A 57671-nucleotide genomic window follows, 5' to 3' on the forward strand; every position below is an offset into this window, starting at 1 on the left:
GAAGGCTTGAACCACACGAATGCCACCGACATTCTCTTCGATACGGGCATTGAAGTCACCAACACGACGATAGAGAGCGTGCCACGTTGCGGTCATCCGTCCGCCATAACGGAGCGTCACATAAGCGCAAAGCGGTACGATCACAGCTGTTATAAGTGCAAGTGGAACATGAACCCACATCATCAGGCAAAACGCGCCGATGAGCGTCATTATAGCGATAAAGAGATCTTCCGGTCCGTGATGGGCGACCTCCCCAATTTCTTCGAGATCCTTTGTCAGTCTCGCAACCAAGTGTCCGGTTTTTTGATTGTCGAAGAACCCAAATGAAAGCTTCTGCAGGTGGTCGAATGCCTTGCGACGCATCTCGGTTTCGATTTTGATGCCGAGCATGTGACCCCAATAGGTCACAATGACTTGCAGAATGGCATTAAAGACATAAATCGCAAGCAGCCCAACGGCAGCCAGAGCAATAATGCCGAGCTGGCCGGTGGGCAGAAGCCTATCGATGAACAGAGTTACGGCAATTGGAAAGGCCAGTTCCAAAAGACCAGCTGCCACGGCGCTCGAAAAATCCAGCATGAACAACCCGCGATGCGGGCGGTAATATGTGCCGAAGCGCTTCAACAAATCCGCCATGGCATGGCTCCTTCCATTCACAATTAGTAGGGTGCCTAGCGCATTCCTATCGTGAGTGGAAGGCTATTATGACTTCTTGGGTCAGCATTCTTTGGGAATCAGCTTTTTCGGCCTACCCAGCCATAAACCCAACCGCATCCTTGTGCCAGTAACCGGCAACAAGCGTTTCCTCGCGGCTTTTACCCAGTGTCTGACGCCAATGTTGGCGAACAATCTTAGCCTGATCAGCCTCACCCGCAAACCAGCCAAAACTGTCTGGTCCTTCGGGCCACTCAGCTTCGCACAAAATTTGCGTCAGCGTTTCGCCCGCACGCTTTTGATCCGCATCGATAACCCAGTCGACAGAAATACCTTTTGGGTGCTGCAGAGGCTGAACGTCTTTTTCGCTATCGACGGCAATGATGACGCGACCTGTTACGTCTGAGGAAAACTCTTCAAGCATACGACCAATAGCAGGCAAGCCAGTTGCATCTGCACCCATAAGATAACGGCTTGCACGGCGCAACGGACGTCCGACTGGTCCCATCAGACCAACGGTATCGCCAATCTTCGCGCCTTTCGCCCATTTGCAGGCAAGGCCTTCTATTTCATGGAGATAGAAGTCGATTTCAAGCCATCCAGCGTCGATATCAAGAGCCCGAATTGTATAAGCGCGCGAAGCGGGTCTGCGTTGTTCATCCGGCCAAAATGGCAAGCCATTTGGTCCCATGATGGGCCAGATAGGCTGTGGCACTTCTTCCGTGGGAAGCAGCAGACGAATATGCATCGCCCCAAAGAGGGAAAAACGTTTCAAGTCCTCACCAGCTAGCCGCACGCGCAGCATATGCGGCGTCAACAGACTTGTAGAAATTACCCGCATCAACCGGAACTGCGGCAAAACCTGTTCACCAGCACGATCGCCTTGCCAAACGATCTCCGGCGCTTCTTCCTTGGTGTAGAGTTTGATGGCAACGGCTGCGAGATCTTTAAGGCGATGCAGACCAATGTCTTCTTCTGCAAGCAAGGAAACGCGATAGCCACTATCAGCAGCATCAATCTCGATCCGACCGAATTCATAAGTGAACTCATGGCGGCTTTCGTGACTGTGATATTGCGCCTGATAAGAGTGGAGCCGATCAATGATGTTCGGCAGATAGGCTTCGCCTTTCAGAAGGCGAATATGGGAATGGCTTGTCAGCTTGGAGGTCAGTGCTGATGACATCTTGGACACGGCTTTTCTCAATCTATGTTTTCTGGAATCTCACTATCATAAACTTGAGTATTCGGGAAAACTTTTATCGTTCAGATGAGTGATTGGCAGACGAAGCAATTTGTAGCCTCGCCTGCCCCATGATCAGCCACCAATGCGACCTGTGATAGCGATCTTGAAGGTTCGCCCCTTGGCCTGCTCAATATCCGTACTCGTCGCCCAACCAGTCTGGGCGTCGGTATAGGCTTTGTTGAAGAGATTATCGACGCCGAAGTCGAGCTTCACATTGTCGGTGACTTGCCAGTTGGCAAAGGCATTAACGAGATCGACACGCGGGTAAACCTTGACGCCACCGGTTGTCAGTGCGCGATTGACCTTGCCGACGCTCTGATATTCGACACCATAAACGAGATTCTCTTCAAATGCCTTGAGGCCAAGCGTTGCACTGAAATTGTTGAGCGGCGTGTTGCTCAGGCTTTCTCCTTTGTAAACGCCGTCTTTCATTTCGGCATCCGTGTAAGAAGCAGCCAGGTTCACATAGCCCCACCAATTGTCATAAGTGCCTTCCAGCTCAATACCCTGCAAGCGTGCAGCGCCGACGTTTTCAGATGTTGTTACGTTCCCGGTTTTCACAGTGTTGATGTAGTTCTTGACGTCTGTATGGAACAGATTGAGCTTGGCACGAACCTGATCGCCTGCATCCAGAATACCGTCTTGGCGCAAGTTCACCCCAAATTCATAGGAGGTTGCGACTTCGGGCTTGAGAAGCAGATTTGGTTCATATCCCGAGCCATGTGCGCCGTTCTGCCTGAACATATCCTGCATATGAGGAACGCGATAACCTTGGGAATAGAGACCGTAAAACTGAACGCCGTCCCATGGTGTTACACCGACGCTGAAGCGTGGCGAAACGCGATTGCCGTCGACGTTGACCTCTTCCGAGGGCAGAATATTCGTTGCCTTGCTCGTGCCATCGAGACGGTATCCGTCATAACGCAAAGCGCCAATCAGTTCGAGCCACTTCTGATAATCGCCCTGCCACTGAACAACGCCACCATAGGCCTGCTGTTCACCATTACCGAAGTTGTCGGTGTCGGATTCACCACGCATCTTATAGTAATCCACGCCATAGGTGAGCGTATGGCTCATAGCGCCGGTTTCAAAACGTGAGCTGTTGTAAGCGCGGAAACCTGCCGTCGAGACATCATAATAACGCGTCTTGCCGATATTGGCTTTCGGCCAGACCTGATATTGATCGTTATCCGTATCACTGTAATAGGCGTTGACCGACAGATCCCAGAATGGGTTGTCGTCCGGCTTATAAGTGTAATTACCCGTGTAAGTGCTGACGATGGTTTCGGCATTATAACGCGATAGCGTGCTCGAAGTGGAACCACTGCTGCCGGTCATGATGTCATTATATTTTTGACGCTGGAAACCAAGCTTTATTTCGTGCCCATCTGCAGGACGGATCGTGATCTTGCCAAGCCCGCTGACAACGCGTTCGCCAGTCCAGCGCACGACATCGCCGTCGCCATTCTTATAGGCATCACTGTCGCGATAGTTGATATTACCGATGACATCGAAATTCGGGTTGAAGCGATAGGCGCCGACGGTGCTGGTCATCCAGCCATTGCCGTTGCTTTCATAGCGTAGCTTTTCGCTCAGCGCCCATGTTTCATCATCGCGCAGGAAATCGCCTGCATCCTTGGTTTCGAAAGCAACGAGACCGCCAATGCCACCAGAACCATATGCATTGGATACCGGTCCTCGGATGACCGTTACCTGCTTAAGCATTTCAGGGTCGATATAGAATGAACCCGAGCCATGCCCGACGCGCCAATAGTCCTGACGAGCACCGTCTATCGTTACCGCAACCCGGCCATATTCCTGAAGGCCGCGAATGTTAATGGATGTTGCAGGGTCATCGCCATTCAGAGATGCGTGTACGCCCGGTGTCGAACGGAAAAGGTCGGCCGGTGTTGTTGCCTGAATACGATCGAGCTGCTGTTGTGTAATGACACTGGTCGAGGCCATTGCATCAATCGCAGCCTGGTTCTGGATTGTCGGCGAAATAGTGATGGTGTCTAGTTGAAGAGCTTGCTCTTTCTTTTGAGCTGGCTGTGCTTCTTCCGGCGCCTTCTGATTCTGAACTGTCGCGATTTGTCTCAGATTTTGTCCAAAAGCAGGCATTGCTGCCAACAAACTCAAACCAATCGCCCCGCTTAAAACCGTTGTTTCCAACAGATAACCGCCGCGCTTCGACTTCATTTTCATTGCAACCCCCGTATTGGCTTTCACCGTCATGCCATTAAGATGATAAAAAGACTCATATTAATTGGGAGGCTATATTAATCCTGATGGAATGAGTCAACTTTAATTATATAATGGTGGCCATGGCTATGCGTACGCTTGTGAAATGTGAAGCATCGCAGCGCTTTAATCGATTAAAGAATTTAACACCTTCACGACTAGTTAAAGTTATAAGGTGAGTCTCAGGCATGTAAATTTTTACAGGGTTATTAAAAAATTTCTTATTACATGATGATTGATGAAGAGGCTGCCGTTACAGCTTGATGGCTATTTAATAGTGTTGGTTTTACATGCAATAATTTCAGTAAATACTGAAAATGAAAGTACGTATAAAGGGGTTGCTTTTTGATTAAGTGCCGTTATTGTCGGCCGCACTTGGAGGAGTATAGAGCCGCCCCAGCGCGTATATCGCTGCGGGGCGGTTTCTTTATTTAAGCTATTCGTAAATGCATAACTGCATTGCGGTATCGCCTCTTGTAAGTGCCAAGCCTAGCACCTATTTTGGGCTTGTTCAGTTTCACTCCTCCTCCCAGAAACTGAACCCTAAGCGCGGCACTCCTCCTCCCAGTCGCGCTTTTCAGATCAGCCCGCTGCACACTCCTCCTCCCAGTGCAGTGGGCGTTCTTGTTTTTAAGCCCGGCATTGTTTGAGATTTTTAATCTGATTCTGACAGAGGCTGGATTTTCGTGTTTTGCTCTTGAGCTAGAAGCGACCAGGCAGCAATGAACATTGCTGCAATCATCGGGCCGACGACAAATCCATTGATCCCTACCAGGGAAATGCCGCCGATCGTCGAGATGAGCACGACAAAATCGGGCATACGCGTGCCTTTGCCAACCAATGGCGGACGCAAGAGATTGTCGATCAGGCCAATTATCAAAACGCCAACCAGTATCAGAATGATTGTCTGGCCCCACATACCGTTGACTGCAAACCATATGGCTGCAGGTCCCCACACAAGGGAAGCGCCGACAACTGGGAGCAGTGAGAAGATCGTCATCATCACACCCCACAGCAACGCGGCCTCAATACCAAGGAGCCAGAACGTAACCCCGCCAATCGTCCCCTGAACGAGTGCGATAATAATATTACCTTTTACGGTGGCGCGAATGACGGCAGCAAACTTCTCGACGAACTGGTTCTTGTAATCTTCGCTGAGAGGGATTGCCTGACGGATCTTCTCACCCAGTTCCGCGCCATCGCGGAAGAGGAAAAAAAGCAGGTAGATCATGATGCCAAAGCTGATTAAAAACTGCAGAGTATTCTGACCGAAACTTACAAGGCGGCTCGCAAAAATCTGACTGCCTTGAAGAATACCGCCGGTAATACGCGTGCGCCATTCTGCGAAAGTGCCGAGTTCAAAGCGCACCATCCACTCTTCCAATGTATCGGGAAGCGCCGCCAATATGCGCGTAATGTAGCTGTTTAGATCAAATTCACGCGTACTCAGACGCTGATAGAGAGAGTTTCCCTCCTGAACAAGCGATCCAAAAATCAGCAGTGTCGGGATGATGACAAGGCAGATACACATGAGTACCGACAGAAAAGCTGCTATGTTTCTGCGACCACGCAACAGTCGGACAAGGCGTTGCTGTACTGGAAAAAAGATAAGCGCGAGGATTACTCCCCAGAGAACAGCCGAATAATACGGAATGAGCAGCCATGCGAAGGCTATAGTGACCAGAGCTAGAAGAATGTAGAAACTTGCGCGCTGGACGGACATGGCATCTCTTTTAATTGAAGACGGGTGGCAAACGTGACCGCTATTCGTTTTACATTCAATAGCTATTAAGACATTCGATGAGCAAAACTAATTGAACTTTGGTTAAGTCGACGAATCATCGATGCCTTTTAGATATCAAGTGCGTCTGCATTTTTGTAGCATCACACGCCTGTTTTGTTTTACTTTTCTACGTGCAGGATGCAGCGTAAGTCTCTAAAAATAAACTATTTTATTTATTACTAATATCCATTGTAACCGACCTTCCTCTGTATTCTTCATGATGAGGATTAATATTGTTGACACCTGCATACTTTGCCGGACTTAGTATGATTGCCAATTATCAGTCCGGGCCGGAGATTTATAAATATGTCAGAGAAAACAGAGGTGGATGGCGGGTCGCACTCGTGGCGGCCAATGAGTTCGATCTGCTGAGCCAGCGCGATAGTGATATTGAAGCTGCAAAGGCACTTGGCCTTCTCGATCTTGTTGAGATTGCGGGGGCATTCTATCCTGGCGGGCTTTGTAGCCGAGCTTTTACCAAGTTGTTCTCTGATTATTGCTCTGTACTGGCAACGTCGGGAAACGACTTGTTGCAGCCATACGCATAACGCGCTCGTTGTTGCGATATAACGACATAGATCCAATGAGGCGTCTGCATTGATGTAAACACACATTCTAGACTTTCTCACGGGTCTCAATCTTGACAGGACTGAGAAAGAACAAAAGCGTCTTTCTGACATTCTTAGCTAATTAAAAAAGGCTGATCTTTGATCAGCCTTTTTATCAAATCTAACGCGGAAACCGCTGATTTTCTTCAAGAACATTCAAATCCATATGATTGCGCATATAGCGTTCTGATGCCTTCTGCAGAGGTTGGTAGTCCCAAGGATAGTAAGCGCCGTTGCGAAGAGCAGGATAAACCACATGGCGCCGCGCCTGACTGGCTCGCACCTGGCTATCATACAATTCAAGGTTCCAACGCTTCTCGGCTGCATCGACAAGGCGTTCAAGCACGTCTTTATGTTTTGCAGAAGTAGCCAGATTTTCCAACTCATCAGGATCACGGGCAAGATTGAATAGCTGTGGCGGATCCACTCTGCAGAGGTTTATCTTCCAGTTCCCTTCTCGAAGTGAAACCATCGGTGCGACTGTTCCTTCTGCTGCATATTCCATAGGAACTGCACCTCTTAAACTAGCACCGGATGCAACACCGATGAGCGAAACGCCGTCAGTCCATGGCATAATACCGTTTAGGTCAATGCCTGCGAGGTCAGACAAAGTTGGCAAAACATCAAGGGTCGATACCGCCTGTTCGACTAAACCCGGTTTTAGCTGGGGTGCTGCGATCATCAACGGCACGCGCGCTGAGCCTTCAAAGAAGTTCATTTTGAACCAAAGACCACGCTCACCGAGCATATCACCATGATCGGATGTAAAGACGATCAATGTATTGTCGCTCATCCCACATCGCTCTATTGCATCAAGCAAATTGCCAATCTTCTCATCTACATAGGAGATATTTGCAAAATAGGCCTGGCGGGCAGCCCTTACCTCCTTGGACGTGAGATCATAGTCTTCAGCCTTGCAAGCGCGCAGCAGGCGCTCACTGTGGGGATCGATTTCACCTTCAGGCAAAGGTGCGATCTTCGGATCAAGCTCTGGAATATCTGCGTAGAGATCATAGAAGCGCTTGCGGGCTACATAAGGATCGTGCGGGTGGGTGAAACTTACAGTCAGGCACCATGGGCGATCATCGTGGCCGCGAGCAAGGTCATAAAGTTTCGCTTCGGCTTGATATGCAACCTCGTCATCATATTCGAGCTGATTGGTGATCTCGGCAGAACCGGCTCCCGTGATCGAACCGAGATTATGATACCACCAGTCAATACGCTCACCCGGCTTACGGTAATCTGGCGTCCAGCCAAAATCGGCAGGATAAATATCTGTCGTCAGACGTTGTTCAAAACCATGCAACTGGTCCGGTCCGACAAAATGCATCTTGCCAGATAATGCTGTTTGGTAGCCCGCATTGCGCAAATGATGCGCATAGGTGGGTATTTCTGACGAAAACTCAGCAGCATTGTCATAGACGCCTGTTCGGGAAGGCAGCTGTCCTGACATGAAGGATGCGCGTGCGGGTGCGCAGAGTGGGCTTGCTGTATAGCAATTTGCAAAGCGTGCCGAGCGCTCAGCTAACTTGCGCAGGTGGGGCGTATGCAGAAAATCAGCAGGTCCGTCGGGGAAGAACGTTCCGTTCAACTGATCGGCCATCAGAACGAGGATGTTCGGTTTTTTCATTTGGCTAAGACCGTAAATGGAAATAAATCAAAATGCAGAATGGCGGGCGTCGAGAACGCCCGCCTAAAAGCATGTTCAGTGCAGGTTATAGACCGAATTTGGCTTTCACTGCTGCGGCACCCGGCTCACCTTTAAAGGTCGTCACACCTTCCAGCCACTTGTCGATATGTTCTGGGTTGGCTTTCAACCAAGCAGTAGCTGCAGCTGGACCTTCCGCTCCTTCGTTCAGGATTTTATCCATCAATTCATTCTCGATATCGACCGTGAAGACGAGATTTTTAAAGAAGTTCGCAGCATTTGGACATTGCGCAGCCCAACCGGTACGCGAAAGCGTGTAAACCTCTGCGCCACCAAAGTTGGGGCCGAAATAATCGTCACCGCCCGACAGATATTCTATATTAAGTTTGGTGTTCATTGGATGTGGTGCCCAAGCAAGGAAGACCACCCATTGCTTGTCTTTATTTCGACGATCGACCTGCGCAAGCATGGCCTGCTCACTCGATTCCACAATATTCCAGCCATCCAGCTTGAATTTCTTATCTTCGATGATTTTTTGGATATTCTGGTTTGCCGGAGCGCCTGGCTCAATACCGTAAATCTCTTTGCCAAATTTGTCAGCATGAGCTGACAGGTCGGTAAAGTCTTTTACGCCCTCTTTTGCTACATAATCCGGCACAGCGAGAGTGAATTTGGCGCCTTCAAGATTTTTGACCAGAACTTCAGAAGCCTTTGCTTTATCGAGATCGTCACGGAACTTCTGCTGTGCTGGCATCCAGTTGCCGAGGAATACATCGATGTTGCTGGTCTTGAGGGCTTCATATCCAATCGGTACCGACATGGTTTTTACATCGGCCTTATAGCCCAGCCCATCCAACAGTACGCTTGCGATGGCGTTTGTGGATGTAATGTCGGTCCAGCCTGGATCGGAAAGACGGATAGTTTCACATGCAGCAGGATCTGCTGCAGCAGCCGCGCCCGTAAGCCCCGTGAACGCTGCCAATGCTAATGCCGTCAATTTGAGATAGCGCATTCTTTTCCCCTGTTTGGCTTTAACGAAACCCGCTCGGTAAAATCAAATTTCGTTATGTCTTGCATTCTGCCTTTAAGGAAAACATCTTTAAGGATAAGGGAAAAGACATTCATTTTTTATTGCAGATATAAAGGTTGTTTATGGTTTCTCTATCTTGGGATGTTGGCAGTCTTGGTGTTTTTGAAGCGGTGGGGCGGTTGGAAAATCTGACCCTTGCAGCGCGTGAATTGGGGATGACGCAACCTGCTGTTAGCTATCAAATAAAACGCATGGAGGAACGTCTGGGCGTCTCACTCTTCGCCAGACGGGCGCGCGGGGTCGAAATCTTGGCCGAAGGACGCATACTTTATGAGGCTGTGCGGCAAGGGTTGAATGGAATCGACGAGGCTATCCAGCAGATCAAGCGTAAACAGCGCATGCCGGGGCTTCGGATTGCTACGGATTATGGCTTTGCTGCCTTCTGGTTGATGCCGCGTGTTGCAAATTTTCGGCCAAAGTATCCCGATGTTGACGTTCGCATTACAGCGTCTTCGATGCTGCAGCCTCTCGATCATAGGGAGGCGGACATCTCTGTTCTGTTCGGATCGCGCGAGGATTTTCCCAAAGATGCTGTCTCTTTTGTCGGGGAATCCGTTGTGCCGGTCTGCTCTCCCGGCTTTCTGGAACGTAATGGCCCATTTCCGAATGGAAAAGGTTTAAGTTCGACAGCACTTTTGCACCTCGATACTCTCCAAGGTGATCGATGGTACACTTGGCAGACCTGGCTTGACTCTATTGGTGAGGAAATTGAGGACGGAAATTACGGTTTGGTGTTTAATACCTATAATTTGGTGCTCGAAGCAGCAATTGCGGAACAGGGCGTGGCTCTTGGTTGGGCCGGTCTGATTGATGGTGCGATCAAGCGAGGGCAACTCGTTCCGGCTTGCGACATCACCCTCAAGAGCAAAAAAGGCTATTGGCTAGTTTTCAATCCCGATATTTCAGCGGCCAGCAAAGCATTATGCATGGAACTGCTCGAGTCCCACCCGAACTTATAAAAACTTGAAGGCAAGACCTGAGATCAAAGCTTTGACGTAGCGTTGCTTTTGAAAATCGCCATTTAGCGATATTCGTTTTATGGCCGTCGGTCTCAACGCGTCAGAATGTTGGAGGACCGCTGGCTGTGTTGTGACCGCTACCTGAAAGCCAGCTTTTGCGACCATCTCGATTTCACGTTCTCCAACCGCGGAACACCAGCCGTATGGATAGGAAAACGATTTTGGCCGATAGCCCACGACCTGCTCTATTGCGGCTTGAGATGCCTTTATTTCATTTGTGAGGCGTTCTTCGCTTACGCGCCGAAGATTGACATGCGTGATCGTGTGTCCGCCAATATGAGCGAGCGGATCAGTAGCCAGTGCTTTAAGTTCGGTCTGATTCATAACCAAGCTATCAACGATGGCTCGCGGATCAATATCGCATTGGCTAACGGCTAGATCATCAATTTGGCGGACAGCTTCGTCTTCATCGAAAGTGCGAACGAAAGCGGCTAGTCGGTCAAAAGCCACATATTTTTGCGCGACCGTTTTGGTGCATAAGGTTTCAGGCCCTCTACCAAAGTCGAAGCTAATCTCCGTTGTCTTTCTCAAGAGTGCTTCCGTCGTTTCCCACCAGATTGTGTGGGTGCGATCGACAAAGCCCATCGTCGGAAAAACCGTGTAGGGGATTCCGAATTTGTGGAAGATCGGAGCAGCAATCTCAGCGTTGTTGCGATAGCCGTCATCAAAAGTGAAAGCTACGAATTTTCGATTATCTGACTTATTTGAAAGTAACGCGGGAAGATCGTGCAGATGAACAGGCACAAGACCGGCAGCAAACGCAATATCGATTGTATCTGTCAGAAACTCAGGTGTAACCGATAAAATGGAGTTTGGGCGAAACTCATCAGTTTTATCCGCGCCGATATGATGCAAAGTAAAGATTACACCTCGCCCACCGCTGGATGGAAACAACTTACCCAGACCGGAAAATGCAATTGCATCCAATCCTCTTCGGATTGCTGCATATCGCATATTTCGCATGAATGATTGCAATCGCACCATGTTTCAAAACATCCCCGGACACTGACATACGCTAAGACTGCACGAATGCAAGGTCTGTGTCAGAGGCCTGCGCTTCTTTGAACTCACGTTGCAACCAGTCCATGAAAACACGCACGCGCGGAGAAAGCTGCCTCTCTCGCCTATAGAGTAAAGATACTGGTGTCGGTTTTGGAGGAAAATCAGCTAGAACCTCAAGCAATTCACCAGCTTCAAGCGATTTCTGTACGTGATAAATGGGAACCTGAATAAGTCCGAGACCAAGACAAGCGGCTGATACGTAACTTTCAGCAGCATTAACTGACATTGGCGCGGGCAGACCAAACTCCACCACCCTGCCTGCGACGGTAAATTCAAGCGGGAGCAACCCGCCTGTCGATGTCGAATGAAAACCGACCATGTGATGGCCATTTGTTAGCTCGTCTGGATGTGCGGGCATACCGTGACGCTCGAGATAGGTCGGGGAAGCCAATGTGACCTCTTTCAATAAAGCGACACGACGAGCGATCATATCACTGTCCTGCAGAACGCCTGCCCTCAGAACACAATCGATGCCTTCGCGAACAAGATCGACAAAGCGATCACCTTCGCTCATATAAATTTCGATATCGGGGTATGTTTGAAAGAAACGCGGCAATGCAGGCATCAGGAAATGCCGGGCTAATGTTCCATGCACATCGATACGCAATAGACCCTTAGGCTTTGCACCGGCAAACGCACCCTCCGCGTCTTCCAGCTCCTCAAGGATAGAAATGCAGCGGCGGTAATAGGCCTCACCGTCTAGTGTTGGACTAACGTGGCGCGTAGTTCGCTGTAGAAGGCATACACCCAGACGTTTCTCTAGCTGCTTAATTGCATCTGTTACAGTTGAGCGCGGCAGGCCTAAATCTTCTGCTGCGAGCGTGAAACTGCGTCGTTCCGCTACACGAGTAAAAACCCGCATGGCATCAAATCGGTCCATGATACTATTCGCCATTTTCGGATAGTGATGCCGAATTATGGATGATTATTCGGAATTATAGAAGTGCTATGTTTCGTCTCAAAGGTGAAAAGCGCATTCGCAATGCGCCGCAATCTGATGGATTATTTAAACGCGTATCTTAAGGAAATTAGGCTCATGTCAGCAAACAAGGACAAAGTTTCAATCGTTACGGGCGCATCGCGTGGTATCGGGGCTGCTATCGCACGTCGGTTAGCCTCTGATGGCTTTACCGTAATCGTGAATTATGCTGGTAACAAAAATGCTGCTGAAAAATTAGTCGCAGAAATTATCCAGTCAGGCGGTCGGGCCGTCGCTCATCAAGCAGACGTGAGCGTTGCTGCGGCCGTTAGGCATATGTTTGAAAGTGCCGAATCCGCCTTTGGTGGAGTTGATGTGTTGGTCAACAATGCTGGTATTATGAAACTTGCTTCCGTAAAGGACGGCGATGACTCAGTCATTGATAGCCAGATTGCGATTAATCTGAAGGGCAGCATTTACACGATGAGAGAGGCTGCCCAGCGCTTGCGTGATGGTGGTCGTATCGTCAACTTCTCAACAAGTGTGGTTGGTCTGAAGCTTGAAAACTATGGTGTCTATGCAGCAACCAAGGCTGCAGTCGAAACCCTCACAGGAATACTTGCCAAGGAATTGCGCGGCCGAAATATCACAGTGAACGCGGTTGCACCGGGACCGACGGCAACTGATTTGTTTTTAAATGGCAAATCTGACGAACTGATTGAGCGGATGGCAAAAATGAACCCGTTGGAGCGCCTTGGAACTCCGGAGGACATCGCATCTTTAGTGGATTTCCTTGTCGGCGAAGATGGTCGCTGGATAAATGGACAGGTTCTGCGTGCCAATGGTGGCATGATCTAAGATAAAAATGAGCGAGGAAGTTCCGTTCCTCGCTCATTCTGCATAATCAGGATTTTTGGCCAACGGTATTCCAAAGTGGTTCTACAACTTTGGCTATAATAATCACTATTGCTGAACCGAGAGCAAAGCCGAAGACACCATCAGCAAAGGCCGTGGCGAACCAGTTAACAGTTCCCGAGAGGCCGGCCGACACGAACGCAGCCAGATTGCCGGCTGTTTCGGAAATCCATGCAAATGGCTGATGGACGCCAAGTTCATGAAGGCCATGAATAAAGATATTGCCGCCCACCCATAACATTGCGGCTGTTCCAATTATGGTGAGAAGAAGCAGGAGCTGAGGTACGGCGCGGACTGTCCACCGGCCCAATGCGCGTGTCACCGAAAGCCGTCCTTTCCTAGCCATTAGGACGCCGAAATCATCAAGCTTTACGATGACGGCAACGACGCCATAGACCAAAACCGTGATCATAATGCCGACAACAATCAGCGTAAAAAGCTCGATCCAGATTGAATTAGTTTCAATCATTGAAAGCGCTAGTGTCATGATTTCAGCGGATAGGATGAGATCGGTCTTGATTGCACCTGCAACGCGCTTTTCTTCCAGCGCAGTTGGATCTTTTTCTTTTGAACCTCCATCCTCATGATCGTCCTTGCTTGGGAATAGTTTGTGCCAGACTTTCTCTGCGCCTTCGAAGCAAAGATAAGCGCCACCGATCATTAAAAGTGCGGTGATGGCGATCGGCAAAAAATAATCCAGCGCCAAGAGTACCGGTATAAGCAGGCCTTTATTTCGAAGACTACCTATCGCGATTTTGCCTATCATTGGCAATTCACGCGCAGCAGCTATCCCAACAACATAATTCGGTGTAACAGCAGCGTCGTCGATCAGGACGCCAATGGTTTTGCTGCCAGCTTTCGCAGCATTTGCGGATATATCATCGACCGAAGCCGCAGCAATTTTTGCGATAGCTGCAACGTCATCCAGAAGGGCAAGAAAGCCGCTCATATAGAATTCTCCGCTTAACGCGTTAGTATCTGCGCGTCGTGCCTGCATATGTGACGGGGGTGTCACGCGACCTTACATTGCAGACTCGGGATTATTTGGGCAAGCAGTGCTTTCTTCCCCGTTCCTTGTTTTATCGCGTATTTGCTTATCCAGATTGAAATGCTGAAAATGCAAAAAGGCGGCTGATGCCGCCTTCAAGCTTAGAATATATCGATTTTCGCGAAGCCTACCGAGCAGCGAGAATCCCTGCGATAAGGCCGGTTGCAGCTGTGATGAGTAGGTATTGGTTATCAACCTTTACCCAATGCTGACCGCGACCTGGTTTGCGCAGGCCATAACGCTTGTAGTCGCGGATTTCCTGATGACGGCGCCAGTCACCGTAGCGCTCGCCACGCGACCACCGTTTGTGGCCCTGATCACGGCGGTCATGACGCTGGAATTCCTTTCCATGCGACGGACGGGATGGCTCTACGCGATTGTATCCAGGCTTACGTGGTTGATGATAATCTTGAGCTTGTGCAAGAGGCGCTCCAGCGAACGAGAGAGCAATGGCGGCGAGAAAGGCTTTCTTAATCATGGGACACTCCTTTTGTGTTGGACCGAATTTATCGCCGCCGGAGTGAACAAGAGATGAATGAAGGGCTTTCCAAACATTAAATAAAATCAATGTGATCGAAACATAAAATGGCGGCAAAAAAGATTATAATCTTTAATGCCGCCCGAGTAACAAACGTCTCATCTCGTCATGCCATATAGAGCATCAGGGGAATAAGAACGAGAAACGCCGCTGCAATACCTGTTTCAATCTTCGAATATAACAGCATAGCAAACTCCGTCATGGTTAATGATAGATTAAGAACGCAGGTATTCCGATTTGGTTCAATTAATGTGAAAAATTCCGAGCATCTCGCCTAGATAGGTCTGCCGATTGAGCCCGTTCATTTTCGGCGTTCGCGTAGGCATGACAACAATGAGCAAAAATAAGCAGCGTCCGCCAACAGAAGATTCCGATATGCGCGGACGCCGAGCAAGCTGGTTCATCTTAAAATAGAAGGAGCCGGAAGATCAGCAGAGGCCGTCAGCCAAGTCGCATGATTGCCTTCTTCCGATTGATTGGCTTGTAGTGTATCGGACGTCGCCCTGACATCTTGGACGACGCTTATCTGCCATCAGGGTTTTCATTCCAAGCCCCAGGATCACAAGCCGAAATGGCTATGGTTGCTTTATTAAAGCCTATCGCCATCGTCTCAAAAGACGAGTTTCCTGCCATAGAAGCGTCGACCGGGAACTGCTTGCCTGATTACTGACCGGCCATGAAGGCGTTGTATTCCTGCAATTGCTTAGTGCGCGTTTCAATCACGCTTGCCCGACAGTTGGGATAGTTGAGAATTTGACCTTCCCTACCCCAGTCTCCGTTCGCATAAAGATTACACGACGATTCCTTATAACTGTTCCATAGACGCTGTTCTGCAAGCAAATCGGTTTTGGATTGTCCGTCAGCCTTACTGTAAGCTTTTTTCCACGTCGCATTCAGCTTATCATCGGCACGCTTCAGCCAGTCGCCACCACACTGCGACCAGGCACTATTGCTCCCGTCTGATTTACTGATGCATTTATCGTAGATTTTATCTGCCAGAACTGGAGTGGCAGATACAGTGATTATCGCGGCTAGAAGCGCTCTTTTCATAAAATACACCCTATTGAGCCTTCTTATATTAATGAAGCGATCCAATTATAAGTCAAGCGCAAGAAAAAGCTCTGTCAATTCTTGAATTGACAGAGCCGTTTTAGATTATAAATCGCCCACTAAGATTAGTTATGAGATTCGCGTTTTCTGGGCCAGAAGTGACGATTATCCCTTCCGCGATAATGCCTCTCAGACCGATAATGGCGCTTACCTCTCCAGTCGCGAGATGGTCGTTCGCGATCCCAACGAGGTGGCGGTGGGGCATGGCGCCGAACACGCACACAACGTCCTCTTCGGTCAGTCACGCGCCCGGGTCCGCAGCGATAATCGACGCTGTGGGTCAAGCCCGTTTGATTGGCTGGCTCTGGCATTGAAACCGGTGCGGCCTGTGCACCAAATGAAAACATAGCCATCGCTGCCGCCAGTGAAATTACTGAGAGCCTCATGCCTTCCTCCATTCTAAAAAACAAACGATGTTAGGAACATAAACGAAGAAAACATCGATGGGTCATCACGTTGTTTTTCCAATATGCCCAATAGATTGATGGTTCCTGCAGTTATGTATTTAACTACCGCCTTCGGAGCACAAGAAAATAAATAAGGATCACTACGATTAGCGGGACACCGAAAAGCCACATGACACCAGCTGTCAGCATATTTCTCTCCTCTACGGACAAGAATAACAATGCATAGGAGCCAAACTGGTTCCCGAAGGGAGAGTGATCTCCAGATTCTCGAAGATGCCTTTTGGGTGGAATCAAACGCAAAAAACAATCGAAGCGGGGTGAATAATCAGATTAGATTCATGATTTGATGGAAACATACTTGAAATTTTCTCGAACGATCAATCATTCAAAGTCAACGAGTTATACTTTCAGGTAGTTAGAATTGAAAGCGGTTCCCTCGCCCGTGGCGAATCAAACCTATTGACTGTTAATCGAAAAGGGAACATAACAAGAACAACGAGAGCTATGGAGAGCATCATGAATGGAGTTTTGGAAAACTACGACGCTGAGATTGATTTGGTATTAGCCTACCATAAGGGCGACGTGCGCGGGGCAATCGAATCTTTGCTCAAGGATCGTGAATATCTAATCAAAGAAGTAGAGTATGCCAGCCTTGCAATCTCCTATGGACGCCGGCCAAGCCCTTTTCTGAGGGCTGCGTGATGAGGAACTTTCAAGCAGCGCTTCCTGAAGCCTATGCCTTGAAGTGCGCTCGGCGTGAAGTTCACCGGGACGCAGGGCGCCTTGGCGCACTCCTGCCTCACCGCATGGCACGTAAGTCAGGAATTGACTTTTGCGTGTTTAGTTTTCCATCAGCAAGACGGATGAGCGCTTTTATACGGCGTCATGGAGGCAAGCCTTTTGGCGAGGGTAACTGGGAACGAATTATTGTTCGCTAAGCCGCATTGATTTCCAATTTGGTGAAATGCCGGAAATGGAATAACCGATTGCTTGAAATAGAGAGCCCCGCCAAAGCGGGGATTTTTTTGTAGATTTCGAACCCAAAATGATAGTTCCGCCGCGGAACCTAAATTTTGGTCTGCATGTTTCGGTCACGCAGAAACCGCTAGAATTAATGCAATGTAGATCGTTCTTATTGCTGCCGCTGCACTCACTATGATTTCCAGATCTGCGCTCGCGCAGGAGTCGCCTAAACCACCATCACCTCCTTCAGCCGAAGTGCCGAGTACTCCACCACCGCATACATACATTCGCGTTGAGGATAAGGGCTTTAAGTTAGGCGTGAAGTGGGCTGAAGACGAGTCGACAAACGACTGTGCTTAGATTGTCTACAAGCTGCTTGGTCGCGTAGGGCCGCCAAAAAAGTAATCCGTTCGGTATGCCCAATCTTCGGCGTTTTTATCAGCGCGCGGATAAAAACCACCCAGTAATAGATCGGAGCGTTTTTTTGGTTCTTCGCCGGCGGGAGGAAGCCGTACGGATTTGATCAGCCAGCGGGCCTAGTAAATGCAATCAAGGCCAATGTGCAGCTAAAACTACTTAAAATGTCATCTAAGCCTCGGACCTGGATTCTTTGCACACAGTTCGAGCGCCTTCAATCGCTCAGCTGAGAATATGATATTGTTCAGATCGTCAGCTACGGCTACAAGACAAAGTATGGCCAGCTTTGGTTCTGCTACGAACACCGGCAGCTTGGCGAAGACGCGTTGGCTGGACGACGGTAAGGTGGAAAGTCTGCCACGCAAAAACGAGGCAGACTTCAGACGCTTATCTTATGTAGATCCCTTTGCCACCACGAGGGATGGATGGGGAAAGCATTCTGCCTGGCCCGCCAGCGAGTACCGGCCCAGATGCTCGATCCTGCGTGACGGTCTGCTTGCTATCCGAAGTGACCGGAGCTGCTGCGAACGCAGCCCCCGATGCCATGATTGATCCGATTGCTAAAATGGCAACGATTTTCATTATGCCCTCCTCTACTGGCCTAGCCAGTCATTAAGCTGAAAACAAAATCGACCGTGCAAGCGTCATGCACGATCCAAAAGGCAGATGACCGCAAACTCAGTTACAGTGCCATAAGGCATATGTCGTATTTCGTATTTCGCATTTGCTGGTCGAGGCCTTAGACGAAGCCAAAAACGGCAGGATTGGATAGGTTGGAAGCGGCCGAGGCCCTCGTCGAAGCCGCTACCGCTATTCATATAGGCGAACGTGGGATAGGCACGAACGAACAAAACACACTTTTCAATGAAAATTCATTTTGATAAAATTTTTGCCACGCATCGTGTCAGGAAGCTGGGTCCAAGCGCATGCGCAGCCCCGTGACGTTGAAGACGTGCCGGGGCTTTTCTGTTGCAGGCATCAATCATAAAAATATGATCAACCTGCCTAGGAACCAAAGGTTCGTCCGCATGTTTCTTCTGCGCAAACACTGCTAGGAGTAATGCAATGAAGATCGTCCTTATTGCTGCAGCTGCACTCGCTATGATTTCAAGCTCTGCACTTGCGCAGGAGCCGCCTAAGCCACCGGCACCTTCATCTGCCGAAGCGCCGGGTACGCCACCACCACCTCCGCCACATAGAGGTCCGCCTCCTCCCGAAAAGTCAGCACACATCCGCGTTGAGGATAAGGGATTTAAGGTAGATGTGAAGTGCGCTGAAGATCAGTCAACAGACGACTGTGCTGAGATCGTTTACAAGCTGCTCGATCGCGTCGGTCCGCCGAAAAAGTAATCCGTTTAAGATGGCCCCGCTTCGGCGGGGTTTTTCTATTGCGCTAATACAAAAGCCCGTCCAGTGATTGATCTGAGCGGTTTTTTTGGGTTTTAGCTGGCGGGAGGGATCGGTACGGATTGGATTAGCCAGCCAACTTAGTAAATGCGATTAACGTTAACGTGCGATTAAGATTATTTAGAGTTTAGTCTATGCTGTCCAGTGTTGTTCATTCGATCGCCTCCAATCTCTCAGCAAAGAATATGTTCTTGTTCAGATCATACAGCCGGCTGGCGGCGTCCTTCTCTCCGAAACGATAGCAAGCCTTAAAGATGTTGCCGAGCGCAAAGGACATGCCTTTGTGTTCAATAAGATCGTTTAGCTCGCTCGCCGCCTTCGGGAGCTCGTAATAGCTGGTCGAGCCGCCGTCTGATTTGATCGCGCTATTGGATCGAAGGCCGAGATCAGTCAAGTGCACCGGCTTCGGCATAATCTGCTTCATAGAGACTAGTTATCCAGATCACCTGGGAGTGTCTCACGGTCAATTCTTGCATCTGGCACCATCACACACCCTCCTCCACCTTCCGCTTTGGTCCTTCAAACTTCTCAGTCACTGGCCCGCCAGCAAGCAAGCCGCGCAACGCTGACAACTTATCTTCCACAAGCGGCCGGAAGCGTCTCGCGGCAAAAGGCGGGTTTTCATAACCAAACTGAGGGCACGTTCCACGATCAACGCCTTTAAGCCGTACTCCGATGTAGGAGCCATGAGTATAATGCTCGAACGGTCCGATCCACTCGATCTCGTAAATCTCGCCTTCCTTTACCTCGAGGTATTGCTCAAACCCAACGACTGAATCGATGCAGACCACTTTTTGGCCGACGTGGAATTGGTTCATTTTATTAGGTCTCCAATAGCGCACAAAACGACAATTGCAGCGATCACAGTTAAACAGTATCCGGTCACACGAGCATCAAACTGATCGGTGGTCTCGTCGATCCTGTCCATAGTATCGACCTCCAATAAAAAGGTGCCCAAATCACCATACCGATCAGTGCCGCTAGTATAGTAAATTCAGTTGGGACGCCGAACCATTCCGCAAGAATTGATCCTATAACTATGAGCACCGCCATCCACGCCATCCATGTCTCAGCTCTAGCATAGGCTGTGTTTGCTTCCACGTCGCCACTGTATGGAGTTTCGATTATGACGAGGTCGGCAGGATGATTAGTGCGAGGAATAGTATGAGGCCATGGCTCATCGCCGAAATAGAACTTGTCAGCCGTGAACACTATCTTGCTTCCGACCTTCCAACCCACTTCATCTGGATTGTCTGTATTTGGCACATCAACATCCACATAGATCTCACGTAACCTGATGTTGCCATGCCGCCCCTCAACAGTTGCACGTGTGGCTTTTTCTTCTGCTTCTTCACGCCTCACCTCTGGCAGCGATCATGGCGTCGGCGTAAGCGTAAGCCAGCGAGGAAGCTACCTTGATGATTGTTGTATTGTCCATCTCTGCGACGGTCGCCATCTCATGGTGCGATCCGCCAATAAGGCCAGTCAGTGCTTGCCCAGCAAATGATCACGTATTGTCAGGCCTTCATGCAGGCTGGCAATATTGAACCCTTGAGGATTTTGCCAAGTAAGGAATGGATTTGCATGCCCACCCGTGTTTACGCGCGCCGCCGTGCTCTGTGGCTGTTCAGACATACAGTCTCCTCGTGTTGGTTTGTTTGCGGGTTGGTGGCCCGCAATTTGTCATTGTGGTGGAAGTGAAAGGGGCGTCAACAAGTCAGTGGGCGAAATAGCGCCTGAAATTCCCTATTTCGCCCACTGACGAATAATTCCGTCAACCGACCGTTTCGAGAGTTCGACTGCTGTAATTATTAAAATAAATATTAAATAAATATGGTAAAAAAGCTATCTAAGATTCCCATTTTAAATAACAAAAATATATACAATTTGACAAAATCAAAATAACTATTTATGTATTGTTTATCGATATTTTTTGATGTGTTTTGCTTATTGCGCGTTTAGCATCGCGCCCTGAACGAACCCCCTTTTAAAAATCGTTATCACTTTGCGTCACGCAAATGCGTGCTGCTATCTTTATTGCTATGAAAGGGTTCTTTATGACCACTGGCACAGTTAAATGGTTCGATTCCACCAAGGGCTTCGGCTTCATTCAGCCTGATAATGGCGGCCTCCATGCGTTTGTTCACATATCTGCTGTCGAGCGCGCCGGAATGCGCGAAATCGTCGAAGGCCAGAAGATTGGCTATGATTTGGAGCGCGACATGAAGTCGGGCAAAATGTCTGCGTGCAACCTGCAGGCTGCATAAATAGGTTCTCTTCTTTGCTTTGACCACGGATGTACTGGCACTGTTGAAAGAAGATTACTTTTAAGGTCAGGCGTTGCCTGACCTTTTTTATTTTTAAGGGAATTCATTTATGTCAATTGAAACGCAACCAATCTTCACCAAAGAGACACTCTTTAAGCCAACCTCATCTGTTAAAGAATCAATCGCAGCCAGAATAGATCGCACTGCGCGCGCCATACAACAGGTCGAGATGGACGCTCGAATTGCAAAGACTCTCCGGCTTAGAAATGCTCGGATGGAATATGAACAAACTATTGTTCAGCCAGTTGCGAAAAAGAAGAGAGCAAAGAAATCACATCAGGGATCACAAACACACTCCCACAATCGATCGCTCACCATCCACAACGCGAACTCATAAGCGCATTTTGAAAACCGACATAGCCGCGTTTTGCAATCGTTTCGCGTTCGCGCCAGTTTGTTTCCACCCTGTCGCGTTACTGCCCTACCCCTCGCCCGCGTCGTCTTCTGTTCAAACACACAATCCATGCGCTCGGTAAGCCCGTCGATGCGGTTTGTAACGCTTTCGACGGCGCGCATGATCTGCGAGGTCTGTTCCTGCATCCCGGCCTTTCGGGCGAATGTCTCCCCACCATCAATTAAGCGCCTTCGACGTCGCCGGTCACGAATGACTCTGGACGATAGACAGAGAACGCCAGTCGCTCTTCCACGCGGATCGTGAACATTTTCTTTTCGAAATCGTCGACGTTCTCGCTCGACAGCAGTACTTCGATGTCAAGACAGATCGAAGATCTGTGCTGCGAAGCTGAAAGCACCCGTGAGGAATTCACCTGCAGCTATAGAACCTGACGAGGATGCTGCGCTGATGCCATCGCCGTTCCACCACGATTACAATCCGGGTATCCAGCCACGAGACGTTCAGTCCCAAGATGGAGCAGAGGACAAGGATTGATACGCCCTCAGGGACATCAGCAGTCTATCCAACAGCTTATTGCACCCAATGAACTGCGATTTTGACCACTCTTCACCTCGTCTACAGTACAAATATGAGGAGAGAATTCATGTATTATTTCAGGATTTTGGTAGTAATAGCTTTATCATTTATGCCAGCCTTATGGCACGCTTACGCGGCCGATGACAAACGGTCCCCCACTTGGAATTGCACAGGTGCAGACTGTGGTGCTCCTACGGGCGGCACGTTCATGGACGGGCACGGGAATACGATTTGTCAGGATTGCTTTGACCGGAACTTTGGAATTAACAACTGAGTATGGGATAATGACCGAGGGGGGTACATCCCTCCGAGTTTCAGTGGGGGCGGCGGCGGCGCTCCGTCTTGCGAGGCTGGCTGTCATAGGTGATCGAGCTGATTAAGGGTGATACAATGCAGAATGAGAAAATTGATCTGGACAAGCCAGGGTCACACAACGGTCGAGAGTTGGAATTGATGCTTGCCGGTGCGAAGCCTATGGCCAGCTTTCTTGCAGACGATGCCGTTCCTTCTGAACTCGTAGGAGATGCTGAATTTCAACCCTATGTCGACAGTGGGAAAATTAAGAAATTCGTCACACGTAACGAAGAGCTGGCTTTCGAGTTGCGCACCTATTGCTTGCCTTCCGAGGAATGGCGTTGCAAGCTCAAGGACCTTATTTCTCGGCTCTCTTGGGCAGGCAACATAGAAGGGGTTTTCGATAGGTTAGACCGCGAACGGATAGATGGATTTCTTCTCGGTTATTCGAAGGTATCTGTAGAAGAACACATTGCCAAGGTGAGGTAATCCTCCTCCTAATCCCTTAGAACCCTGCGCATGGCAGCATCCGTTCTAGATATAAGGTGATCCCACGCACTGCCACGTGCCCGATCAGATGGAGCATTGAAGACCTGCCATGAAACCGGAAGACATGCCGTCAGATGACTTATCCCCTCGCCTTCAACTGCTTGATGAGGAACTGAATAAGCTGATAATCGACAGCGATGCGATGTTCCTCAGTCAGCTTGAAGGTTTCCTTGCCGGGATCATCGTGTGTCCCGATATGATCATGCCGAGTGAATGGCTGCCGTTTGTCTGGGGTGGCGGCAATGAGGACGGTGAGTATGTCTTTGAAGATGTCGAACAAGCAAAGCTGCTTACAAATCTGGTCATGGAACATTACAACGCGACGATTACGGATCTCAGCCTAGGACGTTATGCGCCGGTCTTCGATGTCGATCCCAACGCAGACGACACCCTATGGGAATTCTGGATCGAGGGCTTTGAACAGGCCATGACGTAGCGTCCGCAAAGCTGGCGCATTTATCTTAACGCTGACGAAGACACCGCAACGGCAATGGCTGGGCTTATCATGCTTATTGGCGTTGCTGAGGATGAGAGCTGCGTCGAGAAAGAAGAACTTGAAGGCATACACGAAACGGCACCCGACCTTATCCCCGGCTGGGTTGAAATACTGAATGCTGAGCGCCTAGCGGCTGCAAGGATCGGCCAATATGCGCGAAACATGCCTAATACGCGAAGCATGCTGAACATATTCTCGTCAGCCCGTTCGACAAAGGTTGGGCGCAACGATCCGTGCCCGTGTGGATCGGGCAAGAAGTACAAGAAGTGCTGCGGGTTGAATTGAGGGTGGATATTCGGATTAGCTCTATTTGCCTCAGAGAGCGCCATAGGTGGGTATTAGGCAGAATGAAGTGCATGTAGCTGAAATTGCTTGGCGCGTCTCTATGGGTGCTCTATGGGCGAATTTGTATTACGAGGAGCCAAGGCAACGCACCCCGAGAAGGTCAAACCTACAAAGTGCTTCACATCAGCACATGAAGTCTCCTTACGGTCCCCATATAGAAGATTTCCTTGAGGGTTACCTCCTAATTGTACCTTAGGTTCACCTGAACGTTGTAGCTGTACATGTTAGCTTAGGTTGCTCTTAAGGCTCAATGATCCTCCTCCTCAGAGGAGATCAATACCATAGGTTATCACCTTAGGCTGACCCCCTGTCCACATGCAAGGTTCCTGCGAAGTTGGCTTAACGTGCAACCAGAGGATCGCCTAAGTTGTCATCCTTGCTGATGGCTTCGCCATTCTGATTGTTGAAGACCATACAGATTACAGGAACGGTCAAGAAACAAGCTTGGACAACCTTTCCCTCTTAATACATGAGAACCTGTTGTATGATTTCGGTAAGGATGAAAGGTCTGCCAAGCGGTCCACCTGCGAGAAACTTCGGGGGCAATACTCTATTCGCGGGTGACCTTTCCGGCGATACCGACATGCGTCATGAAAGTTTCCAGCATCACTACCTCCGTCTTCCGGGCCTTGCTCTCTGCAACCAATACGGCGTCATGAAGCTGCAAGGCGACGACACCTTCGTCCATCAGCCGTAACAGCAAATCCACCATGATCTGACTTTCGGTGAACTGGTCACGGTGACCAATGCCTTTATAGAAGAGATGCCTTATGGCAGGGTGTCGGTTCTCAATCGCTGACGTAATGCTTCCGATTGTTGCCCCCTTCGGAAAGAGCTGACGTGTCCCCTTGGGCATCCGACTAAGTGGTTTCTTAGAGAAGATCATAGCGTTAAGCACCATCTTGATACCTTCCCGCAATCTCCCATAAACAGGAGCGCCTAAATCGGGGATGTCGTAGAGGTCATCTGGGCCGGGATCGATATTGACGCGTCCGTAAAGAATGCGAAGCCCCATCCACCCACGGTTGAGACATCGCATCTATTAGATTGCACAATCGGACGACGAGACCGAGGCTATTATCATTGTCGTGCTTCATCTTGTTCCCTTCAAAACGGCGCAGCTTTCAAAGCTTCCCGCATCCCTCGCCCGCAGCCTTCCCATGCGGCCTTCACCAGCATGCGCGCTTCTAACTCGTCGCATTCCGCAAGGTCGGTTTTCTGTATGGACTGCAAAAACTCCCCAGCTGCCTCAACGCCCGTATCAAGGGCGCGCAACTCGTATGGATCGAACCGACGGCGGGAGCGGATACAGTCGCCAATCGTTCGGTTCGTACTGTGGATGTGCATGTGGCTCCCCTGTCAGGCGGCAATTACAACAGGAACGAAACCGAAACAAATCAATTTGGAAAGGGTAGATCATCGCCATAGCCCACTAAGCCGCTAGCGCCTCATCCAATCCGTTGAGGTACTCAATCAGTTCTTCGGCATCGCGCTTCTTAAGCGAGCAGCATAGCTGCCCATTGAGTGAAACCGGATTCTGACTGACGGTTTCCTTTACGGCCCAAAGACCATTCGACTGTTCTGAGAGGTAGTAAAAATTATGAATCGTGCTGTTTACGGGCCACATTTCCATATCCTTAGGAGGGGAATTTGCCGCAATAACGTGGACAGGAATCGAATGTTCCATCCTTTGACGATTAAATCAGCCCTCGTTCCGATTATATTTACTCGGCACCAAGCATGAGCCAGACTTTCAGCATGGCCGAATACGAAGAATGCGTTCGGAATACAGCTAAGCTCGTCGTAAAATTCGGAGACGCGGCCATTCCTTTGTTAGAGCGCGCGGAAGCTGAGCTTACAGCCGCTACAAGCCGAGACAGCGCTCTAGCTCGAGCTCAGGCGATACTTCGCGCGGCCTAGCCTTCCCATTTCAACTTAATGGACTCCAGCAGATCACGGCGCCGCTTCATCTCGGCGCCATCGCCGTATTTAGGGCGTCCGAATTCATGCCCCATTAGATCCGCTTGCATGCGATCGGAAGCGCCCACGTTCTCAATTCGATCCTGGAAGGTATGTCGGAGCGAATAGATCGTGTGCTTCGGTGACGGGAATAAATCTTTTGACCTCAAAAACTTGTTGATAGCAGCCGACGCTGAATCTGACTTGTCAGCGTAACGAGCGAACCCATCCGGAGCTTGCTTCATTGCCCAGAGTGCAACTCCTACCAAAGGGATACGACGCACCGAGTAATCGGTCTTCTGTCGCCTGTCTTCGCGTTCAGCGACCTCAACATGAGGCACTTCATCGTTTAGCCGAATGTCCTCGGAACGAAGGTTACACACCTCCCCTAGACGCATCCCTGTTTCAATCATCGTATATATAATGAGCCGCGCGTCTTGATTGATATCGTCAAGCGCTCCTGACTGTAATAAGCGATCTTGCACCCATTCGACCGAAAACGGCGGCCGCTTATCCAGTTTTGTGGCGTTAGTTTCTTTTAGGCGAATCCCCGACCATGGTGCGCGAAAGTTAGTTTGAAGCGCATCGTCGATGACAGACAGCATGCCTTTCAAGTCACTAAAGCTGCGGTTGGCGCTGTACGCTTTAAGCTTCTCCGTCGCAATTTTATCTGTCCACCATTGGCGATATCGAAGCACGTCAGCGCGCGTAATTTCACTTAATCGAAGATCATCGAGCAGTTCGCTGGCATATTTAATCGCGCGTTCGCGAGAGACCTTGTGTTTGGACATCTGGCCTTCAGACAGTCCTGATAATCCGGACTGGTTGAATTTTTCATACATCTGCCAGACATTTGAGATGCGAGGGTTAGGAAAATCGACCAGCCCGACAATTGCTTTCGCCGCAGACGGCTTTGTTTCTAAGACTTCTGCGGCGTGTTTCGCCCTCAGAAAGAGCTCTTCATATGATCCTGATGCGATCTCAGCCGCAGGCTTGTACGCAAAACCCAGCGACTGTGCAGTCCGCACAGCAGCCTCATAGCGCTCCCATTCAGGGCGATTGTCGTTGCCCGATGACATTGCAGCCCAGAGACGCTCGGTCGCGTCATGAACGCCCTGCGCCTTTTCCAGTGCTTCTTTATGATTCTTAGTTTTGAGGCTTATTTTTACGAAAGTTCATTTGTCGTGATTCGACACTTCGATCGGCACGCGCCTATAATAGCGGTAGATACCGCTCGGCTGCCGCTGCACATATTTCGTAATATCAACTGACAAGATCAACGCCCACAATGTAACCCAGAATGTAATCCGGATTGTAGCCGATTTGGATCAATAGTTATATTGTGATTTTTAAATTGAGCCGTAAGCCTTTGATTAGCTTAACTTAAATTTTTGAGCAGTTGTAACCCAAAAAAGTAAGTGGCTCCCCGGGCCGGATTCGAACCAGCGACCAACCGGTTAACAGCCGGTTGCTCTACCACTGAGCTACCGGGGAAGAGGTGCTCGTTGCGTCAGCGAGGTGGCGTATAGCAGGAGGATTTCTGATTTGCCAAGCCCTAATTTTGTTTTTTTTCAATTTTTTGCATTCTGATCATGAAACCCTATATTCTCTGGGACGTTTCCAACCGAAAAGTTTCTGCCCCCAAGCTGTGAGAAAGACCGAGTGACCGAAGAATACGAACCTAAACCACGAAAACGCGCAATTGTGATTCTTGGAAAGCGAATCCCAATGCCTCAATCAGTGCTCATGCGGCGAACACTTGGCGGTTCATTGGTCGTAGGTGGCGCATTAGGTTTTCTCCCGGTGCTAGGCTTCTGGATGTTGCCTCTAGGACTGATCGTACTTTCGCATGACTCACATCGCGTGCGGCGTTGGCGCCGAAGAAGTGAAATTCACATTTGGCGTAAATGGCTGAAACGAGGATCGACACCCAGTGCTAGCTAAACAAACCGCTCCTCAGTTCTGTTCTATGATTTATCTGATGGGTTGTTCCTTTGGCGCGATCCCCGTGTCTAATTTTGCCAAGTTGCAAGAGCGCGAAGTCCCACAGAACTGCGATGGGCTTACTGAAAGCATTGTCGCTACGTGTCGGAAGCTAAATCACTACGGAGTATAGAGCACGCAACTGGTGTTCGCCGCTATCATCAGCGTCTCTTAAGTAGCCCATGACAAACTGACTGAGTTGCAAACACTGTTGCTGAAAATACTAACGATCTCTCGGAGAGTTGTTGCCGATTCTGCGTATATCTTCGCAAGATCAATGATGGGAATATTCGTTTCAGGAGTAGTTACTAGTAGGAATTCCGAAGAATCTCGCAATTTGAACGCTGTTTCCATTTCAGCTGTAACAAAAAAAATTCGCATTATTCAATTGCTCGCAAATCATGATTTTTGCATAAAATACAACTTTAAGTTTTCTTTTTAATCCAGAGAATTATCATCATTTTTTTCGAGCCACGTCCTCTTACCTTGGTTGCTGGAATCCATAAGAGAAAGCTTCACCTAAGTTGTCCGGTTCTGTCGAGCTCTTTTCTTGATTCTTACATCTCCGCTGCCCCTGAAATTCTTTCTTATTTATGGGCTCCACTTCGTTGCAATCGGGCATTCTTTCCGACATCTCAAATGTTAGAAATGGAAATAAATTCGAGAAACGCTGCATCAGTTTACTAACAGAGTTACCCCAGGTCGCGTTGAAAAATCGGTTCAAGGAGCCAAGCTGGAATCATCTCGATTCTGAAAAAAGAAATTTAACATAAAATACAAGTACACAATTTTAGATTGCATGAAAAAAGGAAGGAAATTTGTATCTAGCAAGAAAGACCTTCCCTAATTGCAAATGATTTGCAAAAGCGCTTGAGGTGAATATAATTCTACGTTATGCAATTGCTAATTATTCGCATTAAGGAGAAGGTAATGTATCGACCGATCAGATGTGGCTTGGCAAAAGCTTTTGTTGCTGGATTCGCAATGCTGCTGGCATCAAGTTCCGCTTTTGCAGCTGACAAATTTAAAGCTGTAACTACATTTACGGTCATTGCAGATATTGCCCGGAATGTTGCCGGGGATGCCGCCACTGTTGAATCAATTACCAAGCCCGGCGCTGAAATCCATGAGTATCAGCCAACGCCTGGCGATCTAATCAAGGCGCAGGATGCAGATCTCGTCCTCTGGAATGGACTTAATCTCGAATTGTGGTTTGAGAAGTTCTTCTCGCGACTTAAGAACGTTCCAAGCGCGGTCGTAAGTGACGGGGTTGTGCCAATGGGCATCACAGAAGGCCCTTATTCTGGCAAACCTAACCCACATGCATGGATGTCGCCTACTTCTGCCCTCATCTATGTCGATAATATTCGTGATGCATTCGTCAAATATGATCCAGACAATGCTGAAGTCTACAAAGCCAATGCTGAGAAGTATAAGACCGAGATAAAGGCGACAATTGATCCGATCAGAGCAGAATTTACGGCTATACCAGCTGACAAGCGCTGGCTCGTTACCAGCGAAGGCGCATTCTCCTATCTCGCTCGTGATTTTGATCTAAAGGAGCTTTACCTCTGGCCGATTAATGCGGACCAACAAGGCACACCTCAGCAGGTACGTAAGGTGATTGATGCGGTTCGCGCAAATAACATCACCGCTGTTTTTTCTGAAAGCACGGTATCGGCAGCACCGGCAGAACAGGTTGCGCGAGAAACCGGCGCGAAATACGGCGGCGTGCTGTATGTCGATTCTCTTTCCGAGGCTGATGGACCAGTTCCTACCTATATCGACCTTCTGAAAGTAACTTCGGACACGATCGCAAAAGGCCTAAAACAATGAACGTTCCGATAAATCGCCATCTTCAGGAACATGCCGCGCTTAGAAATAGCGCGGTTGAAGGGTTGAAGGTAAAGGACGCGACTGTGACCTATCGCAATGGTCACACGGCTTTACGCAATGCCAGTTTTGAGATCCCTACCGGCACGATTACGGCACTGGTTGGCGTGAATGGCTCAGGCAAGTCGACCTTATTCAAAGCCATCATGGGTTTTGTCCGTTTGGCAAAGGGTGACATTTCCATCCTTGGCCTGCCGGTCAAACAGGCGCTCAAGCAGAATCTTGTCGCCTATGTCCCGCAAAGTGAAGAGGTTGACTGGAACTTTCCCGTTTTGGTCGAAGATGTCGTCATGATGGGCCGATATGGACATATGGGCATGATGCGCATTTCCCGTCGTGCCGATCACGAAGCAGTCGAAATGGCACTGAGCCGTGTCAACATGCTCGACTTTCGCAAGCGGCAAATAGGCGAGCTGTCTGGCGGCCAAAAGAAGCGTGTTTTTCTTGCTCGCGCACTTGCTCAGGATGCGCACGTCATTCTTCTTGATGAGCCTTTTACCGGCGTTGATGTAAAGACTGAGGAAGCGATCATCACGCTTCTGCGTGGGCTCCGCGATGAAGGCCGCGTGATGCTTGTTTCCACGCATAATCTCGGCAGCGTGCCCGAGTTTTGCGACCGGACAGTTCTCGTTAAGAATACGGTGCTTGCTTTTGGTCCAACAGAGAAGATTTTCACACAGGCCAATCTCGAAAAGACGTTTGGCGGAGTGCTACGGCACCTCATTCTCGACGAGAAAACCAAGCAGAATCGTTCGGCAATCGGTGTCATAACTGATGATGAGCGGCCCTTCGTGCTCTATGAGCAAAAGCAGGAAGGCTAAGACTGATGGCTCTCCTGCTCGAACCTTTTGCTTACGGTTACATGCTCAATGCTATGTGGGTTTCAGCCCTTGTCGGTGGTGTTTGTGCGTTTCTTTCTGCATATCTGATGCTTAAAGGCTGGTCGCTTATCGGCGATGCCCTCTCCCACTCCATCGTGCCCGGTGTTGCTGGCGCCTATATGCTCGGTCTGCCCTTTTCCGTAGGTGCTTTCTTTTCAGGTGGATTGGCTGCTGCAGCAATGCTGTTTCTCAACCAGCGAACAAAGCTCAAAGAAGACGCGATTATTGGGCTGATTTTCACGGCCTTCTTCGGCCTTGGACTGTTTATGATTTCGCTGCGGCCAACCTCGATCAGTATCCAGACAATAGTGCTTGGCAATATTCTGGCGATAACACCGGGCGATATTCTTCAGCTGGCGATCATAGGGTTCGTTTCGCTCGCGCTGCTTTTGCTCAAATGGAAAGACCTGATGGTGGTGTTTTTCGATGAAAGCCATGCACGTTCCATTGGATTAAAACCAACGGCGCTGAAGATCATGTTCTTCACGCTGCTTTCGGCAAGCACTGTTGCTGCAATGCAGACCGTAGGTGCGTTTCTGGTCATCTGCATGGTCGTTACCCCCGGCGCGACTGCATATCTGCTCACCGATCGCTTTTCGCGACTTTTGTGGATTGCGGTGCTAATCGGCACGCTAACCAGCTTCATCGGCGCTTATGTTAGCTACTTCATGGATGGCGCAACCGGCGGCATCATCGTCGTGCTGCAAACGCTGGTGTTTCTCACCGTATTTTTTCTGGCACCTAAACACGGAATCCTTGCGGCCCGCAGGCGCGCAGCCAAAGCATTGCAGGAGGTTGAGCCATGAGCTTCCCCGACATGCTTCTAATGCCATTTCGGTTTGACTTTATGATCTATGCACTGATCGCGTCGATCCTGATTGCCATTCCAACGGCCTTACTTTCCTGCTTTCTGGTGCTCAAGGGTTGGTCGCTAATGGGCGATGCCATAAGCCACGCGGTGCTGCCGGGTGTTGTGATTGCCTATATCGTCGGCCTGCCCTTTGGCATAGGTGCTTTTGTTGCAGGTATGGTCTGCGCACTTGCAACCGGTTTTCTCAAGGAAAACAGCCGTATCAAGCAGGATACGGTCATGGGTATCGTCTTCTCCGGCATGTTTGGGCTGGGTCTTGTGCTCTATGTTTCTGTGCGTGCAAATGTGCATCTTGATCACATCCTCTTCGGCGACATTCTCGGTATCAGCGCAAGCGACCTTATAGAGACGGCGATTATCGCAGCTGTGACCGCAGGCGTTCTCATCGTCAAATGGCGTGATTTCCTGCTGCATGCATTCGACCCCGCACAGGCGCGTGCTGTCGGCTTGCCAGTCCGGCTGCTGCATTATGGGCTTCTGTGCCTGATTTCACTCACCATCGTAGGTGTCCTAAAAGCGGTAGGAATTATTCTCGCAATCGCCATGCTGATTGCTCCAGGCGCCATCGCCTTTTTGCTCACCCACAGATTCAGCAGCATGATGATCGTTTCAGTCATCGTTGCTGTCTTCTCGTCCTTCATGGGCGTATATCTTTCGTTCTTCATAGACAGCGCCCCTGCACCGACAATTGTTCTGCTGATGACAGTGATCTTCATTGCAGCTTTCCTGTTTTCAAGCTGGCGAAACGCACGCGCAGAAACGCGGCAAGAGGCTGAAACGGCTTAAAACTTCATTGTGAGCTGTCTCCTTTCGTGTCGGAACAGCTTGCGTGCAGCGTGGACAGCTTTGCAAAGCTGTCCACGTTTTTGCACAGCTGCGCAGCATCAGTCATATGGCTGTTATAAATCCTCGATAGATAACCATAACAACGAACGGCGCTTCAAAACCGTTCGCTATTTTCCAGCACACTAGAATTTGTTGCTTGTCGAGGTAAAATAAAAATGCTTCAATCCAGATTGCACGGCTGTGCAGAAAAAATAAAACCGGCCGTCGATCCTGGGGAGGATACGCATATGCCTGCGTTTTTGGAGGTAGCGGATGCACGCGTCCGTTATGGCAATAATGAGATTCTTAAAGGTGTAGACCTTTCAGTGAAGAAGGGTGAATTCGTAGCGCTGCTCGGCTCTTCCGGTTGTGGCAAAACCACTTTGCTGCGTGCAATTGCTGGTTTCAATACCCCCAGCGATGGAGCTATCCGCGTTGCAGGCAAGGATGTCACTCAATTACCGCCTGACAAGCGCGGCATGGCACTGGTATTTCAGTCCTATGCGCTCTGGCCGCATATGACGGTGGCGCAAAATATCGGCTACGGCCTGCGTATTCGTGGTACAGCGAAAGATACTGTCAGGCAGAAAGTTCAGGAAGTTGCACGCCTTCTAGGGCTCGATGCGCTGCTTGATCGCAAGCCAGCCGCACTTTCCGGTGGTCAGCGCCAGCGCGTAGCACTCGGACGTGCATTGGCAATCGAGCCAGACATTCTGCTGCTGGATGAGCCGCTTTCAAACCTTGACGCCCGCATTCGCCTGTCGGTGCGCCATGAAATCAGCGCTCTGCAGCGTCGGCTTGGCATAACTGCGGTGCATGTGACGCATGATCGTGAAGAGGCCATGGTTATGGCTGATCGCATCGTGATCCTGAATAATGGCGAAGTGGCACAAGCCGGCGCACCAGAAGAAGTTTATAATCATCCAGCATCCGACTTCGTCGCAGCCTTTATGGGCGCTGAGAACCTCATTGAGCTTCCTGTCAGTGTTAAAGCAGACCGGATCACGATCGCCGCAGGTCCACAAAACAAAGCAAGTATAATCCCGGCTGGCCGCCGCAATCTGTCCGATGGCATCGCAACAGCACGCTTCCGTAGTGAAGCCGCAAAGCTTACAAGTCCCGGCGCTCCAAATTCTGGCACAACACCTGAACTTATCCTAACGGGCACCGTTGACCAGACGAGCTATCCGGGTGGCCTTTGGCGGCACATGATAAGCGTCGGCGGCAAGCATCTTCTGGTTGATGCAAAAGAGAGCCATCAACCCGGCTCACAGGTTGAAATCCGCATTCCCGAACAGGCACTCTTCCTGTTCGACAAGTGACCTGATCTGCTTAATTGGTAACTGTTTCTGCGATGCACAGGTGTGCATACGAGTGAAGTTGTCATCAAGTCGATCGTTAGCAGGCTTTACTGCTCAGAAGAGGATTGCGGGCCTTCGACCGCCCGCAGCCGCACAAAATTCCCGATCACACCTCACCGGATACACAATTATCCAACCGCCGAAATCTTCCGCCATGCGGATACAAAAGCAGGAATTATTCGATGAAGACGATCCTGAAAACAGCTCTTGTCCTCGGCCTGACGGCATCGCCCGCCGCAGCGAATGAATTGACCGTTCTGACCGCAGGGGACCAGAACATGGTCGATTACGTGAACGAATATCTCGGCCCATTGTTCGAGAAGGAAAATCCAGGGACGACAGTTCGTGTTGTTGGCACCGGCCCAGGCGACGCTGGTTCACAGAAGATTCTCGAACGCTTTGAAGCCCAGTCGAAGGCGGGCGTTGAAAAGTGGGACGCAGACGTTGCTGTCGTTCACGAGAAATTCGCAGGTCCGATGGTTGAAAAAAAGTTTCTCGAAAACTATCGCAGTAAGATCGACAGCGGGAAGCTCGTCACACGCGACAATGCGAAGATGGCGCTCGGCACAAATGTTGATGGCTATGTCATGCCAATGTTCAACAGCCAGACAGCCCTCGCCTACAACCCAGCTCTCGTTTCAAATCCACCAAAGAGCTATGATGAGCTGGTCACATGGGCAAAGGAAAACCCGAAGCAGTTCGGCTATAACGGCATCAAGGGTGGCGCATCGGGCGTGAGCTTCGTGATGGGCTGGATTTATGCCTATGGTGGCGATGCCGACAAGCTAATGCAAGGCCCGTTTGAAGAAGGCGAAGCCAAGAACTGGGACAAGGCCTTTGCGTCGCTCAAGGACTTCACGACGAAAGCAACATTGACACCGGGTAATGCCGGTACGCTCGATATGCTAAGCCGCGGTGAAATCGCCATGGGCCCTGTCTGGGTTGACATGTTCTATTCATGGAAGGCCAATGGCCAGCTTCCACCAGAAATGAAACTTGTTCTGCCTTCGCCGGGCATGCCGGGGCAGCCGATGCATTATGTCATCCCTCAAAAGAGCGCCAACAAGGAACTTGCTGAAAAGTTCGTGGCACTTGCAACCAGCCCCAAAGTTCAGGCTGAAGGCATCGTTGAACGCTTCAACTGGTATCCGGGCATTGATGCTGATCACGTCAAGGCAGAACTCAATGCCGATACGTGGAACAAGCTCTTCACCGACATTTCGCCGGAAGATCTTGCCAATTACGGCAAGCCATTTCCGATTGCACCATACAATACAGCAATCCTCGAAGCTTACGAGCGTCAGGTAGGCAACTAATTAGCCTGCACTAAAGCATAGACCGGGTGCGTGAAACACGGACCCGGTCCCTACATCATAAATTCGGGGAATATCAATGTCGCAGAGAATGACGGGTTTTCTGCTGGTCGCGCCAGCATTGGCAATCGTGTTGTTTCTATTCATCGTGCCGTTGTTTGGCGCGATAACCGGAGCATTTCATGTTGGTGAAGACTGGGGTTTCGGCAATTTCACCAAGGCTTTCGAGCTTTATTCAAGCGACATGCTTTTCACCCTTGTAATCGTGACGCTCTCTTCTGCGCTGATCGCACTTTTTGCAATCGCCATCGGTGGCTATCTAACGCTCGGCTCTAATCAGCGTGCCGTTACCTTGCTGCGCTGGCTCTACCGTTGGCCGCTGTTCATTCCATTCATTGTGGTCGGCCAGATATTGCGCACGTTTCTCGCTAAAAACGGCCTGATGAACAGCCTTCTGATTGAAAGCGGCATTCTCACGCCGCTTCAGGCGATGAGCTTTCTCGACTGGCGCGGCATCGTCATCGCCTTTGTCTGGAAACAAACGCCCTTCGTCACGTTACTCCTTGCGGGGGCAATGGCATCGATTGATCGCAGTACTATCGAATCTGCGCGTAATCTCGGTGCAGGACGACTACGTATTTTGATAGAAATCGTGCTTCCACAAGTGCGTCCCACCCTGCTCGTTGGCTTGATCCTCAGCTTCGTCACCATGATGTCGGTACTTTCTGTGCCGCTGATGATCAATGCTCAATCTCCAACCATGATCACTGCTAATATGGCTTTCCGCATCAATGCCTATGGCGATTACGGCGTCGCCAATGCGCTCGGCACAATATCGCTCCTGATGACCAGTCTGGTTGCATGGATTTATCTCAGACAAACCATGAAGGAGCACGGCTGATGAGCACCGCACTCGACTGGCGCTGGATACCGCGCGGAATTCTTCTAGGGTTGCTTGCCTTTGCAATCTTCGGCCCGCTTGCAAACCTCCTTCTCTGGGCCGTAGCTGAACGCTGGTATTTTCCTCATACGCTGCCTATTCAGTATGGCTTTTCCTTCTGGGCCAATGTGTTTTCGCCACGCGGCAACGCTCTTTCATCACTCGGCACAAGCGTGGTTATTGCAAGCCTTACTGTGGTTGTTTCGCTGGGTCTTGCCATCCCGGCTGGCTATGCGCTGGCACGGCTGAAGTTGCCATTTCGCGGATTGATCTTGCTTATCTTGCTGATACCACAGGCATTTCCAAATCTGCCGATCTACGTCAACATTGCGCAGATGTTCTATTCGCTGCGTCTAAACGGTACGATTACCGGCGTGGTTCTGGTTCATGTGACCCATGGCTTGGTCTATGCGGTGTGGATTGCGACAGCCGCTTTCTCCGCGATTGATCGTGAGCTGGAAGAGGCCGCACGTTCCATGGGCGCTTCCGCCATGAAGACTTTCTTCCACATTACAATGCCAATTGCAGCCCCAGGGCTGCTCGCCAGCGCTATCTTCGTGTTCCTTGAATCACTTGATGAATTCACCGGGACATATTTTGTGGGCGCACCCGATATTACAACATTGCCGCTGATGCTTTATACAGCAAGCTCCGGTGGCAACTATCAGATAGCGTCGATCAGCGCGCTAATCCTGCTGGTTCCGTCCATTGCTTTCATGTTCGTGGTCGAGCGTTTCCTGCGCGCCGATGTTCTCTCGAAAGTGGGTCGATAACTATGGCCGACAAAGATCGTTTTCAGGACGAGATCCCCGAAAACCAACCGCGTTTCATCAGCGCACATGAAGTTGCAGTGGAGGCTGGCGTCTCTCGCTCGGCAGTCTCTCGCACCTTTACGCCTGGAGCCAGCGTATCCCCCTCAACGCGTGAGAAAGTGCTGAAGGCAGCTGAAAAGCTTGGATATCAGGTCAATGATCTTGCAAGGGGCCTGCTCGCTAAGCGTAGCCGCATCGTCGGCATGATCGCAGCCGATCCGGCAAGTCCTTTTCGCTCCCGCCAGATCGCAGCGCTGTCCCGCCGATTGACCGCGCGTGGCAGCGTGCCGGTGCTGATCCCGACCGGTCAGCACGGCGAGAATCTTTCCGCAGCCCACCAGACGCTTCTCCGTTATCGGGCAGAAGCGACTGTAGTTCTATCTGGCATGCCATCATCATCATTTGTCGAATTGGCACAGCGCAACGGCCATACGCTGATCGTTGTGGGCCGTAACGAAGATGGCCCTGATCATATCCGGATCAATAACAAACAAGCGGCGGAAACGGCTGTCGACGTGTTTGCCGCGCGCGGCATGAAAAGGCTCGGGCTTGTGACATCAAATGTTCGCAGTCCTAATTTGCTGGAACGCGAAGAATCCTATGTCTCTCGTGCTATAAACTTAGGCCTGGATGTTAGCGTAGAACGCGGGGAACTGACGGATTACGATGGCGGCTTTGCCGCTGCGTCCCTTCTCCTCAGCGAGCGCGACCGTGTCGAGGCCGTATTCTGCGTGAATGATTTGATGGCATTTGGGCTAATTGATTGCGCACGTGAGGTTTTCAATCTCTCTATACCGACAGACTTGTCCGTTATCGGTTTTGATAATGTCGCCGAAGCGCGCTGGGGTGCATATCGTCTCACAACCTTCGACCAGAATGCAGAGCGCCTGTCTGCTGAAATTATCCGTATGCTCGATGAACGACAAAGTGCACCCAACGAGCCGCCACAGATGGTGATGATCGACACACCACTTATTTTGCGAGGCAGCGTGCGCCCGCTTAAAAAGGAAAACTCTTCTAAAGGAAGCAAACCCTGAATGTCCGATCATTCTATCTGGCTCCGCCCCGCGCATGATGATCTTGTTTTTCTTGAGAAAATCGGCCGGCATTTGAGTGGGCGCTTCAACTCACCGGTATTTGAGCCACACGCAACACTGGTACCGGATATGAATCGATCTGCAGAAGAGCTTTTGCCACAGGTGGTGAGCCTTGCAATCGGCCGCCAACCACTTGAACTTTTGATTGAGGATGTAACGGGGAGCGAAGCCTATTTTCGCTCTTTCTACGCGGCACTTGAAAAAGCACCGGCGCTGATGCGACTGAAACAAGACTCCCTTGAAATATCTAGTCAGGCCAGCCTGCAGAGCTTCATGCCGCATGTCTCACTGGCTTATGGTGTTGAGGCTACAACGCAGAAACAAACGGAAATGCAGCGGCTTGCCAAAGAGCTTTCAGGTCGAAAGCTGCGCTTTGACCGGCTGCTAATTGTGAGTTCATCGAGCGAGACGCCGATCGATGAATGGCACGTAAAGCACGAGATTCAGCTTAAAGGATAAAAGCCAGCCACAGATATGTGGCTGGCCGTTTTTTAATCAAAGAGGACGCGGATGAGATCTGTAGACTTTTTCAATGTCTGCCAGTACCTCTGCTGAAAGCGTCACTTCGCTTGCAGAAATGTCGATCTTCAGCTGTTCGACAGACGTGGCGCCGATAATGACAGATGTCATGAAAGGTCTCGACGCCGAAAACGCAATCGCCATCTGCGCAATCTCGAGCCCGTACTTCTTGGCAATATCGATATAGGCGCGAATTGCGGGTTCCGAATAGGAATTATCACGCCAAAGGCCCCCATCTGTCACCGAAGCGCGTGATCCTTCTGGGATTTTTCCGCCTAGATATTTGCCGGTTAAAACACCTGCAGCCAGCGTTGAATAGGCAAGCAAACCAACTTGTTCAAACAGCGATACTTCTGCCATATCATGATCAAATTCACGCTGCAGCAGACCATATTCATTCTGTATAGACGCCATACGTGGCAGATTGTGCTCTTCAGCAATCTTCAGCCATTGCATCGTACCCCAAGCTGTTTCGTTTGAAAGACCGACGTTTCGAATCTTGCCTGCGCGAACCGCATCTTCAAGTCCGAGCAAAACATCATGGATCTGTTTACGTTCCGCCTTTGGGTCAACATGGGAGGGATCAAAACCCCAGCCTTGACCGAAATGATAATGCGGACGCGATGGCCAGTGAATCTGATAGAGGTCGATGTAATCGGTCTGCAGTCTCTTCAAGCTGTCATTGACCGCCTCAGTAACACTTGCGCGGCTTGGCTTTGCACCGCCACGAATCCACTCCTGGCGACCACCACCTGCGATCTTGCTGGCGAGGATAACGCGATCACGCTTACCAGACTTCTTGAACCAGTTGCCGATGTAGGTTTCAGTCTTGCCATAGCTTTCCGGGCTCATCGGAATAGCATAACCTTCAGCGGTATCGATAAAATTGACGCCGGCATCGACTGCGAAATCAAGTTGCTGATGCGCGTCGTTTTCAGTGTTCTGTACGCCCCAGGTCATGGTGCCGAGACAGATTTCGGTAACATTGAGGCCTGTACGGCCCAAAGGTTTCATTTTCACGAGATTATTCCGGATCGATTTGCCCGCAGAACGCGGATTTGACGGGGCTAAAGTCTTACCCCCACAGTGTCGCGCCTGACAAGGCCGCTCGCTGAAAATTGAAAGCGATTAGAGAAACCGTTTTGCGGAATATGGCGCGGGATCAGTAAATGTGTTCTCGCCCGTCATCATTTCGGCAAGCAGACGCCCGCTTGCCGGGCCAATTGTCAAGCCGTGATGAGCATGGCCAAAGTCAAACCATAGTCCCTTATGGCGCGGTGCGGGTCCAATAACCGGTCGCATATCCGGCAGGCATGGACGCAAACCGAGCCATGGCTTGGATTCTACAGGCGTACCCAGTTGCGGCAAAAGACGTCGCGCAACTTTCTCAGCACGTTTGAGCTGAATGAAATTGGCAGGCGCATCTGGTGAAGCGAACTCTATACCGGTTGAAAGCCGAACGCCCTGTACCATAGGCGCGAGTACATAGCCTGCTTCTTCATCAACAACTGTATGACCGAGCCGCACGCCATCCTGCATTTCAAAATGCATATGATGCCCACGCTTAATACCGAGCGGGATTGAGTAACCAAACTTCTGGAAGATCAATCCAGATTGCGGTCCGAGAGCTGCCACAACATCGCTCGCAACGATCGGGCCTTCTTCAGTCGTTACTTGCCAGCTATCACCATTTTCAACGAGGGAATCTGCATCACCATGAACAAATGTGCCCCCATTCGCGCGAAAAAGATCAGCATAAGCTTCAACCAAACCACCCGGATTGACTATTGTTTTTGGGTCAAGCCAGTGAATGCCGCCCGCAACATCGCCAAGTGTTGTTTCCCGTTGTTTTAGCGACTGGGAATCCAGGACATCATAGGCGAGATTAAACTGCTGCAATTGCGGCAAGCGTTGTACGGCAGCGTTGAAAGCTGCTTCATTGCGAAAAACCTCAATCCAGCCCTGCGCACGCACAAGTCGTTCACAGCCAGCTTGGGCAATAAGCGCATCATGCTCGCGAACACTTGCTTCGACCAATGGCAACATGGCGTTTGTTGCAATCTTCAGGCGCACTGGCGAAGATTCGCGCCAATACTGGAACAGCCAGCGGGCCATTCGCGATACATAAAACGGGTCGTATCGCACATCTGAACGGCGATTCAGGCCATAACGCAGCAGCGTCCAGAAACCTTGCGGAAACGAATAGGGAATGACACTTGAACGCTCGATTAGACCGGCATTACCGAAACTCGTGCCCTGCCCCGGCTCACCACGATCAATCAGCGTAACCGACCGCCCTCGCGCTTGCAGGTGAAGCGCGGCTGAAACCCCAACGATACCCGCACCCAGTACAATGACGTCTTGTTTCTGCATGGTATTCCCGCCAATTCCATGAAGTGAAAGAGCGCGCTGATCGATTTTCAGCGCGCTCCCGCATACAGCAAAGAGTGGTGACTTTTACAAGTCACATATATTCAATCAATAAATGTCGAAGTCGAAATATTTCTTCACGATGGTCGCATAGGTGCCGTCGTCGCGAATTTTTTTGATAGCCGCGTTGAACTGTTCACGCAGGTCGTTGTCGTCCTTGCGAACAGCAATCGCCGTATCTGTCTGAGTTCCTGGAATGTCGCCAATCAGCTTGCAGCAATCACCGCCATCGCCCTTGATCCAATCTGAAATCGGAAACTTGTCGGAAACAACGGCATCGAGGCGGCCGCTCTTGAGATCTGCATTCGCCTCATCCGCTGTCGGATAAAGCTTTACGTCAGCACCGGCCTTGCCGTAAACATCCTCCGCATAAGTGCCCTGTGTAGTTGATCCCTGCGCGCCTATTGATTTACCTTTGAACGCGTCGGCATCGAGGGATGTAATCGTGCTATCTTTTGGAACAGCAACCGACAGCGGCGTGGAATAATATTTGTCGGTGAAAGATACTTGCTTCTGGCGCTCTTCCGTCACACTCATCGAAGCGATAACCGCGTCGAATTTATTGGTCTGAAGGCCCGGAATCATGCCGTCCCAATCATTGGCAATGATGGTGCACTTTGCTTCCATCGCTTTACAAAGCGCATTGGCGATATCAACATCCAGCCCCTGCAAAGAACCATCAGCCGCAACAAAATTGAACGGCGGATAAGCACCCTCAGTTGCAATCTTGATTTCTTTCCATTCTTTGGCTTGCGCTGGAAGTGCAGCAATAATGGAGGCCACGCCCGCGAACAGGATTGATTTCAACATAATATTCCCCTTGACCGTTGTTATGGTTCTATTTTGCAGGTTTCCCGCCCGCAATTTGATGGATTGAATGAAGCACCGGACGCCGACTGTTTCAAGTTAAACATCTGGCGGCGTCCGATAATTTTATCAATAAATATCGAAGTCGAAATACTTCTTGCGGATTGTCTCGTAAGTACCGTCGTCACGGATCTTTTTGATTGCGGCGTTGAACTGCTCGCGCAGATCATCGTCCCCCTTGCGCAGAGCAACAGCGATCTTGGTTTCAGAGCCCGGAATATCGCCAAGGAACTTGCAGCAATCAGCGCCCTGCTTCTTCAGCCAGTCGGCAGCGAGGAACTTGTCAGCAGCAATGGCATCAAGGCGACCACTTTCAAGATCAGCATTAGCTTCGTCAGCCGTCGGATAAAGCTTCACATCCGCGCCGGCTTTGCCATAAACGTCATCGGCATAATTACCCTGCGTTGTGCCAGCCTGTGCGCCTACGGTCTTGCCATCGAACGCTGAAGGCTCAAGCGAGGCGATGTCGGTGTCTTTCGGAACAACGACTGCCAGTGGCGTCGTGTAATAGCGCTCTGAGAAGGCAACCTGCTCCTCACGCTCGGGCGTAATGGCCATGGAAGCAATGACTGCATCGAACTTGTTTGCCTGCAGTCCGGGGATCATACCATCCCAATCATTTGCAACGATTGTGCACTTCGCTTCCATCGCTTCGCAAACTGCATTGGCAATGTCGATGTCAAAACCAACGAGCTTGCCGTCTGGCGACATATAATTGAAGGGTGGATAAGCACCTTCACTGGCGATACGGATTTCTTTCCATTCCTTCGCCTGCACAGACATGGCAAAGACGACGGAGGCCAGTCCGGCCAGCAAAATTGTTTTAAACATCACTTCCCTATTCCACTTGTTAGACACGGGCTTTTTATCAAGTACTCGGTTCGGATTGCCCGCAAAGCCGAACAAATTCAATTGCAACTTTGGTCATATTAAAATGCAAAATAACCCGCTGCGCGTTTAGCGCAACGGGTCTGACATGGCCTCAACGGTGCTTTCAGGCAACCAGACGCGTCGAATGATCGTCCTGCGCATAGGCTTTGCCGAAGCGGTTTGCGAGGAATGCATCAAGTGTGATGTCTTCCTGACGAACAAAGCCCTTCTGTGCAATTTCGCCCTTAGCAAGCATGTCGAGCACGGCGCAGATTGCCGATGCTGTCGTGATCTGGATGCCCGAACGAACGATCTTGCCAACCTGATTGGCATAAACCTTGTTCGCATAGGTTTCCTGAACCAGACGACCGTTCTTTGTGCCCGAAACAGTTACGAAAATGACGATAACGTCCTGAAGCGTGCTTGGCAGAGCGTTTTCAAAGATGTCTTTGAGCACTTCGCGACGATGACGCAGGCCAAGATCGTTAAGCAGCGCCTTCATCAGCGCTACGTGACCTGGATAACGGATCGTGCGGTAGTTGAGCGTGCGAACTTTGCCTTCCAGGGTATCGCAAAGCGTGCCGAGACCACCCGAAGTGTTGAATGCTTCATAGGTTACGCCGTCGAGTGAGAATTCTTCGCGCTCTTCAAGAGCTGGAACCTTGGTCAGTTTGCCGTTTACGATGGCTTCACATGGCTCGATATATTCGTTGATCAGACCATCTGTGCTCCAAGTCAGGTTGTAGTTTAGAGCATTTGATGGAAACTCTGGCAAAGCGCCAACGCGCATACGCACGTTTTCCAGCGTGTCAAAACGCTTTGCGAGATCGTAAGCAACTATCGAGATGAAGCCTGGAGCCAAACCACACTGTGGAATGAATGCAGTCTTTGCATCTTGTGCCAATTCCATGACGCGCTTGGTGCTGGCGACGTCTTCGGTGAGATCGAGGTAATGCACGCCCGTCTTGGCTGCAGCTTCTGCGATCAGCGTGGTGAGCTGGAATGGAGCAGCACTCAGAACTGCAAATTTGCCGGTGAGAACGGCTTCAAGAGCCTTAGCATCTGCAATGTCGAGAGCCTGTGTCTTGACTTCCGCACCAGTGTCCAGCGCGTCGAGCTGTGTCTGCGAACGGTCAACAACTGTCACAGCATAATCACCCGTCGAAGCGAGAAGATCGGCAATGGTCGCGCCAATTTTGCCCGCGCCTACAACAACGATCTCTTTCATGTCTTTTCCCTTATAAGTCTGTTTGGGTAATGCAATTTCGATAGATAAAGAATCTCATAAATTTCGGCGAAAAGAAGCATGCAAACCGACGATTTCACGTTGTTTGTTTGTGCGATATGACGTATCTAATATGCATTATGACGACAAATGCTGACCTGACACTTATAGCTCTGCTGCGTGAGAACGCCCGCGCCTCAACCGCTGACCTTGCAAGAAGGCTCGGCGTGTCGCGCACGACCGTACAAAGCAGGCTGGAAAAGCTGGAGAAGCGCGGTGTAATCGAAGGCTATACCGTTCGAATCGCTCCTGAATTTGAACGTGATCTGGTGCGTGCGCATGTGCTGGTGACAGCGCTTCCGAAGTTCGCGCCGAAGGTTGAAACAGCACTTCGCAGTATCATGGCTGTCAGAACGCTTCACTCGGTCAGCGGTCATTTTGATATGATTGTTGTAGTCGAAGCGCCGTCGATTCAGGAACTGGATATTGTTCTCGATAAGATTGGTGCGCTCGAAGGTGTCGAACGCACCATGTCTTCTATCATTCTGTCGACGCGAATTGATCGATAATCAATCCTTCGAACTGCCTTCCCAACCTGCATAAAAGACACCGGGTTGTTTCTCCATAAAATGCGTAACAGCGTCGATTTCCTCCGGGGCAATCGATGTGCTGACGAGGGTTGCCAAAATTTCGACAGTCTCGGCGTTGCGATCCGTGATTTCGACATCTCCGACCGGGTATTTCGCCTCGTCCAGTTTCTCGACTAGCAATTCGCGCATTTCTTCCATGACCTGATGAGACGCAATCAGGCGCACCTCATAGGTCTGCTCCAACGCCTGCTCATCAATTGGAATGCGGTTAATGAGATTGACGAGCGGTCGCAACAACGTATTTCCCAGCAAAACGTATAGGGTCAGAAGTGCAGCTTCCGCCAGCATATCTGTGCCTGCGCAGGCACCAACAGCTGCTGAGCACCAGAGCGTTGCAGCTGTGTTCAGCCCACGGACGTTCATGCCCTCTTTCATTATGACGCCAGCGCCCAGGAAACCTACGCCAGAAACGACATAAGCGATAACACGCAACGCCTCGGCACTGCCTGCAAGACGCGCAGCTAGGTCAACGAAAGCAGCTGCCCCCAGCGCGACAAGCGCGTTGGTACGCAAGCCCGCAGTTCTCTGGCGATATTGACGTTCTGCGCCGATCATCGTGCCAAAGATGAACGCGGCGGTGAAGCTCACTGCCGTGTCGAGGAATGGATAAAAATCAAAGGTATCCAAAAACTGCATGGTCAAAAATCCGATTTATGCCAGTGCGTTAGCAAATCAGATTAATGCAAATATGACGATAATGTCAGCCTCTTCAGTTGCCAACAAATTCAAATTTATCGACATCGACTAGTCCGCGATCCGTGATCTTCAGATGTGGAATAACCGGCAACGCAACAAAGGCCAGTTGCAGAAACGGTTCTTCCAATACCGAACCAAGCTCTTCAGCTGCATGGCGAAGTGCACGTAGTTGCTCTCGGACGGCTTCGTAAGGCTCAACACTCATCAGTCCGGCAATAGGCAGAGGCATTTCCGCAAGCACTTTGCCATCGCGTATAACGACAAATCCGCCTTCGATTTCGCCCAAGCGGTTGGCCGCAGCGGCAATGTCCTCGTCTGAAACACCGACCACACAGATATTGTGGCTGTCGTGGCTGACCGTCGACGCGATGGCTCCGGCTTTCAGGCCGAAACCATGCACGAATCCGGTGGCGATATTGCCATTCTTGCCATGTCGCTCGACAACTGCGATTTTGACCACATCGCGCTCAAGATCAGGTTCCACGCCCTGCGGACCAACTTTAAGATCAAACTCGAGGCTTTCCGTGATGATCTTTCCCGGAACAATGCCAATTGCACGGGTTTTGCCGCTGTTGGATTGTGATCTGAAGCTTGATGCACTGACAATGGGCGCTTTCACGCTGTTGCGCCCGACTTCCGCAACTGATCCACGCGTTGAGAACAGTTCTTCCGAAACCACCCTGCCCGCAGACAGAACGATTTCAGCATTGCACCCTTCAAGACTGTCGACGATCACGAGATCGGCGCGTTGCCCCGGCGCAACAAGTCCGCGATCAAACAGCCCGAAAGCGCGCGCTGCCGAAACACTTGCCGCGCGATAAATCGCCAGCGGCTCTACGCCTCCAGCGATAGCCGTTCGGATGAGATAATCAAGATGGCCCTGATCAGCGATATCGAGAGGATTGCGGTCATCCGTGCAAAGCGCCAGAAACTGCGAGTGCCTTTCAGTGATGATTGGCATCAAAGCATGCAGGTCTTTGGAAACCGAGCCTTCACGCACCAGCACATGCATACCCTTGCGCATCTTTTCCAGCGCTTCTTCGGCACTGGTCGCTTCATGCTCGGTGCGAATACCGGCAGCAATATAGCCATTCAAATCTAGCCCACGCAGAAGCGGCGCATGACCATCAATATGACGTCCCTGAAAAGCCTTGAGCTTTGCCATGCATTCAGGGTCTTTTGAAAGCACACCGGGGAAATTCATGAACTCAGCAAGGCCTATGACCTTCGGATGATCGGCAAAAGGCAGAAGATCATCGATCAGCAGTTCTGCACCGGATGTTTCCATATGGGTCGCAGGTACACAGCTTGAAAGCTGCACCCGAATATCCATGATCGTTTCCAGCGAGCTATCGAGGAAATATTGCAGGCCTTCTACGCCGAGAACATTGGCAATCTCATGTGGGTCGCAAATGACCGTTGTGACGCCCTGTGGCAGCACACAACGATCAAATTCATGCGGTGTCACATTGGACGATTCAATATGGAGATGCGTATCGATAAAACCCGGCACAACAACGCGACCGGAAATATCAATTTCCTGCTTGCCTTGATACCTACCGAACGTTCCCACAATACGATCACCGCTGATCGCAACGTCGCTTTCAACCAGTTCGCCGGTTACAAGATCGAAGAAGCGGCCACCTTTCAACACGATATCGGCGAGCTCACGACCGGCACCCTGATCGATCATCTGTTCAAGCATTGGCACACTCCATTCAAATCATTTTCGGAATCAATTTCCCGAAAATAACATAAGGAAGCTGTTTCAACGCTGATATTCAATCATACGGCTGCGGTTGAGTACCAATTCAACCCTATTGCCGCCAAGCAAATGGACGCAAATGCGCTTGTTCCATGGACCATCCCGCAACGTGAACAAAGCTCTACCATTACCGAGATCTTCAAGCGGCATAACCTGACGCGTAGGTCCGATACCCATTATGATATGGCCATTAGCGATGGTGAAAGATGCACCGTAGAGCGGAGCGCTCCAGTGACCGTCAAATTCTTTACTGACTGGTCTCGCCTGAACTGGAAGCAACTCTCGCTTCACATGGCCGATTTCGCCTTGAAGTACCTCACCGTTCCAGCGCAATTTGAGTGGCGAGGATGGCGATAACGAAGAGGCCCAGCCCTCTCCTATATCGTAGAGCCGATCTTCAGCACCGAGATAATTGGCAACGCCGCCGCGCATCTCAAGCCAGATTGGACCTGAATCAGCGACGTATAACCCATCAGGGATAGCTGTCGCCATTTCAGGAAGCGAAAGCCCGTTGAGTTCAGCCATGCAGTCGCGGGCAATTTTATATGTATCTGCATCTTCGCGATTACAGACAACAATCATGCCTGTTTTGTCTGCCGGGTCGAGGAGGAAATAACTTTTATAGCCGGGATGTGATCCTCCATGGCCGACGAAGCGCTTGCCATTTATTTCGTTCCACCGCAGGCCAAGGCTATAGCCTGTCGGACGACCGTCGCTCAAAAAGTGCTCAGCTGAAAGCGTCGAAAGCAACCCACTAAATGCACCTTCACCCTTAAGGAGCGCTTGCGCCCAGTTGGTGAGAGCCATTCCGCTACCCGCTAGGTTGCCCGACGCCGAGAGATGCAAACCTGCTGAACTTTCCTGCCATTTATCTCCGTCATTCCAAAAGCCGGGGACCAGCTCTTTGACCGGGTCGGCCCAGACATCTGGAACTTCAAGGGAAGTGTTCAGCACCGCATTGATTTCAGATTTCACAAAGTCGTTGAAACTTAGTCCTTTGCGCTCCAGTGCCGCTTCAACCAGCCTATATCCCGTATTCGAATAAGAGATTTCACTGCCAGCATTAAAGTTCAGCCGCGTCATCGACGACAGAAAGTCGATAAGGCCGTCCGCGTCCGTATGCGTGTAGACCGACAAGCCTAATAAAGTCAGACTTTCGCGTACATCGGGTAGACCTGATGTCATATCAAGTGCGCGTCCGACGGAAACATCTGCCAGTGGGCTTTGCAGTTCTGGAAGGTGATCGCCAAGCCTGTCATTCAGACTGATTACATCAGCCTGACGCAACACCATGGCGCAAAAGATATGCTTGGTGATGGATGCATATCGGACGACCGTATTGGCCGTAAAAGGCATTCCGGAAGGCAGGCATTCCAAACCACCTGCATAGGCGAACTTGACGCCATGGGCGTCAAATCCGATGATAACACCGCCGGGTTCATTCCTGCTCCAAGTTCTGGAAAAAACTTTTGCAGACAAAGACGCTGCATTCCAGTCAGCATGAATGGGCATGGAAACTCCGTCAGGCGGTTCATGAAACCGTTAGCGGCTCCATGTATGCGAATGTTATCATGTTCGTTTGCGTAGATTGCCTGAAGATTAAGTGAAAACTCCGGCAGCATCGTAAAACCGACAGCAGATAATTCGGATTCTTTCTCCCGCGCAAGCCCCTGAGAATATTGAATTTTATGGGTTACTTTTAATAGTGCATTAAATGCATTATCGCTTATGTAATTGGAGGCGCTATGAATGGCGGTTTTGTGAGGCGACTAACGACATATCTCTACTGACTTCTTTTCGTCAGAGATCGCTTGGTTAGATATCCACATCTTCTCCCCAATATTTATCGATTCTGTTTCGTTTTTTTTCCTTTTAACGATTAAAATTTTCGAATTTATTCCATTATTGCGAGTGAGAAGTTGATCCCGAGCACAATTGCGGTCATAAAAGTGTAATAACCATAATGCAGGTTCCGGCACCTTGAGCGGTAAATTCGCTCTTGATGTTTACGTAACCTCATTTCCGAGGAGGAAATATGCTTACCCGTCTGATCACGACTTCAGCGCTCACCGGCGCTCTTGCTCTCACCATTGGTTCACAGGCTTTCGCTCAGACGGAGCTAAGCTGGTGGCACGGTATGACTGGCGCCAACAACGAAATGATCATTGAGCTTACAAAAGAGTTCAATGAAAGCCAGAGCGATTATAAGATCGTTCCTGTTTACAAGGGCAGCTACCCTGAAACGTTGAACGCAGGCATTGCTGCATTCCGTTCCAAGCAACCGCCAGCGATCATTCAGGTTTTCGACGCTGGTAGCGGTGTCATGATGGCTGCCGAAGGCGCTATGGTTCCTGCTGCAGAAGTGCTCGAAAAGGGTGGATTCAAGTTCGACAAGTCGCAGTACTTGCCAGGAATTGTTGCTTATTATTCAAAGCCAGACGGCACTATGCTGTCTTTCCCATACAACTCGTCTTCGCCGATCCTCTATTATAATAAGGACGCTTTCAAAAAAGCAGGTCTTGACGAAAACAACCCGCCAAAGACCTGGCCGGAAGTTTTTGAAGCAGCTAAGAAGATCAAGTCGAGCGGAGCATCTGCTTGCGGCTTCACCTCGACATGGCTCACATGGATTCAGACTGAGAATTTTGCTGCATGGAACAACGTTTCCTACGGTACCAATGAAAACGGCCTCGGCGGTACCAACGTCGAACTCAAGATCAACGAGCCACTTTTTGTTGAGCACTTCCAGGCAATCGCCGATCTCGCCAAGGATGGCACCTTCCGTTATGGCGGTCGTACATCTGAAGCCAAGCAGCTTTTCACCTCCGGAGAATGCGCAATCCTGACGGAATCATCAGGTGGCCTTGGTGACGTTATTAAGTCTGGCCTTAACTACGGTATCGGTCAGCTTCCTTATTATGAAGGCCATGGCCCACAGAACACAATTCCGGGCGGCGCCAGTCTCTGGGTGTTTGCTGGTCTCAGTGATGACCAATACAAAGGCATTGCGCAGTTCTTCAACTTCCTTTCGCAGACCAAAATTCAGCAGAAGCTACATGAAAAGTCCGGCTACCTGCCTGTGACCATGGCTGCCTATGAAGCAACCAAGAACTCGGACTTCTATGAAAAGAACCCGGGTCGCGAAACGCCAATCCTTCAGATGATGGGCAAGGCACCAACGGAAAACTCCAAGGGTGTGCGTCTCGTTAACCTGCCGCAAGTTCGTGATATTCTGAATGAAGAATTCGAAGCCATGCTCGGCGGCAAGCAGGATGCAAAGACTGCTCTCGATAACGCTGTAAAACGCGTGAACGAAGCGATTGCTGCAGCTCAATAATCTGATGAACTAAAGCGTGCCGCCTGCCCCAAGGGTTTGGCGGCACTGCTATCCGCAAGGAAACTCCCCGTGCAGAAAGTCACGTTTCCAAATAAAATCTTACCCTACGTCCTGCTGGCACCGCAGATCATATTGACTGTGATCTTCTTCTTCTGGCCAGCAAGTCAGGCGATTTATCAGTCCTTCATGCGTGAAGACGCATTCGGGCTCAAATCTACATTCGTTGGGTTAGCCAATTTTACCAATGTGCTAGCCGACTCGAATTATCTTCATTCCGTTCAGGTTACAATTGTCTTCAATCTTCTGACCGCTTTTGTTGCCATGGGCGCAGCCTTGTTGCTTGCAACCGCTGCCGACCGTGTCATTCGCGGCAAGACATTCTATCGTACCCTTCTTATCTGGCCTTATGCGGTAGCGCCCGCCGTTGCAGGTATGCTGTGGTTGTTTATGTTCAATCCAGCTATGGGCACGCTTGCCTATCTGCTTCGCAGCAGTGGTTTTGCATGGGACCCGTTGCTCAATGGTAATCAGGCAATGGCTATGATCGTGGGTGCTGCAGCCTGGAAACAGATTTCCTACAATTTCCTGTTCTTTGTCGCAGGACTTCAGGCAATTCCGAAATCGCTTATTGAAGCAGCGGCCATTGATGGCGCGCGCGGCGCGCGGCGTTTCTGGTCGATCGTATTCCCGCTTCTGGCACCAACCACATTCTTCCTGCTGGTGGTCAATACGGTCTACGCGTTCTTCGATACGTTCGGCATTATCCATGCTGTAACCGGCGGCGGCCCTGCCAAAGCCACTGAAACCCTGGTCTACAAGGTTTATAACGACGGCTTCGTCAATCTTAACCTCGGCTCCTCCTCGGCGCAGTCGGTTATTCTGATGATTATCGTGATCGCCCTGACCGCATTCCAGTTCCGCTTCATTGAGAAGCGCGTGCATTATTCGTGAGTGAGGCGACCATGATTGAAAAACGCCCAGTCTCAAATCTGTTAGGCCATCTGATCCTCATTATCGGGATCATCGTGGTTGCCTTTCCGATCTATTATACCTTTGTCGCTTCGACACTTACCTCAGGCGATATTATTCGCCCGCCAATCCAGCTTCTGCCCGGTGGGCATATGATAGAGAACTATGGCGATGCTATTTTCGGTGGCGTTGAGCGTGTGGTTGGCGTGAGCCTCGAACGGCTTCTATGGAACTCGTTCGTTGTTGCGATGTTGATCGCAGTCGGCAAGATTATCATTTCTTTCATGTCGGCTTTCGCGATTGTGTTCTTTCGCTTTCCGTTCCGCATGTTCTTCTTCTGGATGATCTTCGTCACGCTCATGCTACCGGTCGAAGTACGCATCCTGCCGACTTATAAGGTCATCGTCGATCTTGGCATGATCGATACCTATGCAGGCCTCACGCTACCTCTTATGGCATCGGCCACAGCGACGTTCCTCTTCCGTCAGTTCTTCCTCACCATTCCGGGTGAGCTGGTAGAAGCTGCACGCATCGACAATGCAGGACCGTTCCGCTTCATGCGCGATATCCTGTTGCCACTGTCAAAGACGAATATCGCCGCCCTCTTCGTCATTCTCTTCATTTATGGCTGGACCCAGTATCTTTGGCCGCTGCTCGTTACCAACGATGCGAAAATGAACACCATCATCATCGGCTTGCGTCGTATGGTGGATTTCGCTGATGCTTCCACACCGTGGAACTACGTCATGGTAACGGCCATTCTGGCTATCATACCGCCGATCCTCGTTGTTGTGCTAATGCAGCGCTGGTTCGTCAAAGGTCTCGTGGAAACGGAAAAATAATGAGCAAGATCATTCTTGATAATGTCCGCAAGAGCTATGCCGGCGGTATTGAAGTAATCAAAGGCGTTTCGCTGGAAATCAAGGACGGTGAATTCGTCGTTCTCGTCGGTCCATCTGGCTGCGGCAAGTCTACGCTTCTGCGCATGATTGCAGGCCTTGAAGGCATCACTGCGGGCACAATTTCTATTGGTGATCGCGTTGTGAACGATGTGGAACCGGCAGAACGTGACATCGCAATGGTATTTCAGAACTATGCGCTCTACCCGCATATGTCGGTTCGCGATAACCTCGCCTATGGCTTGAAGAACCGTAAAACGCCAAAGGACGAAATCGAGCGCCGCATTGCCAAGGCTGCGAAAGCACTTGAAATCGAGCAGTTCCTTGATCGCAAGCCCCGTCAGCTTTCTGGTGGTCAGCGTCAGCGCGTTGCTATGGGTCGCGCTATCGTGCGCGAACCGGCTGCATTCCTTTTTGATGAGCCACTGTCGAACCTAGACGCAAAACTGCGCGTGCAGATGCGCGTTGAAATCAAGCGTCTCCAGCGGTCGCTTGGAACAACCAGCGTGTATGTAACTCACGACCAGATGGAAGCCATGACCATGGCAGACCGTCTAGTGGTGCTGAACGCAGGCAATATCGAACAGGTTGGCACGCCAATCGAACTTTACGAAAAGCCAGCTTCGACCTTTGTTGCGACCTTCATCGGCTCACCGTCCATGAACCTTCTGGAAAGCGGCGAGAAGAACCTTTGGCAGCCGGGCAAGGCTATAACGCTTCCTTCGGACAAATACACGTTCGGCGTGCGCCCGGAAGATATTCGCATCATCGAGAACGGTGAACCGGAAGCCGACGGATTCAATGCAGAAGTTCGCATCGAAGCCATCGAACTCGTTGGTGCTGAAAGCTATATCCATAGTTCACTCACTGACGGCAAGCCGCTGATCTTCCGCGTTCAGGGCCGTTCTGAACATACGATTGATGAAGTTGTGAAGATTGGTGCGTCGGCAAAAGACGTTCATATTTTTGGTGCCGACGGTCGTCGCGCAGGCAACTAATTTCAACATAGGGCGTTCAGGATTCTGAGCGCCCAATGCATTAGAATTCGATTTAATTATCCGTTTTCGTTTTCTTTGTTATGCGCTACACAAAGTAGAATATTTTTCTCTTTCTGAGGAATGCGCATTACATGACCCATCAGCAGATACTGTCCTTCGCAGTGATTATTCTCATGATGGGGGCATTTATCTGGGGCAAATTTCGCTACGATATTGTGGCTCTCTGTTCACTGCTGCTGGCAGTCGCAGTCGGTGTTGTGCCTTTCGACCAGGCGTTTACCGGTTTCAGCGACGATATCGTCATTATTGTCGGCAGTGCTCTAATTGTAAGTGCTGGGGTCGCCCGTTCGGGCCTGATGCAGGAAGCCGTGCAACGATTTTTGCCGGATATAAACAGCGTGCGATTGCAGCTCGCGGTTCTGGTTGCCATTGTGACCGTTCTATCCGCATTTGTGAAGAATGTCGGCGCGCTCGCGATCATGATCCCGGTTGCCTTTCAGTTTGCGCGACGCTCCAACGTCTCACCTTCTACCTTTTTGATGCCGATGGCATTTGGTGCACTTCTTGGTGGCCTGATGACCCAAGTGGGTACCTCGCCCAATATCGTCGTTTCTCGAATAAGAGGTGAAATGGTTGGTGAGCCATTCACAATGTTTGACTTCACCCCAGTCGGCGCTGTTCTGGCAGCAGTAGGGCTTGTCTATCTGGTTACGTTTTATTGGCTGGTTCCGCAGCGCAGCCGTGAAAATATTTCACTCGACGAAACCATCAAGATCAAGAATTACGCTTCAGAAGCAAGCGTGCTTGCCAACTCTACCATCGTCGGCAAGCGCATCAGCGATCTCATCAAGCCCGCCGAGGGCGAAGCTATGGTGACGTCAATCATTCGCAAAAACAGCCGCATTACGCCTTTGCCCGATACTGTGATCGTCGAGAACGATGTCGTTCTGCTTGAAGGTGATCCCAAAGCACTAGATACGGTCGTCAGCACTGGCAAGCTTACACTGTCGAAGAACCGCAACCCATCAGAAACGAGCGGCTCCACAGAAATCGAAACGGTTGAAGCTGTGATCGGAACCAATTCCCGGCTCGTTGGCCTCAATGCGCAACAGTTGGATCTTTACGCCCGCTATGAGGTCAATCTGCTGGCGGTCAGTCGTCCCGGTCAGCGTATTTCCGAACGTCTCAGTGAAGTGCGTTTGAGTTTTGGCGATGTTGTGGTTCTGCAAGGCAGACAGGCAAGCCTATCAAACTTTCTGACAGAATTTGAGCTGCTGCCACTGGCTCGCCGCAAGTTGATGCTTGGCAGTGTGAGGCGCGGGCTTATCCCGCTTGCAATCCTGATTGTAGCCATTGGCGCTACCGCGCTCAGTCTTGTTCCCGTTGCCGTGGCATTCTTTGCTGCCGCTGTTGCGATGCTACTTTTCAAGGTCATACCGATCAATGAGGTCTATGACGAGATTGACGGGCCTATTCTGGTGATGCTCGCAGCGCTTATCCCGGTATCCGATGCTTTAAGAACAACGGGTGGCACTGAACTGATTGCAGAAGGCTTGGCCAGTATCGGTCACCAGCTACCACCCGCCGGCGCGCTGGCGCTTATTCTGGTTACGGCCATGATGGTTACGCCGTTTCTCAATAATGCGGCAACTGTGCTGGTGATGGCTCCAATTGCGACAAGCTTTGCATCCGGCCTTGGCTTTAAACCGGAAGCTTTTCTTATGGCGGTGGCAATCGGTGCTGGTTGCGATTTTCTCACACCAATCGGACACCAGTGTAATACGCTTGTGATGGGACCGGGCGGCTACAAATTCAGCGATTATCCGAGGCTTGGACTGCCGCTATCAATTATTATCGCACTCGTAACTGTGCCTGCACTGATGTTCTTCTGGCCTCTAAGATAACTGAGCATTCGTAGAGCGGACCCACTCAAGGCTTTCTGCGACGATTTTCTCAATCGGATCGACGACATCGGCCCGGAACACCAAAGGTTCACCAACAGGGCTTTCCAGCGTGGCAAGCTGGCTCTCCAGCATTGTTACCGGCATAAAATGGCCAGTACGATGCCCCATATGTTCATGCAGAACTTCAAAGCTTCCATCGAGAAACAAAAAAGCCAGTTTCCCGCCGACTGCTGCGCGCAAGCGATCCCGATAGCTCCTTTTCAACGACGAACACGAAACAATAAGCCCCTGCTCTGCAGCGGCCATTCGTTCGCCGATTTTATAAAGCCACGGCCATCGGTCCTCATCCTGCAAAGGAATGCCAGACGCCATTTTATCGACGTTGGATTTTGGGTGAAGACTGTCACCCTCAAGAAAGGGCAGATGAAGAGCCTCTGCCAACTTTTCGCCAACCGTCGATTTTCCAGACCCGGACACACCCATAACGATGATATGCAAATTCATTGTCCTTAAAATGTTTCGAGCTTGAGATTGACGCGGCTGGCTGCACCCACGATGTGCTGGCGCATGACCTCTCGCGCTTTGAGTGGATTGCCCACCGCAATCGCATCGCGGATCGCTTGATGTTCTGCGATAGTGATTTCAACGATCTCTGCAAGCACGGCACGCGCGCGCGCAGCACGAATTGCCAGACTGATCCTCTCAGCTACAAAGCCCAGAACAAGCGGAAAATATTCATTATGAGTCGCAGCTGCGAGCGCACGGTGAAACGCAAGGTCGGCAGCGATCCCCTCGCTCGTCCATTTTGCTCGGCCAGTCATGTCGGCAAGAGCCGCGTCAAGCCGATGCATGTCTTCGGCTGTATGATGCACAGCGGCAAGGCCTGCTGCCTCAATCTCCAGTGCCATCCGAAGCTGAAACAGACTTTGAAAATGATCTTTGTCAGCAAGTGTTTCTGGTTCAATGCGGATTGATTGGCGACGGTCGGGTTCAGTGACGAATGCACCAACACCCTGACGCGTTTCGATCAATCCTTCATTACGCAACTGGGCAATCGCTTCACGGATGACCGAACGGCTAACGCCGAAGCTCTGTGCAAGATTGTGTTCGGTCGGCAGTTTTTGCCCAGGCAGAAAACTGCCTTCAGTTATCTGTCGCACAATCTCTGAAGCAATACGGGCCGGAAGTTGCTCGTTGCGCCTGATTTCACCGAACACGTTCCGCCTCCTTTTCTGTATTCCTTAGATCTGATTTGTCGTCAGTCCCGAACCAAGTCAAGCGAAAGCTGACATCCGGGATTCATGAGCGCACTTGGATCAAGAGCATGTTTAAGGCTTGATAAAAGAGCTTTTTTCACAGGATCGAGCCTCTTGTCGAAATCATCGCGCTTCAAGCGCCCGATGCCGTGTTCGGCACTGATGCTGCCAGCATAGCGATCAAGAACTGCATTGACCGTCTCTTTAGCGAGTTTGATTTTCTTACTCTTGATTGCGAGGTCGAGGTCGTTTGGCGGTATGTCATTCAGATGCACATTGCCGTCACCGACATGACCATAAGAAATCGCAAGGGACTCTGGCAAAACCGCCGAAAATTCTGCCTCTGCCTCCGCTACGAATGCTGCGAGCTTTGATAGGGGTACAGAGATATCGGTGCGAAGGTGCTTACCACGCAATGCCTGACCTTCTATCATTCCTTCACGAAATTGCCAAAGGTTTTGCGCTTGTGCACGCGACGAAGTGATGGTGCCATCAAGCACAAGACCGCTTTCCAATGCTTCGCTCAAAAATGCTTCGATCAAGGCCGCAATATCGACCGGACCCGAGCCTGAAATCTCCATCAACACATAAGCGGGATATTGCCCCAATGGAGCGACGAGATCCGGAATGGCCACTTGTGCAAGGGTAAATGCCATCGGCGGCATGAATTCAAAGGCTGACATCAAATCGCAGCACTGAACGCCGCTCGACGATAGAGCGCAATCGCATCTTCGAGCGAATTGATCCCAAGCATCGCGGTTTCGACTTTGTCGGGCAAAGGCATCAGTTTGATTGCAACAGCTGTAACAATACCGAAAATGCCTTCTGCACCATTAAACAGCTGCTTGAGATCAATACCGCGGTTATCTTTTCGCATAGTGGAAAGGCCATTGAAAACTGAGCCATCCGGCAAAACAACCTCAAGTCCTAACACCAATTCCCGCGTCATGGCGTAGCGCAGCACATTCACGCTACCAGCATTGGTGCTGACATTGCCACCAATACGGCAACTGCCCTGAGCTCCCAGCGCTAGCGGGAAAAACATGCCCTGCGACGCGAGCTGGCATTTCATTTCGAGGAGAACGCAGCCAGCTTCGACAATCGCTGAAAAATCATCAAGATCGACCTGGCGGATGCGATTCATACACTCAAGACTAAGAATAACCCGATCACTGTTACCATCAGATACACCGCCCTGAGGAATGGTTCCAAGTTCGAGCGCGCGGCACGCTTTAACTGCGAACGTGACCTCTTCTGTGCTCCGCGGACGCAACACGGCAACCGCCCTATGTTCTACGTCGCCGGAAAAATCCCGGCAGAAACGCTGCATCGCATCT

52 protein-coding genes, 1 tRNA gene and 7 pseudogenes (1 of these 60 running past the window's edge) are annotated in these 57671 nt (G+C 50.4%); 27 read left to right on the forward strand and 33 right to left on the reverse strand.

The window, feature by feature from the left end; all coding sequences use genetic code 11:
- The 4 genes from KMS41_15005 to KMS41_15020 form a co-directional block, all read right to left on the reverse strand.
- Window positions 1–636: the 5' end (the start) of an ABC transporter ATP-binding protein/permease gene (locus KMS41_15005; protein ID QWK80206.1), read on the reverse strand. The gene continues 1122 nt to the left of window position 1, outside the view; the window shows 636 of its 1758 coding nt (coding positions 1–636); the start codon lies at window positions 634–636; the stop codon falls past the left edge of the window.
- Window positions 637–748: 112 nt separating this feature from the next.
- Window positions 749–1846 carry a siderophore-interacting protein gene (locus tag KMS41_15010; GenBank protein QWK80207.1) on the reverse strand — a complete coding sequence of 366 codons (1098 nt, stop codon included), beginning with the start codon at window positions 1844–1846 and terminating at the stop codon, window positions 749–751.
- 123 nt (window positions 1847–1969) lie between these two features.
- Window positions 1970–4102 (reverse strand): TonB-dependent hemoglobin/transferrin/lactoferrin family receptor, encoded by a 2133-nt coding sequence (locus KMS41_15015; protein ID QWK80208.1) that lies wholly within the window; start codon window positions 4100–4102, stop codon window positions 1970–1972.
- 691 nt (window positions 4103–4793) lie between these two features.
- The gene (locus KMS41_15020; GenBank protein QWK80209.1) at window positions 4794–5861 is read right to left on the reverse strand and encodes an AI-2E family transporter; all 1068 of its coding nucleotides are present in this window, start codon (window positions 5859–5861) and stop codon (window positions 4794–4796) included.
- A 302-nt stretch (window positions 5862–6163) separates the two neighbouring features.
- On the opposite strand from KMS41_15020, the pseudogene KMS41_15025 reads away from it, so the two are divergent.
- Window positions 6164–6337 (forward strand): annotated as a pseudogene (locus KMS41_15025) (branched-chain amino acid ABC transporter substrate-binding protein).
- Between the two features lie 313 nt (window positions 6338–6650).
- Here KMS41_15025 and betC read toward each other — a convergent pair.
- Together betC and choX are read right to left on the reverse strand one after the other, a co-directional pair.
- The gene (betC, locus tag KMS41_15030) at window positions 6651–8159 is read right to left on the reverse strand and encodes a choline-sulfatase (GenBank protein QWK80210.1); all 1509 of its coding nucleotides are present in this window, start codon (window positions 8157–8159) and stop codon (window positions 6651–6653) included.
- Window positions 8160–8244: 85 nt separating this feature from the next.
- A complete protein-coding gene (gene choX, locus KMS41_15035; GenBank protein ID QWK80211.1) occupies window positions 8245–9189 on the reverse strand; it encodes a choline ABC transporter substrate-binding protein in 945 nt (314 codons plus the stop codon).
- A 140-nt stretch (window positions 9190–9329) separates the two neighbouring features.
- On the opposite strand from choX, the gene KMS41_15040 reads away from it, so the two are divergent.
- Window positions 9330–10226 (forward strand): LysR family transcriptional regulator, encoded by an 897-nt coding sequence (locus KMS41_15040; protein ID QWK80212.1) that lies wholly within the window; start codon window positions 9330–9332, stop codon window positions 10224–10226.
- Here KMS41_15040 and KMS41_15045 read toward each other — a convergent pair.
- Together KMS41_15045 and KMS41_15050 are read right to left on the reverse strand one after the other, a co-directional pair.
- Window positions 10221–11270 carry a polysaccharide deacetylase family protein gene (locus tag KMS41_15045; protein ID QWK80213.1) on the reverse strand — a complete coding sequence of 350 codons (1050 nt, stop codon included), beginning with the start codon at window positions 11268–11270 and terminating at the stop codon, window positions 10221–10223. The genes KMS41_15040 and KMS41_15045 overlap by 6 nt on opposite strands.
- A gap of 31 nt (window positions 11271–11301) precedes the next feature.
- Window positions 11302–12228, reverse strand: coding sequence for a LysR family transcriptional regulator (locus KMS41_15050; protein ID QWK80214.1), 927 nt, complete (start codon window positions 12226–12228; stop codon window positions 11302–11304).
- A gap of 156 nt (window positions 12229–12384) precedes the next feature.
- Here KMS41_15050 and KMS41_15055 point away from each other — a divergent pair, with 156 nt between their 5' ends.
- Window positions 12385–13125, forward strand: coding sequence for an SDR family oxidoreductase (locus KMS41_15055; GenBank protein QWK80215.1), 741 nt, complete (start codon window positions 12385–12387; stop codon window positions 13123–13125).
- A 46-nt stretch (window positions 13126–13171) separates the two neighbouring features.
- Here KMS41_15055 and KMS41_15060 read toward each other — a convergent pair whose 3' ends face one another.
- The 3 genes from KMS41_15060 to KMS41_15070 all read right to left on the reverse strand — a co-directional run bounded on the left by KMS41_15060 (window position 13172) and on the right by KMS41_15070 (window position 15818).
- Window positions 13172–14131, reverse strand: coding sequence for a DUF808 domain-containing protein (locus tag KMS41_15060; GenBank protein QWK80216.1), 960 nt, complete (start codon window positions 14129–14131; stop codon window positions 13172–13174).
- Between the two features lie 226 nt (window positions 14132–14357).
- A complete protein-coding gene (locus KMS41_15065; protein ID QWK80217.1) occupies window positions 14358–14708 on the reverse strand; it encodes an RcnB family protein in 351 nt (116 codons plus the stop codon).
- A gap of 723 nt (window positions 14709–15431) precedes the next feature.
- Complete coding sequence (locus KMS41_15070) at window positions 15432–15818, reverse strand: DUF1311 domain-containing protein (GenBank protein ID QWK80218.1); 387 nt, start codon at window positions 15816–15818, stop codon at window positions 15432–15434.
- A 983-nt stretch (window positions 15819–16801) separates the two neighbouring features.
- Between KMS41_15070 and KMS41_15075 the strand changes: the two genes are divergently transcribed.
- Window positions 16802–16987, forward strand: coding sequence for a hypothetical protein (locus KMS41_15075; GenBank protein ID QWK80219.1), 186 nt, complete (start codon window positions 16802–16804; stop codon window positions 16985–16987).
- Window positions 16988–18052: 1065 nt separating this feature from the next.
- Here KMS41_15075 and KMS41_15080 read toward each other — a convergent pair.
- Window positions 18053–18247, reverse strand: a complete 195-nt coding sequence (locus KMS41_15080; protein QWK80220.1) for a hypothetical protein — start codon at window positions 18245–18247, stop codon at window positions 18053–18055.
- 483 nt (window positions 18248–18730) lie between these two features.
- Here KMS41_15080 and KMS41_15085 point away from each other — a divergent pair, with 483 nt between their 5' ends.
- Entirely contained in the window at window positions 18731–19015 is a 285-nt protein-coding gene (locus KMS41_15085; GenBank protein ID QWK80221.1) for a hypothetical protein, read from the forward strand.
- 208 nt (window positions 19016–19223) lie between these two features.
- Here the strand turns inward: KMS41_15085 and KMS41_15090 are convergent.
- From KMS41_15090 to KMS41_15105, 4 genes and pseudogenes are all read right to left on the reverse strand, one after another.
- A pseudogene (locus KMS41_15090) lies at window positions 19224–19558 on the reverse strand (hypothetical protein).
- On the reverse strand, window positions 19558–19890 hold the full coding sequence (locus KMS41_15095; protein ID QWK80222.1) for a hypothetical protein: 333 nt from the start codon (window positions 19888–19890) through the stop codon (window positions 19558–19560). The pseudogene KMS41_15090 and the gene KMS41_15095 overlap by 1 nt, the downstream one beginning before the upstream one ends.
- A 64-nt stretch (window positions 19891–19954) precedes the next feature.
- Window positions 19955–20434, reverse strand: coding sequence for a hypothetical protein (locus tag KMS41_15100; protein QWK80223.1), 480 nt, complete (start codon window positions 20432–20434; stop codon window positions 19955–19957).
- 123 nt (window positions 20435–20557) lie between these two features.
- Entirely contained in the window at window positions 20558–20707 is a 150-nt protein-coding gene (locus KMS41_15105; GenBank protein QWK80224.1) for a hypothetical protein, read from the reverse strand.
- A 422-nt stretch (window positions 20708–21129) separates the two neighbouring features.
- Between KMS41_15105 and KMS41_15110 the strand changes: the two genes are divergently transcribed.
- Entirely contained in the window at window positions 21130–21339 is a 210-nt protein-coding gene (locus KMS41_15110) for a cold-shock protein (protein ID QWK80225.1), read from the forward strand.
- 109 nt (window positions 21340–21448) lie between these two features.
- Entirely contained in the window at window positions 21449–21736 is a 288-nt protein-coding gene (locus tag KMS41_15115) for a hypothetical protein (GenBank protein QWK80226.1), read from the forward strand.
- A gap of 238 nt (window positions 21737–21974) precedes the next feature.
- On the opposite strand, the pseudogene KMS41_15120 reads toward KMS41_15115, so the two are convergent.
- A pseudogene (locus KMS41_15120) lies at window positions 21975–22188 on the reverse strand (phage major capsid protein).
- Between the two features lie 532 nt (window positions 22189–22720).
- Between KMS41_15120 and KMS41_15125 the strand changes: the two are divergent.
- The 3 genes and pseudogenes from KMS41_15125 (at window position 22721) to KMS41_15135 (ending at window position 23954) form a co-directional block, all read left to right on the forward strand.
- The gene (locus KMS41_15125) at window positions 22721–23113 is read left to right on the forward strand and encodes a hemin receptor (protein QWK80267.1); all 393 of its coding nucleotides are present in this window, start codon (window positions 22721–22723) and stop codon (window positions 23111–23113) included.
- Between the two features lie 109 nt (window positions 23114–23222).
- Window positions 23223–23609: a UPF0149 family protein gene (locus KMS41_15130; protein ID QWK80227.1), complete on the forward strand. Its 387-nt coding sequence runs from the start codon at window positions 23223–23225 to the stop codon at window positions 23607–23609.
- A 258-nt stretch (window positions 23610–23867) separates the two neighbouring features.
- A pseudogene (locus KMS41_15135) lies at window positions 23868–23954 on the forward strand (SEC-C domain-containing protein).
- Window positions 23955–24564: 610 nt separating this feature from the next.
- On the opposite strand, the gene KMS41_15140 reads toward KMS41_15135, so the two are convergent.
- The 5 genes and pseudogenes from KMS41_15140 to KMS41_15160 all read right to left on the reverse strand — a co-directional run bounded on the left by KMS41_15140 (window position 24565) and on the right by KMS41_15160 (window position 27467).
- A complete protein-coding gene (locus KMS41_15140) occupies window positions 24565–25029 on the reverse strand; it encodes a hypothetical protein (protein QWK80228.1) in 465 nt (154 codons plus the stop codon).
- A 92-nt stretch (window positions 25030–25121) separates the two neighbouring features.
- Window positions 25122–25322 (reverse strand): annotated as a pseudogene (locus KMS41_15145) (hypothetical protein).
- A 124-nt stretch (window positions 25323–25446) separates the two neighbouring features.
- The gene (locus KMS41_15150; GenBank protein QWK80229.1) at window positions 25447–25641 is read right to left on the reverse strand and encodes a hypothetical protein; all 195 of its coding nucleotides are present in this window, start codon (window positions 25639–25641) and stop codon (window positions 25447–25449) included.
- 289 nt (window positions 25642–25930) lie between these two features.
- Window positions 25931–27250: pseudogene (locus KMS41_15155) on the reverse strand (tyrosine-type recombinase/integrase).
- Window positions 27251–27392: 142 nt separating this feature from the next.
- Window positions 27393–27467, reverse strand: a tRNA-Asn gene (locus tag KMS41_15160).
- Window positions 27468–27635: 168 nt separating this feature from the next.
- On the opposite strand from KMS41_15160, the gene KMS41_15165 reads away from it, so the two are divergent.
- From KMS41_15165 to KMS41_15215, 11 genes are all read left to right on the forward strand, one after another.
- Window positions 27636–27917: a hypothetical protein gene (locus KMS41_15165; protein ID QWK80230.1), complete on the forward strand. Its 282-nt coding sequence runs from the start codon at window positions 27636–27638 to the stop codon at window positions 27915–27917.
- A gap of 969 nt (window positions 27918–28886) precedes the next feature.
- Window positions 28887–29792 carry a metal ABC transporter substrate-binding protein gene (locus KMS41_15170; protein QWK80231.1) on the forward strand — a complete coding sequence of 302 codons (906 nt, stop codon included), beginning with the start codon at window positions 28887–28889 and terminating at the stop codon, window positions 29790–29792.
- 62 nt (window positions 29793–29854) lie between these two features.
- Complete coding sequence (locus KMS41_15175; protein ID QWK80268.1) at window positions 29855–30670, forward strand: manganese/iron ABC transporter ATP-binding protein; 816 nt, start codon at window positions 29855–29857, stop codon at window positions 30668–30670.
- Window positions 30671–30675: 5 nt separating this feature from the next.
- A complete protein-coding gene (locus KMS41_15180) occupies window positions 30676–31536 on the forward strand; it encodes a metal ABC transporter permease (protein QWK78866.1) in 861 nt (286 codons plus the stop codon).
- Window positions 31533–32387, forward strand: a complete 855-nt coding sequence (locus KMS41_15185; GenBank protein QWK78867.1) for a metal ABC transporter permease — start codon at window positions 31533–31535, stop codon at window positions 32385–32387. Before KMS41_15180 ends, KMS41_15185 begins: the two co-directional genes overlap by 4 nt.
- A 287-nt stretch (window positions 32388–32674) precedes the next feature.
- Window positions 32675–33748, forward strand: coding sequence for an ABC transporter ATP-binding protein (locus tag KMS41_15190; protein QWK78868.1), 1074 nt, complete (start codon window positions 32675–32677; stop codon window positions 33746–33748).
- Between the two features lie 221 nt (window positions 33749–33969).
- A complete protein-coding gene (locus KMS41_15195; protein ID QWK78869.1) occupies window positions 33970–35103 on the forward strand; it encodes an extracellular solute-binding protein in 1134 nt (377 codons plus the stop codon).
- A 76-nt stretch (window positions 35104–35179) separates the two neighbouring features.
- The gene (locus KMS41_15200) at window positions 35180–36001 is read left to right on the forward strand and encodes a sugar ABC transporter permease (protein QWK78870.1); all 822 of its coding nucleotides are present in this window, start codon (window positions 35180–35182) and stop codon (window positions 35999–36001) included.
- A complete protein-coding gene (locus tag KMS41_15205) occupies window positions 36001–36813 on the forward strand; it encodes an ABC transporter permease subunit (protein QWK78871.1) in 813 nt (270 codons plus the stop codon). Before KMS41_15200 ends, KMS41_15205 begins: the two co-directional genes overlap by 1 nt.
- A gap of 2 nt (window positions 36814–36815) precedes the next feature.
- Window positions 36816–37889: a LacI family DNA-binding transcriptional regulator gene (locus tag KMS41_15210; GenBank protein ID QWK78872.1), complete on the forward strand. Its 1074-nt coding sequence runs from the start codon at window positions 36816–36818 to the stop codon at window positions 37887–37889.
- Window positions 37890–38408 carry a haloacid dehalogenase gene (locus KMS41_15215; protein ID QWK78873.1) on the forward strand — a complete coding sequence of 173 codons (519 nt, stop codon included), beginning with the start codon at window positions 37890–37892 and terminating at the stop codon, window positions 38406–38408.
- A gap of 36 nt (window positions 38409–38444) precedes the next feature.
- Here KMS41_15215 and KMS41_15220 read toward each other — a convergent pair whose 3' ends face one another.
- The 5 genes from KMS41_15220 to KMS41_15240 all read right to left on the reverse strand — a co-directional run bounded on the left by KMS41_15220 (window position 38445) and on the right by KMS41_15240 (window position 43863).
- Complete coding sequence (locus tag KMS41_15220; GenBank protein QWK80269.1) at window positions 38445–39482, reverse strand: aldo/keto reductase; 1038 nt, start codon at window positions 39480–39482, stop codon at window positions 38445–38447.
- A gap of 114 nt (window positions 39483–39596) precedes the next feature.
- A complete protein-coding gene (locus KMS41_15225) occupies window positions 39597–40841 on the reverse strand; it encodes an FAD-binding oxidoreductase (GenBank protein QWK78874.1) in 1245 nt (414 codons plus the stop codon).
- A 105-nt stretch (window positions 40842–40946) separates the two neighbouring features.
- Window positions 40947–41708, reverse strand: coding sequence for an ABC transporter substrate-binding protein (locus KMS41_15230; GenBank protein QWK78875.1), 762 nt, complete (start codon window positions 41706–41708; stop codon window positions 40947–40949).
- Between the two features lie 126 nt (window positions 41709–41834).
- Window positions 41835–42596: an ABC transporter substrate-binding protein gene (locus tag KMS41_15235; GenBank protein QWK78876.1), complete on the reverse strand. Its 762-nt coding sequence runs from the start codon at window positions 42594–42596 to the stop codon at window positions 41835–41837.
- Window positions 42597–42759: 163 nt separating this feature from the next.
- Entirely contained in the window at window positions 42760–43863 is a 1104-nt protein-coding gene (locus tag KMS41_15240; protein QWK78877.1) for a saccharopine dehydrogenase family protein, read from the reverse strand.
- A gap of 137 nt (window positions 43864–44000) precedes the next feature.
- Between KMS41_15240 and KMS41_15245 the strand changes: the two genes are divergently transcribed.
- Window positions 44001–44429 carry an Lrp/AsnC family transcriptional regulator gene (locus KMS41_15245; protein ID QWK78878.1) on the forward strand — a complete coding sequence of 143 codons (429 nt, stop codon included), beginning with the start codon at window positions 44001–44003 and terminating at the stop codon, window positions 44427–44429.
- Here the strand turns inward: KMS41_15245 and KMS41_15250 are convergent, their stop codons facing one another.
- From KMS41_15250 to KMS41_15260, 3 genes are all read right to left on the reverse strand, one after another.
- On the reverse strand, window positions 44430–45146 hold the full coding sequence (locus KMS41_15250) for an MgtC/SapB family protein (protein QWK78879.1): 717 nt from the start codon (window positions 45144–45146) through the stop codon (window positions 44430–44432).
- A 73-nt stretch (window positions 45147–45219) separates the two neighbouring features.
- Window positions 45220–46911, reverse strand: a complete 1692-nt coding sequence (gene ade / locus KMS41_15255; GenBank protein QWK78880.1) for an adenine deaminase — start codon at window positions 46909–46911, stop codon at window positions 45220–45222.
- A 63-nt stretch (window positions 46912–46974) separates the two neighbouring features.
- A complete protein-coding gene (locus tag KMS41_15260; GenBank protein ID QWK78881.1) occupies window positions 46975–48483 on the reverse strand; it encodes a beta-lactamase family protein in 1509 nt (502 codons plus the stop codon).
- A gap of 523 nt (window positions 48484–49006) precedes the next feature.
- On the opposite strand from KMS41_15260, the gene ugpB reads away from it, so the two are divergent.
- The 5 genes from ugpB to KMS41_15285 all read left to right on the forward strand — a co-directional run bounded on the left by ugpB (window position 49007) and on the right by KMS41_15285 (window position 55078).
- Window positions 49007–50308 (forward strand): sn-glycerol-3-phosphate ABC transporter substrate-binding protein UgpB, encoded by a 1302-nt coding sequence (gene ugpB / locus KMS41_15265; protein QWK78882.1) that lies wholly within the window; start codon window positions 49007–49009, stop codon window positions 50306–50308.
- A 69-nt stretch (window positions 50309–50377) separates the two neighbouring features.
- Window positions 50378–51259 carry a sn-glycerol-3-phosphate ABC transporter permease UgpA gene (gene ugpA, locus KMS41_15270; protein ID QWK78883.1) on the forward strand — a complete coding sequence of 294 codons (882 nt, stop codon included), beginning with the start codon at window positions 50378–50380 and terminating at the stop codon, window positions 51257–51259.
- An 11-nt stretch (window positions 51260–51270) separates the two neighbouring features.
- Entirely contained in the window at window positions 51271–52119 is an 849-nt protein-coding gene (ugpE, locus tag KMS41_15275; protein QWK78884.1) for a sn-glycerol-3-phosphate ABC transporter permease UgpE, read from the forward strand.
- Window positions 52119–53174 (forward strand): sn-glycerol-3-phosphate import ATP-binding protein UgpC, encoded by a 1056-nt coding sequence (locus KMS41_15280; GenBank protein QWK78885.1) that lies wholly within the window; start codon window positions 52119–52121, stop codon window positions 53172–53174. The genes ugpE and KMS41_15280 overlap by 1 nt, the downstream gene beginning before the upstream one ends.
- A 131-nt stretch (window positions 53175–53305) precedes the next feature.
- Complete coding sequence (locus KMS41_15285; protein QWK78886.1) at window positions 53306–55078, forward strand: SLC13 family permease; 1773 nt, start codon at window positions 53306–53308, stop codon at window positions 55076–55078.
- Here KMS41_15285 and KMS41_15290 read toward each other — a convergent pair.
- The 3 genes and pseudogenes from KMS41_15290 to KMS41_15300 all read right to left on the reverse strand — a co-directional run bounded on the left by KMS41_15290 (window position 55070) and on the right by KMS41_15300 (window position 57664).
- Window positions 55070–55582, reverse strand: a complete 513-nt coding sequence (locus tag KMS41_15290; GenBank protein ID QWK78887.1) for a gluconokinase — start codon at window positions 55580–55582, stop codon at window positions 55070–55072. The two genes, KMS41_15285 and KMS41_15290, sit on opposite strands and share 9 nt — an antisense overlap.
- Before the next feature lie 5 nt (window positions 55583–55587).
- Complete coding sequence (locus tag KMS41_15295; GenBank protein ID QWK78888.1) at window positions 55588–56295, reverse strand: FadR family transcriptional regulator; 708 nt, start codon at window positions 56293–56295, stop codon at window positions 55588–55590.
- A gap of 41 nt (window positions 56296–56336) precedes the next feature.
- Window positions 56337–57664, reverse strand: a pseudogene (locus KMS41_15300) (FAD-binding oxidoreductase).
- Window positions 57665–57671 lie beyond the last annotated feature (7 nt).

Source organism: Ochrobactrum sp. BTU1, from assembly GCA_018798825.1.
Taxonomy (GTDB): Bacteria; Pseudomonadota; Alphaproteobacteria; order Rhizobiales; family Rhizobiaceae; genus Brucella.

Bases quoted from the DNA above. Each gene is read 5' to 3' on its own strand.
- KMS41_15015 (QWK80208.1), bottom strand. From the start codon at position 4,102: ATGAAAATGAAGTCGAAGCGCGGCGGTTATCTGTTGGAAACAACGGTT.
- KMS41_15020 (QWK80209.1), bottom strand. From the start codon at position 5,861: ATGTCCGTCCAGCGCGCAAGTTTCTACATTCTTCTAGCTCTGGTCACT.
- betC (QWK80210.1), bottom strand. From the start codon at position 8,159: ATGAAAAAACCGAACATCCTCGTTCTGATGGCCGATCAGTTGAACGGA.
- choX (QWK80211.1), bottom strand. From the start codon at position 9,189: ATGCGCTATCTCAAATTGACGGCATTAGCATTGGCAGCGTTCACGGGG.
- KMS41_15040 (QWK80212.1), top strand. From the start codon at position 9,330: ATGGTTTCTCTATCTTGGGATGTTGGCAGTCTTGGTGTTTTTGAAGCG.
- KMS41_15045 (QWK80213.1), bottom strand. From the start codon at position 11,270: ATGGTGCGATTGCAATCATTCATGCGAAATATGCGATATGCAGCAATC.
- KMS41_15050 (QWK80214.1), bottom strand. From the start codon at position 12,228: ATGGACCGATTTGATGCCATGCGGGTTTTTACTCGTGTAGCGGAACGA.
- KMS41_15055 (QWK80215.1), top strand. From the start codon at position 12,385: ATGTCAGCAAACAAGGACAAAGTTTCAATCGTTACGGGCGCATCGCGT.
- KMS41_15060 (QWK80216.1), bottom strand. From the start codon at position 14,131: ATGAGCGGCTTTCTTGCCCTTCTGGATGACGTTGCAGCTATCGCAAAA.
- KMS41_15065 (QWK80217.1), bottom strand. From the start codon at position 14,708: ATGATTAAGAAAGCCTTTCTCGCCGCCATTGCTCTCTCGTTCGCTGGA.
- KMS41_15070 (QWK80218.1), bottom strand. From the start codon at position 15,818: ATGAAAAGAGCGCTTCTAGCCGCGATAATCACTGTATCTGCCACTCCA.
- KMS41_15075 (QWK80219.1), top strand. From the start codon at position 16,802: ATGAATGGAGTTTTGGAAAACTACGACGCTGAGATTGATTTGGTATTA.
- KMS41_15080 (QWK80220.1), bottom strand. From the start codon at position 18,247: ATGAAAATCGTTGCCATTTTAGCAATCGGATCAATCATGGCATCGGGG.
- KMS41_15085 (QWK80221.1), top strand. From the start codon at position 18,731: ATGAAGATCGTCCTTATTGCTGCAGCTGCACTCGCTATGATTTCAAGC.
- KMS41_15095 (QWK80222.1), bottom strand. From the start codon at position 19,890: ATGAACCAATTCCACGTCGGCCAAAAAGTGGTCTGCATCGATTCAGTC.
- KMS41_15105 (QWK80224.1), bottom strand. From the start codon at position 20,707: ATGTCTGAACAGCCACAGAGCACGGCGGCGCGCGTAAACACGGGTGGG.
- KMS41_15110 (QWK80225.1), top strand. From the start codon at position 21,130: ATGACCACTGGCACAGTTAAATGGTTCGATTCCACCAAGGGCTTCGGC.
- KMS41_15115 (QWK80226.1), top strand. From the start codon at position 21,449: ATGTCAATTGAAACGCAACCAATCTTCACCAAAGAGACACTCTTTAAG.
- KMS41_15125 (QWK80267.1), top strand. From the start codon at position 22,721: ATGCAGAATGAGAAAATTGATCTGGACAAGCCAGGGTCACACAACGGT.
- KMS41_15130 (QWK80227.1), top strand. From the start codon at position 23,223: ATGAAACCGGAAGACATGCCGTCAGATGACTTATCCCCTCGCCTTCAA.
- KMS41_15140 (QWK80228.1), bottom strand. From the start codon at position 25,029: ATGGGGCTTCGCATTCTTTACGGACGCGTCAATATCGATCCCGGCCCA.
- KMS41_15150 (QWK80229.1), bottom strand. From the start codon at position 25,641: ATGTGGCCCGTAAACAGCACGATTCATAATTTTTACTACCTCTCAGAA.
- KMS41_15170 (QWK80231.1), top strand. From the start codon at position 28,887: ATGTATCGACCGATCAGATGTGGCTTGGCAAAAGCTTTTGTTGCTGGA.
- KMS41_15180 (QWK78866.1), top strand. From the start codon at position 30,676: ATGGCTCTCCTGCTCGAACCTTTTGCTTACGGTTACATGCTCAATGCT.
- KMS41_15185 (QWK78867.1), top strand. From the start codon at position 31,533: ATGAGCTTCCCCGACATGCTTCTAATGCCATTTCGGTTTGACTTTATG.
- KMS41_15190 (QWK78868.1), top strand. From the start codon at position 32,675: ATGCCTGCGTTTTTGGAGGTAGCGGATGCACGCGTCCGTTATGGCAAT.
- KMS41_15195 (QWK78869.1), top strand. From the start codon at position 33,970: ATGAAGACGATCCTGAAAACAGCTCTTGTCCTCGGCCTGACGGCATCG.
- KMS41_15200 (QWK78870.1), top strand. From the start codon at position 35,180: ATGTCGCAGAGAATGACGGGTTTTCTGCTGGTCGCGCCAGCATTGGCA.
- KMS41_15205 (QWK78871.1), top strand. From the start codon at position 36,001: ATGAGCACCGCACTCGACTGGCGCTGGATACCGCGCGGAATTCTTCTA.
- KMS41_15210 (QWK78872.1), top strand. From the start codon at position 36,816: ATGGCCGACAAAGATCGTTTTCAGGACGAGATCCCCGAAAACCAACCG.
- KMS41_15215 (QWK78873.1), top strand. From the start codon at position 37,890: ATGTCCGATCATTCTATCTGGCTCCGCCCCGCGCATGATGATCTTGTT.
- KMS41_15220 (QWK80269.1), bottom strand. From the start codon at position 39,482: ATGAAACCTTTGGGCCGTACAGGCCTCAATGTTACCGAAATCTGTCTC.
- KMS41_15225 (QWK78874.1), bottom strand. From the start codon at position 40,841: ATGCAGAAACAAGACGTCATTGTACTGGGTGCGGGTATCGTTGGGGTT.
- KMS41_15230 (QWK78875.1), bottom strand. From the start codon at position 41,708: ATGTTGAAATCAATCCTGTTCGCGGGCGTGGCCTCCATTATTGCTGCA.
- KMS41_15235 (QWK78876.1), bottom strand. From the start codon at position 42,596: ATGTTTAAAACAATTTTGCTGGCCGGACTGGCCTCCGTCGTCTTTGCC.
- KMS41_15240 (QWK78877.1), bottom strand. From the start codon at position 43,863: ATGAAAGAGATCGTTGTTGTAGGCGCGGGCAAAATTGGCGCGACCATT.
- KMS41_15245 (QWK78878.1), top strand. From the start codon at position 44,001: ATGACGACAAATGCTGACCTGACACTTATAGCTCTGCTGCGTGAGAAC.
- KMS41_15250 (QWK78879.1), bottom strand. From the start codon at position 45,146: ATGCAGTTTTTGGATACCTTTGATTTTTATCCATTCCTCGACACGGCA.
- ade (QWK78880.1), bottom strand. From the start codon at position 46,911: ATGCTTGAACAGATGATCGATCAGGGTGCCGGTCGTGAGCTCGCCGAT.
- KMS41_15260 (QWK78881.1), bottom strand. From the start codon at position 48,483: ATGCCCATTCATGCTGACTGGAATGCAGCGTCTTTGTCTGCAAAAGTT.
- ugpB (QWK78882.1), top strand. From the start codon at position 49,007: ATGCTTACCCGTCTGATCACGACTTCAGCGCTCACCGGCGCTCTTGCT.
- ugpE (QWK78884.1), top strand. From the start codon at position 51,271: ATGATTGAAAAACGCCCAGTCTCAAATCTGTTAGGCCATCTGATCCTC.
- KMS41_15280 (QWK78885.1), top strand. From the start codon at position 52,119: ATGAGCAAGATCATTCTTGATAATGTCCGCAAGAGCTATGCCGGCGGT.
- KMS41_15285 (QWK78886.1), top strand. From the start codon at position 53,306: ATGACCCATCAGCAGATACTGTCCTTCGCAGTGATTATTCTCATGATG.
- KMS41_15290 (QWK78887.1), bottom strand. From the start codon at position 55,582: ATGAATTTGCATATCATCGTTATGGGTGTGTCCGGGTCTGGAAAATCG.